The 57,671-nt window shown below is 44.8% G+C and carries 53 protein-coding genes, 1 other RNA gene and 2 pseudogenes (1 of these 56 running past the window's edge); 32 read left to right on the forward strand and 24 right to left on the reverse strand.

Going from position 1 to position 57,671, the window contains the following annotated elements:
• Together N0824_RS06690 and N0824_RS06695 are read left to right on the forward strand one after the other, a co-directional pair.
• Positions 1-216: transposase (locus N0824_RS06690; protein ID WP_199224889.1), on the forward strand; the 216-nt coding region annotated here is incomplete at its 5' end.
• 15 nt (positions 217-231) lie between these two features.
• Positions 232-1,944: pseudogene (locus tag N0824_RS06695) on the forward strand (Calx-beta domain-containing protein); the annotation flags it as partial.
• A 212-nt stretch (positions 1,945-2,156) separates the two neighbouring features.
• On the opposite strand, the gene N0824_RS06705 reads toward N0824_RS06695, so the two are convergent.
• From N0824_RS06705 to sat, 3 genes are all read right to left on the reverse strand, one after another.
• Positions 2,157-3,806: a hypothetical protein gene (locus N0824_RS06705; protein WP_108936191.1), complete on the reverse strand. Its 1,650-nt coding sequence runs from the start codon at positions 3,804-3,806 to the stop codon at positions 2,157-2,159.
• A 75-nt stretch (positions 3,807-3,881) separates the two neighbouring features.
• On the reverse strand, positions 3,882-5,954 hold the full coding sequence (locus tag N0824_RS06710) for a caspase family protein (protein WP_108936192.1): 2,073 nt from the start codon (positions 5,952-5,954) through the stop codon (positions 3,882-3,884).
• A 374-nt stretch (positions 5,955-6,328) separates the two neighbouring features.
• Positions 6,329-7,498, reverse strand: a complete 1,170-nt coding sequence (gene sat, locus N0824_RS06715; RefSeq protein ID WP_108936193.1) for a sulfate adenylyltransferase — start codon at positions 7,496-7,498, stop codon at positions 6,329-6,331.
• A 131-nt stretch (positions 7,499-7,629) separates the two neighbouring features.
• Here sat and N0824_RS06720 point away from each other — a divergent pair, with 131 nt between their 5' ends.
• Positions 7,630-8,334: an SDR family oxidoreductase gene (locus N0824_RS06720; protein ID WP_008206099.1), complete on the forward strand. Its 705-nt coding sequence runs from the start codon at positions 7,630-7,632 to the stop codon at positions 8,332-8,334.
• A gap of 174 nt (positions 8,335-8,508) precedes the next feature.
• Entirely contained in the window at positions 8,509-9,594 is a 1,086-nt protein-coding gene (gene hppD / locus N0824_RS06725; protein WP_108936194.1) for a 4-hydroxyphenylpyruvate dioxygenase, read from the forward strand.
• 34 nt (positions 9,595-9,628) lie between these two features.
• Here hppD and N0824_RS06730 read toward each other — a convergent pair whose 3' ends face one another.
• Positions 9,629-10,162, reverse strand: a complete 534-nt coding sequence (locus N0824_RS06730; RefSeq protein WP_108936195.1) for a TIGR02281 family clan AA aspartic protease — start codon at positions 10,160-10,162, stop codon at positions 9,629-9,631.
• A gap of 83 nt (positions 10,163-10,245) precedes the next feature.
• A complete protein-coding gene (locus N0824_RS06735; protein ID WP_108936196.1) occupies positions 10,246-10,587 on the reverse strand; it encodes a histidine triad nucleotide-binding protein in 342 nt (113 codons plus the stop codon).
• 231 nt (positions 10,588-10,818) lie between these two features.
• On the opposite strand from N0824_RS06735, the gene N0824_RS06740 reads away from it, so the two are divergent.
• Positions 10,819-12,294 carry a YifB family Mg chelatase-like AAA ATPase gene (locus N0824_RS06740; RefSeq protein WP_373456617.1) on the forward strand — a complete coding sequence of 492 codons (1,476 nt, stop codon included), beginning with the start codon at positions 10,819-10,821 and terminating at the stop codon, positions 12,292-12,294.
• A 230-nt stretch (positions 12,295-12,524) separates the two neighbouring features.
• Here the strand turns inward: N0824_RS06740 and N0824_RS06745 are convergent, their stop codons facing one another.
• Entirely contained in the window at positions 12,525-13,829 is a 1,305-nt protein-coding gene (locus N0824_RS06745; RefSeq protein WP_108936198.1) for a hypothetical protein, read from the reverse strand.
• A 198-nt stretch (positions 13,830-14,027) separates the two neighbouring features.
• Between N0824_RS06745 and N0824_RS06750 the strand changes: the two genes are divergently transcribed.
• Positions 14,028-14,456 (forward strand): hypothetical protein, encoded by a 429-nt coding sequence (locus N0824_RS06750; protein WP_108936199.1) that lies wholly within the window; start codon positions 14,028-14,030, stop codon positions 14,454-14,456.
• 21 nt (positions 14,457-14,477) lie between these two features.
• Here N0824_RS06750 and N0824_RS06755 read toward each other — a convergent pair whose 3' ends face one another.
• Together N0824_RS06755 and N0824_RS06760 are read right to left on the reverse strand one after the other, a co-directional pair.
• Positions 14,478-15,062 carry a pseudouridine synthase gene (locus N0824_RS06755; RefSeq protein WP_002793040.1) on the reverse strand — a complete coding sequence of 195 codons (585 nt, stop codon included), beginning with the start codon at positions 15,060-15,062 and terminating at the stop codon, positions 14,478-14,480.
• Between the two features lie 152 nt (positions 15,063-15,214).
• On the reverse strand, positions 15,215-16,003 hold the full coding sequence (locus N0824_RS06760; RefSeq protein WP_108936200.1) for an ABC transporter permease: 789 nt from the start codon (positions 16,001-16,003) through the stop codon (positions 15,215-15,217).
• 413 nt (positions 16,004-16,416) lie between these two features.
• On the opposite strand from N0824_RS06760, the gene N0824_RS06765 reads away from it, so the two are divergent.
• Positions 16,417-18,513: a serine/threonine-protein kinase gene (locus tag N0824_RS06765; protein WP_108936201.1), complete on the forward strand. Its 2,097-nt coding sequence runs from the start codon at positions 16,417-16,419 to the stop codon at positions 18,511-18,513.
• Positions 18,514-18,644: 131 nt separating this feature from the next.
• Here N0824_RS06765 and dxs read toward each other — a convergent pair whose 3' ends face one another.
• The 5 genes from dxs to N0824_RS06790 all read right to left on the reverse strand — a co-directional run bounded on the left by dxs (position 18,645) and on the right by N0824_RS06790 (position 25,903).
• Positions 18,645-20,555, reverse strand: a complete 1,911-nt coding sequence (dxs, locus tag N0824_RS06770; RefSeq protein ID WP_002803695.1) for a 1-deoxy-D-xylulose-5-phosphate synthase — start codon at positions 20,553-20,555, stop codon at positions 18,645-18,647.
• 73 nt (positions 20,556-20,628) lie between these two features.
• Positions 20,629-21,399 (reverse strand): nickel pincer cofactor biosynthesis protein LarB, encoded by a 771-nt coding sequence (larB, locus tag N0824_RS06775; protein ID WP_108936202.1) that lies wholly within the window; start codon positions 21,397-21,399, stop codon positions 20,629-20,631.
• Positions 21,400-21,619: 220 nt separating this feature from the next.
• The gene (locus tag N0824_RS06780; RefSeq protein ID WP_108936203.1) at positions 21,620-23,368 is read right to left on the reverse strand and encodes a ribonuclease J; all 1,749 of its coding nucleotides are present in this window, start codon (positions 23,366-23,368) and stop codon (positions 21,620-21,622) included.
• Positions 23,369-23,610: 242 nt separating this feature from the next.
• Positions 23,611-24,501, reverse strand: coding sequence for a 4-hydroxy-tetrahydrodipicolinate synthase (dapA, locus tag N0824_RS06785; RefSeq protein WP_108936204.1), 891 nt, complete (start codon positions 24,499-24,501; stop codon positions 23,611-23,613).
• 364 nt (positions 24,502-24,865) lie between these two features.
• A complete protein-coding gene (locus N0824_RS06790) occupies positions 24,866-25,903 on the reverse strand; it encodes an aspartate-semialdehyde dehydrogenase (protein ID WP_108936205.1) in 1,038 nt (345 codons plus the stop codon).
• Between the two features lie 324 nt (positions 25,904-26,227).
• Between N0824_RS06790 and tig the strand changes: the two genes are divergently transcribed.
• The 5 genes from tig to N0824_RS06815 all read left to right on the forward strand — a co-directional run bounded on the left by tig (position 26,228) and on the right by N0824_RS06815 (position 30,984).
• Complete coding sequence (tig, locus tag N0824_RS06795) at positions 26,228-27,619, forward strand: trigger factor (RefSeq protein WP_108936206.1); 1,392 nt, start codon at positions 26,228-26,230, stop codon at positions 27,617-27,619.
• Between the two features lie 252 nt (positions 27,620-27,871).
• A complete protein-coding gene (clpP, locus tag N0824_RS06800) occupies positions 27,872-28,573 on the forward strand; it encodes an ATP-dependent Clp endopeptidase proteolytic subunit ClpP (RefSeq protein ID WP_108936207.1) in 702 nt (233 codons plus the stop codon).
• 10 nt (positions 28,574-28,583) lie between these two features.
• Complete coding sequence (gene clpX / locus N0824_RS06805) at positions 28,584-29,918, forward strand: ATP-dependent protease ATP-binding subunit ClpX (RefSeq protein WP_046661801.1); 1,335 nt, start codon at positions 28,584-28,586, stop codon at positions 29,916-29,918.
• A gap of 21 nt (positions 29,919-29,939) precedes the next feature.
• Positions 29,940-30,149, forward strand: a complete 210-nt coding sequence (locus N0824_RS06810; protein WP_108936208.1) for a hypothetical protein — start codon at positions 29,940-29,942, stop codon at positions 30,147-30,149.
• On the forward strand, positions 30,127-30,984 hold the full coding sequence (locus N0824_RS06815) for an alpha/beta fold hydrolase (protein ID WP_108936209.1): 858 nt from the start codon (positions 30,127-30,129) through the stop codon (positions 30,982-30,984). Before N0824_RS06810 ends, N0824_RS06815 begins: the two co-directional genes overlap by 23 nt.
• Positions 30,985-30,996: 12 nt before the next feature.
• On the opposite strand, the gene N0824_RS06820 is transcribed toward N0824_RS06815, so the two are convergent.
• Positions 30,997-31,947, reverse strand: a complete 951-nt coding sequence (locus tag N0824_RS06820) for an undecaprenyl-diphosphate phosphatase (RefSeq protein WP_108936210.1) — start codon at positions 31,945-31,947, stop codon at positions 30,997-30,999.
• A gap of 367 nt (positions 31,948-32,314) precedes the next feature.
• Here N0824_RS06820 and N0824_RS06825 point away from each other — a divergent pair, with 367 nt between their 5' ends.
• The 5 genes from N0824_RS06825 (at position 32,315) to dps (ending at position 34,926) form a co-directional block, all read left to right on the forward strand.
• Positions 32,315-33,046: a glutathione peroxidase gene (locus tag N0824_RS06825; protein ID WP_108936331.1), complete on the forward strand. Its 732-nt coding sequence runs from the start codon at positions 32,315-32,317 to the stop codon at positions 33,044-33,046.
• Between the two features lie 208 nt (positions 33,047-33,254).
• Positions 33,255-33,605 carry an HNH endonuclease gene (locus tag N0824_RS06830; RefSeq protein WP_108936211.1) on the forward strand — a complete coding sequence of 117 codons (351 nt, stop codon included), beginning with the start codon at positions 33,255-33,257 and terminating at the stop codon, positions 33,603-33,605.
• Positions 33,606-33,698: 93 nt separating this feature from the next.
• On the forward strand, positions 33,699-33,905 hold the full coding sequence (locus N0824_RS06835) for a type II toxin-antitoxin system HicB family antitoxin (RefSeq protein WP_002739432.1): 207 nt from the start codon (positions 33,699-33,701) through the stop codon (positions 33,903-33,905).
• The gene (locus tag N0824_RS06840; protein ID WP_108936212.1) at positions 33,905-34,135 is read left to right on the forward strand and encodes a type II toxin-antitoxin system HicA family toxin; all 231 of its coding nucleotides are present in this window, start codon (positions 33,905-33,907) and stop codon (positions 34,133-34,135) included. The genes N0824_RS06835 and N0824_RS06840 overlap by 1 nt, the downstream gene beginning before the upstream one ends.
• 257 nt (positions 34,136-34,392) lie before the next feature.
• Complete coding sequence (gene dps / locus N0824_RS06845) at positions 34,393-34,926, forward strand: DNA starvation/stationary phase protection protein Dps (protein WP_108936213.1); 534 nt, start codon at positions 34,393-34,395, stop codon at positions 34,924-34,926.
• Between the two features lie 42 nt (positions 34,927-34,968).
• Here the strand turns inward: dps and N0824_RS06850 are convergent, their stop codons facing one another.
• Complete coding sequence (locus N0824_RS06850; RefSeq protein ID WP_233256374.1) at positions 34,969-36,267, reverse strand: serine/threonine protein kinase; 1,299 nt, start codon at positions 36,265-36,267, stop codon at positions 34,969-34,971.
• Positions 36,268-36,446: 179 nt separating this feature from the next.
• Here N0824_RS06850 and N0824_RS06855 point away from each other — a divergent pair.
• Positions 36,447-36,725: pseudogene (locus tag N0824_RS06855) on the forward strand (transposase); the annotation flags it as partial.
• Positions 36,726-36,869, forward strand: coding sequence for a hypothetical protein (locus tag N0824_RS20675; protein WP_158269541.1), 144 nt, complete (start codon positions 36,726-36,728; stop codon positions 36,867-36,869).
• Here the strand turns inward: N0824_RS20675 and N0824_RS06860 are convergent.
• Positions 36,866-37,051, reverse strand: a complete 186-nt coding sequence (locus N0824_RS06860; RefSeq protein ID WP_002731861.1) for a hypothetical protein — start codon at positions 37,049-37,051, stop codon at positions 36,866-36,868. The two genes, N0824_RS20675 and N0824_RS06860, sit on opposite strands and share 4 nt — an antisense overlap.
• Positions 37,052-37,490: 439 nt before the next feature.
• On the opposite strand from N0824_RS06860, the gene N0824_RS06865 reads away from it, so the two are divergent.
• From N0824_RS06865 to N0824_RS06885, 5 genes are read left to right on the forward strand one after another with little or no spacing between them, the layout of a single operon-like run.
• Positions 37,491-38,021 (forward strand): DUF4242 domain-containing protein, encoded by a 531-nt coding sequence (locus tag N0824_RS06865; protein ID WP_104395791.1) that lies wholly within the window; start codon positions 37,491-37,493, stop codon positions 38,019-38,021.
• A gap of 12 nt (positions 38,022-38,033) precedes the next feature.
• Entirely contained in the window at positions 38,034-39,149 is a 1,116-nt protein-coding gene (locus N0824_RS06870; RefSeq protein WP_108936215.1) for an acyl-CoA dehydrogenase family protein, read from the forward strand.
• Positions 39,146-39,928 (forward strand): ABC transporter ATP-binding protein, encoded by a 783-nt coding sequence (locus tag N0824_RS06875; RefSeq protein WP_108936216.1) that lies wholly within the window; start codon positions 39,146-39,148, stop codon positions 39,926-39,928. The genes N0824_RS06870 and N0824_RS06875 overlap by 4 nt, the downstream gene beginning before the upstream one ends.
• Positions 39,929-39,932: 4 nt before the next feature.
• Positions 39,933-41,141: an ABC transporter substrate-binding protein gene (locus N0824_RS06880; protein WP_108936217.1), complete on the forward strand. Its 1,209-nt coding sequence runs from the start codon at positions 39,933-39,935 to the stop codon at positions 41,139-41,141.
• Between the two features lie 12 nt (positions 41,142-41,153).
• Positions 41,154-41,924, forward strand: coding sequence for an ABC transporter permease (locus N0824_RS06885; RefSeq protein WP_002802509.1), 771 nt, complete (start codon positions 41,154-41,156; stop codon positions 41,922-41,924).
• A gap of 70 nt (positions 41,925-41,994) precedes the next feature.
• Here the strand turns inward: N0824_RS06885 and N0824_RS06890 are convergent, their stop codons facing one another.
• Positions 41,995-43,041, reverse strand: coding sequence for a glucokinase (locus N0824_RS06890; RefSeq protein ID WP_108936218.1), 1,047 nt, complete (start codon positions 43,039-43,041; stop codon positions 41,995-41,997).
• Between the two features lie 288 nt (positions 43,042-43,329).
• On the opposite strand from N0824_RS06890, the gene N0824_RS06895 reads away from it, so the two are divergent.
• Positions 43,330-43,971: a hypothetical protein gene (locus N0824_RS06895; RefSeq protein ID WP_002766539.1), complete on the forward strand. Its 642-nt coding sequence runs from the start codon at positions 43,330-43,332 to the stop codon at positions 43,969-43,971.
• Between the two features lie 355 nt (positions 43,972-44,326).
• Here the strand turns inward: N0824_RS06895 and N0824_RS06900 are convergent, their stop codons facing one another.
• The 3 genes from N0824_RS06900 to ssrS form a co-directional block, all read right to left on the reverse strand.
• On the reverse strand, positions 44,327-44,581 hold the full coding sequence (locus N0824_RS06900) for a hypothetical protein (RefSeq protein ID WP_108936219.1): 255 nt from the start codon (positions 44,579-44,581) through the stop codon (positions 44,327-44,329).
• A gap of 64 nt (positions 44,582-44,645) precedes the next feature.
• The gene (locus N0824_RS06905; RefSeq protein WP_108936220.1) at positions 44,646-46,013 is read right to left on the reverse strand and encodes an NAD(P)/FAD-dependent oxidoreductase; all 1,368 of its coding nucleotides are present in this window, start codon (positions 46,011-46,013) and stop codon (positions 44,646-44,648) included.
• Between the two features lie 199 nt (positions 46,014-46,212).
• A non-coding RNA gene (gene ssrS / locus N0824_RS06910) (6S RNA) lies at positions 46,213-46,400 on the reverse strand.
• Positions 46,401-46,921: 521 nt separating this feature from the next.
• Here ssrS and N0824_RS06920 point away from each other — a divergent pair.
• From N0824_RS06920 to N0824_RS06930, 3 genes are read left to right on the forward strand one after another with little or no spacing between them, the layout of a single operon-like run.
• Positions 46,922-48,211 (forward strand): pitrilysin family protein, encoded by a 1,290-nt coding sequence (locus tag N0824_RS06920; protein ID WP_108936222.1) that lies wholly within the window; start codon positions 46,922-46,924, stop codon positions 48,209-48,211.
• A gap of 14 nt (positions 48,212-48,225) precedes the next feature.
• Positions 48,226-49,086, forward strand: a complete 861-nt coding sequence (locus N0824_RS06925; RefSeq protein WP_108936223.1) for a fructosamine kinase family protein — start codon at positions 48,226-48,228, stop codon at positions 49,084-49,086.
• Between the two features lie 35 nt (positions 49,087-49,121).
• Entirely contained in the window at positions 49,122-49,712 is a 591-nt protein-coding gene (locus tag N0824_RS06930; protein WP_108936224.1) for a Uma2 family endonuclease, read from the forward strand.
• Here the strand turns inward: N0824_RS06930 and murG are convergent.
• Positions 49,694-50,767, reverse strand: coding sequence for an undecaprenyldiphospho-muramoylpentapeptide beta-N-acetylglucosaminyltransferase (gene murG, locus N0824_RS06935; RefSeq protein ID WP_108936225.1), 1,074 nt, complete (start codon positions 50,765-50,767; stop codon positions 49,694-49,696). The two genes, N0824_RS06930 and murG, sit on opposite strands and share 19 nt — an antisense overlap.
• 81 nt (positions 50,768-50,848) lie before the next feature.
• Between murG and N0824_RS06940 the strand changes: the two genes are divergently transcribed.
• The gene (locus N0824_RS06940; protein WP_108936226.1) at positions 50,849-51,655 is read left to right on the forward strand and encodes a hypothetical protein; all 807 of its coding nucleotides are present in this window, start codon (positions 50,849-50,851) and stop codon (positions 51,653-51,655) included.
• Positions 51,656-51,830: 175 nt separating this feature from the next.
• On the opposite strand, the gene N0824_RS06945 is transcribed toward N0824_RS06940, so the two are convergent.
• The 3 genes from N0824_RS06945 to psb32 form a co-directional block, all read right to left on the reverse strand.
• Positions 51,831-52,643: a transglutaminase family protein gene (locus N0824_RS06945; RefSeq protein WP_108936227.1), complete on the reverse strand. Its 813-nt coding sequence runs from the start codon at positions 52,641-52,643 to the stop codon at positions 51,831-51,833.
• A gap of 223 nt (positions 52,644-52,866) precedes the next feature.
• A complete protein-coding gene (locus tag N0824_RS06950) occupies positions 52,867-53,466 on the reverse strand; it encodes a hypothetical protein (protein WP_108936228.1) in 600 nt (199 codons plus the stop codon).
• 232 nt (positions 53,467-53,698) lie between these two features.
• A complete protein-coding gene (gene psb32, locus N0824_RS06955; RefSeq protein ID WP_108936229.1) occupies positions 53,699-54,382 on the reverse strand; it encodes a photosystem II repair protein Psb32 in 684 nt (227 codons plus the stop codon).
• 183 nt (positions 54,383-54,565) lie between these two features.
• Here psb32 and N0824_RS06960 point away from each other — a divergent pair, with 183 nt between their 5' ends.
• The 3 genes from N0824_RS06960 to N0824_RS06970 all read left to right on the forward strand — a co-directional run.
• The gene (locus N0824_RS06960; RefSeq protein WP_108936230.1) at positions 54,566-56,575 is read left to right on the forward strand and encodes a GAF domain-containing hybrid sensor histidine kinase/response regulator; all 2,010 of its coding nucleotides are present in this window, start codon (positions 54,566-54,568) and stop codon (positions 56,573-56,575) included.
• Between the two features lie 454 nt (positions 56,576-57,029).
• Positions 57,030-57,464: a hypothetical protein gene (locus N0824_RS06965; RefSeq protein ID WP_108936231.1), complete on the forward strand. Its 435-nt coding sequence runs from the start codon at positions 57,030-57,032 to the stop codon at positions 57,462-57,464.
• Positions 57,461-57,671 carry the start of a hypothetical protein gene (locus N0824_RS06970; RefSeq protein WP_108936232.1) on the forward strand. The gene runs 431 nt beyond the window's last position, so 211 of the gene's 642 nt are visible here — the first part of the coding sequence; the start codon lies at positions 57,461-57,463; its stop codon lies beyond the right edge, outside the window. Before N0824_RS06965 ends, N0824_RS06970 begins: the two co-directional genes overlap by 4 nt.

Below are 57,671 nucleotides of genomic sequence, written 5' to 3' on the forward strand. Positions count from 1 at the left end.
ATTGAACAAGAAAAAGCTAGACTCATCTATTTACCTCCTTATTCTCCCGAATTCTCTCCTATTGAAAACTTTTGGTCAAAAGTCAAAGCGATATTAAGAAAACTGAAGGCGAGAACTTACAAAGACTTAATAGAAGGGATTGAATTAGCTATGTTAGAAGTTACTCAAAAAGATATTCGCAATTGGTTTACTCACTGTTGCTACTGTACCTCATGAGTCAGAGAATTGCTATATATTAATATTGATGTTAATCCTGCTGATTATCGTTTTGGTTTGTTGCAAGGACTTTTAGGTAATGGCGACGGTATTACTAGCAATGACTTTGCCTTGCGTGATGGTACTAACTTACAATTGAATCCTGGACAGTGGGAAAATAACCCTATCGTCCATACTACATTTGCTGATAGTTGGCGTGTTAGTCAAACAGAATCTCTCTTTCCTGCAACAACAAAACAAACTGCTGCTGCTTCTAGTTTTGCTTCAGACATTATTCCTCCCAACCCTATTTTTGATCCCGAAGCCTTAGCTGCTGCTTTTGATTTGGTTAATGATGCAGGAGTTGCGGCAGGACAATTTCAAGTTGGTGCAGTAATAGATTATCTTCGTACTGGAGATACAAGCTTTATCAAGTCGGCTAAACAGTTTGGTGACTTCGTACTTCAAGATGACAAGGGAGTAATCCAACTTGGAAGCATCCAAGGCAGTAAATGGAACGATGCTAATGCTAATGGTATCTGGGACGGAGGCGAACAAGCCCTAGCAGGTTGGACAATTTACATTGATAGCTTCACCAATGGACAATTAGATCCTTGGGAAATTTCCACAGTCACTAACGCTGATGGTAAATATACCTTCAGCAACTTAGGACCAGGAGAATATGCCATTCTGGAAGTGAATCAAACAGGCTGGATACAAACCTTCCCCACCACTCCCTATGCTCTAAACTTGAAAGTAGGGGAAAAATTGACTGATGTTAATTTTGGCAACTATCAATTACCCAAGATTAATCTTAGTCCCAGCAATCAGACTGTTGTTGAAGGTTTAACCACTCCTCAAAACGCCTCCTACACCGTCACTCTTTCCCAAGCAAGCAACCAAACCGTCAGCGTTAACTATGCTACTGCTAACGGTACAGCAACCGCGGGATCGGATTACACCGCCACCATTGGAACTCTAACCTTTGCCCCTGGTGTTACTACTCAAGTCCTCAACATTCCCATTCTCAATGATTCCCTTAATGAGGCGAATGAAATCTTTACTTTAGCTTTGTCTTCTCCTACTAATGCTGCTCTTGGTACGCAGACGGCAGCTACCACGACGATAACCGATACTCTCACGGCCGCTGTCACCACGACTTTAGCGGCAAATGTGGAAAACCTGACACTGACGGGAGCAGCCGCCATTAACGGTACTGGTAACGCAGGTAATAACGTGATCACGGGCAACACGGCCAATAACCTTCTCAACGGTTCTGGGGGCAATGATACCCTTAATGGTGGTGCTGGACTCGATACCTTGACGGGGGGAGCAGGAAACGATGTCTTCCTCTTCCAATTTTCCCAATCTACTGTCGCTAACCCTGACCGGATCACTGATTTTGCGATCAACTCCGACAAAATTGATTTGCTCAGTGCCGCAGGAGGTGTGCTGCCTGCCCCCGCTGCCTTTAGTCGTGCTGCCAATTCTGCGGCTACCACTTTAACCAATGTCGTGAATGCTGTTTTTACCGATGCCAATGGTGCCTTAGCTGGAAACCAAGCACTTGGTATTAATGGCGCAGCCCTGGTCCAAGTAACCACTGCTGGGATAGCCGGAAACTATATTATTGTCAATGATAATGTTGCTGGTTTCCAAAGTGCCAATGACTTACTGGTTAACGTTACAGGCATTACCGGCACATTACCCGCTCTCGGTAATATCCCTGTTTCCAACTTCTTTGTTTAGTGGATTCCTGATGGGGTGACAAGAATATTCTCAAGCCGGCGTGTTAGGGATCGGGAATGGAGTCGCCTCCATCCCCGACCCTTCAGAACCGTGCATGAGACTTTCACCTCACACGGCTCCTAGTTTGATTGTCCCATTCTTAGGGATACAACTTCTCTTAGGCGCTTGGGTAATGCCCGAAGCCTGCCCTCTGCCCCCTGCCTTCGTTAAAATTAACCAAAGTGAGGCATAAGAGTCAAAACTCCCAAGTCTAAATCTTTACTATCGATCGATTTTGCCTCATAGAGGGCTAACATATCGTTTAATTGGGGATTACCGCAGGAGGAACCAGTTACCCCCATGGCAACAATCAAACCACAATAACCCTCGGTATTTTTGATGCGTTTTTGCCAATTGCGGCGAGCATTACGGTGGTCGGGATCATCTTGCTCGAATTCCCCAAACAGATAGAGATCACCATTAGCCATTTTCAGAATCCCCAGATCATAACGGGTATCTTCGAGGGGATCTTCGCCGGGGTTAAAACCAATAGCCTCCAAACCGCCAGCCTGTTCGATTTTTTCGATAAGTTCCTTGGCTTTCGGTCGGGAGGTCTGGATCATGACCACGGGGAAACCCTCTCCTTTTGTCGGTACGGATTGGGGTTGATAATGGATTTTCGGACGACTGCGAATTTTATCTAATAATTGCCAGGGAACCATTCCCAGACTGAGGTGAGCATTATCAGGGACGAGATTCTCCTTGAGTACGGATTCTTCCTCATCATCATCCTCATCATCCTCATCATCCTCATCATCCTCTAAGAGTTGCATAAATTCCGCACATAGGTCGGGCATCGTGGCTACCGTCACCGCCACGGTTTCCCCTTTTGCTTGTTCGGGATCGAGGGGAATGCGAAAACGACGCTGTAATTCTCCGATTGGTTCTTCGGATAAAGCGGATTGATTGCCTTTCAAAAAGCGCAACAGAGCCATTAAAGCTAAATATACCGTGATTGCTTCTTCTTCATCTAAATAGGGGCGAATACCTTCGTAGGGATGCACGCTGCCAAAAACCGGATGAATCTGGGAGGGGGCAGCCGAGGCCAGATCGTAGTCATCCTCATCATCTTCCTCGTCATCATCGGCCAATTCGTAGCTTAAAAACCAGCAATCTTGGGAAAGAAAGGCTTTTTCTAATCTTTCCATCGATTTTTCTTCTAAAGCGGCCTGCCGGAATTGTTTGAGGGATGCTAGGGAACGATAGAGAATGACTCCGTATTCCCGACCGAGCATTCCCATGACACAGGCGTAAAGATGCGGGAAATCGGGGCGATCAATCTTAATTTCCAAAATATCGTAGTCAGCTAAACAGGACCAGGGTTCAGCTTTCCAAATTTCGTGAGCGGTTTTCACTAAAGCGGACTGCCAAGCGGGGGGAATTGCCGGGGGACGATTATTTTGGAATTCGTCGAACCCGCGAAAGAGATCATCGATCAGGGGCAAATTGGGGGCATAATCGATGGTGATCTCGAGATCTTGCAGTACCCCGCGCAGAAAAAACTGTGTTTCTCGATCGCGGACGATAATTTTTTTCGGTCTGGCTGGCCGGGCGGGATTTTGGGGTGTTTCGATGGCGCGGATTAAGGTTCTCACCATGGCCTCGGGCCCGGTTTCGGGGGAAACTACTTCCATAGCGCGTACACAGCCCTCGCTGCCATCCACCCAGATCACGCACTCGCCGCCGCTTTCTTGATTTGGTTCTAGGGTGGCCCGGGGCATTCTCTCGGATAAGGATAAAGCACGACGATCTCCTTCCCAAACGCTGGGAATTTGTGGGATTTTTTTGAGGCGGCTTTGGGTCGTCCGGGGCAGAAGATTCATCGGGAAATTTAGGGGTAGCTGTGTTAGGATTTTAACCTTTTCTTTTTAAGGATTCCATAGAATTATTCTATCGATTTAGTTCATAACTTGATAAATAAACCGGAAACCTGACCAAGTTCCCAGATCAAAGGCGTATTCATCAATTACACTGCCAGAACTATCCATTTTTAAGCCTAAATCTAATTTTAGATCGCTCCAGAAAGCTCTGGCTATTTCTAGGGGGTTAGTCAGGGTGAGCAGTGGGGTGGCTTCTCCCTTGAGGCTTTGAGTGGCATTGAGAAGGGTTAAGGTGTTGGGGAAAGGATGGCGACTGAGGATCAGGAGATGTTCTCTGATGCCCTTGGCTTGACTAATTTTCCAATGCCCTTGGCGGTCATTGGGGATGGTGGCCTTGGTTTTGGCCGCCACGACAAAAGGGGCTAATGGGCTGGAATTGCTGAAATTATCGGGGTTTTCTGAACGGGAACAGTATAAAAGCGGTTGGCGATCGCTGTCGAGGACAAGGATCAGTGCGTAGAGGGGTTGTTCTTCTTGATTCTCGATTTGATAGCGAATTTCCGTACCGACGGGCAGAATTAAGTCATTTTTAGCGGTATTAGTCCCCCTGCTACCCGCAATTTTTTGGGTTGGCACTGTGGAGATATAGGTTTGATCGAGGCTTTCCAGGGTGACAATAACGGCTAAACCGGAGGATTCTTGATTGATCAACAAGTGCCACAATTTGCAGGCCAGCAGGGTTTCTAGTTGGGATTGCAGTCGTTTGATTCCCGATTTAATTGCTTCGTTGGCCGCCCCTAAACTACCGATAATTAGGGAGCCATTGGGAGATAATAACTGATAATTGCCAGTTTCTTCGCCACCAACTCGACTTAAGAGACAATCTACCGTTTGTTCGCCAATGTTAACCACGGCGGCCACATCGGGCAAACTGGCAAAGGTACTGGTGGCATCTACCCGTTCAATCCGGGTTAAGTTACTATCCAAACCGACGATTAAGCCGATTTGACTGGGAAAAACCCGCAATTTTTCCTCTAGAATCTGTCCTATTTCTAGGGAGGCGGTTGCTGATAATAACTGGGCTTTGGCTTTTAAACCCTGACGGGAGAGAATTTTTAGGCTGATTTCCTGCCCAGTCGCCTCAATAAAGCTCAAACAGGAGTTAATCCCGTAATTTTCTAGGATTTCTAAGGGCAGGCCGACCAGATTGACTTCTAGGGTGCGTTCATCAATAAGATTTGTAACAATTGCCGCTCCACCCCTTGACTTTTCTGGCTGTATATGATATGGCGGCGCAGAATTATTTTGATTACCGGTCAGGATTGCCGGTTGCTGTTGTTGACTGCTGTGACTAGCGACGAGATGACGGAGGCGGGGAAAAGCGATCGCAATTGTCGGACTGGGGCAAGCTTGCCAGAGATACTGGGTGAGATCATAGGTGAATAAGCCAGCATTAGGGCTATTACCGCTCAATTCCAGGGCGATTTGCTCTGGTTTAGCGGCAGCGAGCATAACGCCGTTACTAGGCTTATTTTTGAGGTTAAAACGGGTTTTAATATCGGTAGCGAAAGTTAATTCGGCGGGGTTAAGATCAGTAAGGGTTTCGGGATAGGAACGAACGCGGAGATTACCGAGATAGGGCTGAGGTTGGGGGAGATGACTACTATCAAAAACCAAGCTAAACTTATCCGTAGCTAGACAGCGAGCCATCAGCAGGATATTTTCCTTGATTAAAGCATTTTCTGCCCCATCAGCAGCAATAAAAACCTCTTTTCCGGCCCCAAGACTGCCATAACCGCTAAAGTGAAAAATGACCACATCCCCCGCCCTGGCTTGGGCGATCAGGTGTTCTAAAAAAGCCGCTTTGATCGCTTCTCCACTGGCTTTTTGTCCCGTTAAAGTTACTATATCAGCATCCTGAAAGCCAAAACGATAACGGAGAAGGTCTTTTTGTAACTCCACATCGGTAAGACAGCCGGGCAGCGGCGGAATATTCGCCCCATACTGGTCAATACCGACTAAAAGAGCCAATTTTCGGGGATTAGGGGCGGCGAGAGCGGCCAAATGACGGTTAAGGGTCCCTTGACTAATCGCCAAAGTCAGCAGCCCCCAACCTGTCTGCTGGATCAATTCTCGCCTAGTTATGTTCATCGAAAATTTTGGGTGGGAAACCCCGCCGTAGAACGGCGGCTTTACGTTAGAATTAAAAAGACCGTCTCGAAAACCAAGTGGGCGGACAGCACCGTTCGGCTGAGCTCACGGCCGAAGCCTTGAAAACTCGGCTTAGGGAGTTCCGTTCAGAAAAGCTTGTCCGGGTAAAAAGTCGCGCGCAACAAGTACAAGAAGCGTTTAGTCAGAACCGTACCGTGGGACACACGGAATCGGGCTTCTGAAATGGAGCGAAAGTCTGTGGACTCTGTGTAAGACAGTACATGGTTTTTTAACTGTGGTATGCGACGGTGGTGGAAGCAGAAACTTAAATCGTGAGGTTTAGGAATCGCCGCACTTTTAGGGCGGCGAGGATGTCAAGATCCTTGCATGGCGCGGATTAATTCGGCAGCCACTTCTGGACGGGAAAATTCTGGAGGTGGTAATTCTCCTTTACGCAGCAGTTCCCGGACTTTCGTTCCCGAAAGGTGGATTCTTTCTTCCGGTAAACTGGGGCTAGTTTTGGTGGTTGCCATTCCCGAAGTGCGGGTACAGTAGAAAGCGTGTTCAAACTTCATTGGCACGATTCCCAATTCCCCCGGCTCGAACTCATCAAAGATATACTGAGCATCGTAGGTTCCGTAGTAGTCGCCGACTCCGGCATGGTCACGACCGACGATAAAATGGGTACAACCGTAGTTTTTACGGATAATAGCGTGAAAAATTGCTTCCCGGGGGCCAGCATAACGCATAGCTGAGGGGTTGATAGCTAGAATAACGCGATCTTGGGGAAAGTATTTATCCATCATGATCTCATAGCAACGCATCCGCACATCGGCCGGCACATCATCGCTTTTGGTAGCGCCGACAAGGGGATGCAAGAATAAACCATCTACCACTTCTAGGGCGCATTTTTGAATGTATTCGTGGGCCCGGTGGATGGGATTACGGGTTTGGAAACCGACAATCGTTTTCCAAGCTTTTTCGTGGAACATTTGGCGCGATTGTAGAGGATCGATCTGATATTTGGGAAACTGAGGATGAGGATCGCGCTGAAGTAACCAAATTGGACCTGCGAGGTTAATTTCTCCCTGTTCGTAGAGGACTTTTACCCCGGGGTGTTTATGATCGTCGGTACGATAGACGTTAACTGCTTCGTGGGCTTTATTATAACGGTATTTTTGGGTTAGTTCTAGGACTCCGACAAAGTTGCCTTCGCTGTCATCTAAACGAATCCAGTTGCCTTCTTTGAGGGGATCCGCCACTTCTTCCCTAACGGAAAGAGTCACGGGAATTGCCCAGGGTAAACCATTGATTAAACGCATATCATCGACGACTTTTTCGTAGTCGTCCTGTTCCATAAAGCCTTTCAGGGGACTGAAACCACCAATAGCAATCATAACTAAATCCGAGAGCGCCCGTTCATCTAAGGAAACTCGCGGTAGTTTTTCAGCTAGGGCCAGAAATTCTGCTTTTTCGGCAGCGGTAGCAATACGATTAATTAATTGCCCACCGTGGGGCGCGATTCCTTCGGTCAGTACAGTCATAAAAATTTCTTTACATTGTCACGGTTTATCCTATCAGAAGTTGGTTAACCCTTAATCAAGGGGTTGGGACTAGCGATGATTTTCCAGTCGGAACAGTTTACAATAAGATTTGTAAAGAATTATCAATAATTATGAGCGAAAAAGTTGTCCTGATTGTCGGTGCTACGGGGGGTATCGGTGCCACTTTAGCCCGTAAACTAGCTGTTAATGGTCATAAACTCGTATTAGTGGCCAGAAATGCCGATAATTTATCTAATTTAGCTGGTGAGTTGTCTTGTCCCTCGTTAATTGTGCCGACGGATATCACCAATCCCACTCAGGTGGAAACTTTGATGGCAAAAATTGTCTCCCATTACGGCCGGTTGGATGTGTTGGTTAATGCGGCCGGAGCCGGTGTGATGAAACAATATAATAAAATCACGCCGGAAGATTTAGATAAAATGCTCGACCTCAATCTGAAGGGGAGTTTTTATACCTGTCAGGCTGCGGCTAATGTGATGAAGGAAAATAAGGCCGGTCATATCTGTAATGTGGTGGGAATTTTGGGTAAGCATTCTATGGCTATGGCTGCCGCTTATTGTGCTTCTAAATACGGGGTGGTCGGTTTTAGTAAATGTTTGGCCGATGAGTTAAAACGCTATGGTATTAAAATGACTTTATTCTATTTTGGTGGTGTCGATACTCCTTTTTGGGATCAGGTGAGCTTAAAAGTTGATCGCACTAAAATGTTAACCGCTCAAACCGCGGCCGATGCTATCTATTTTGCCATGAATGCTGAACCCCAAGCCGTCCCCATGGAAATTAATATTCAACCCGATAGTCATCTCTTTTTTTAATCCTCAGGAGTCAGGAGTCAGGAGTCAGGAGTCAGGAGTTGGGGTTTTAGGGTTTTAGGGTGTTGGGTTATTAGTTGAAATTCCCCTATCTCCCCACTTCTTCATTCCCCACTTCATAATTCATAATTCATAATTCATAATTCCTAACACTCAACCACTTTTTTGACTTTATCTATGTTTATTGATCATATTCATTTTTATGTAGAATCGGCCAAAAAATGGCGAGATTGGTTTGTGCGGGTGATGGATTTTCATGCGATCGCAAGTTTAGTTAATCTCCACACGCACACGGAAATAGTCGGCAATGGCATCCAAAAAGATAAAACTAAACAGATTATTTTTATCTTATCTTCTCCCTTAAATTCCCTTAGTCCCGTGGCGGAATTTTTAAGTAAATATCCTGAAGGGGTGGCGGATGTAGCTTTTCAAGTGGAGGATTTAGACAGTTTAGCTAGGAGAATTAAACAGGACATTTTTATTCAGGAAACTGTTTTGGCTAGGGGTAGGATAAAAAGCTGTCAAATCTCTAGCATTGCTAATCTCAAACATACATTAATTGAAAGGCAAGGAATCACGCCAATTTTAGCCGATCCTAATCTGATTGAGTATGATAGTAGGGAACAAGATAATCAGGATATTCTGGCAATTGATCATTTAGTTTTAAATGTTTTTCAGGGGAATTTAGAGTTAACAGCCAATTGGTATGAGGAAAATCTAGGCTTTAAAAAAAGGCAAACTTTTACTATTAAAACGGAGCGTTCTGGTCTTTATTCCCAGGTACTTGTTCACCCCGAAACCGAATTAAAATTACCAATTAATGAACCAGATAGTAACAGTTCTCAAATTCAAGAATTTTTAGATATTAATCAAAAATCTGGCATTCAACACATTGCTTTAAAAACAGAAAATATTTTAAGATTAACTCAAAAATTAAAAGAAAGGAAAGTAGAATTTCTATCAGTTCCCAACAGTTATTATCAGCAAATTAGCTATCAAAAAAAAGATTTTAATATTGCTGATTGGGAATGGTTAGAAATAAAAAAACAGGAAATTCTCATCGATTTTGAACAAAATAGTCATTCCCTCCCAGAAAAGCCGACTTTACTGCAAATTTTCACTAAACCAATTTTTTCCCAGCCGACTTTCTTTTTTGAATTAATCGAGCGACGTCATGCCGCTAGAGGTTTTGGAGAAGGCAACTTCCGGGCCTTATTTGAAGCGATCGAACGGGAACAAATACAGCGAGGAACTTTGGATTAGAGTCAGAAAAGCGATAATTTTTCCCATGAGACTATCAACGATAACGTAATTCGATCACATCTTTTTTGATCGTGACATCATAGGAACCAAAAAAGGTTTGTCCCAAGAGTCCTAACCCTTCCATTTGGGGAGAAATACCCACAATTTGATTAGATAAAACCACCTCGCCAACTTTAACAGAATTAATGCGACCAAGATACACAGTAACGACACCGCCGGCGGTATGAGCGAGTACTTCCTTTTCCCGTTTGACTTTCATCGCTTTTGCCATGGCATCGGTGAGGACGATCGAACTAGCTCCCGTATCAAAAAGCATTTCATAATAGTGACGGTTATTAAAAACTACCATCACCGTGGGAATGCCGTTAACCCGGCGTTGAATCGGTAGCTGATAAACTTGCGGGGAATTTTTCCTATTTCTGGATGAACCGCCACAGAGACGGCTAAGATCTATGTGTTGTCCATCTGCTCTTTGGAGAAAGCATTCCGATTGAGCGAGAGTCGCAGCGGTGAAGGGAAATAACAGCAGGGTGCTGGACAAGGCGATCACAGAAATAGACCTATTCATGGGTTTAACATCGAGAAGACCGACTCGGAAAAGAACGCTTCTAGCTCTAAAATTCCCCAAAAATGCGGGAAAATAAGGGGTGTTTAACCGGGGGGCCAGGCCATTGGGCGATCGCCTAAGAGATGGACATGAAGATGATCCACGGTTTGACCCCCCTGTTCCCCATTATTGATCACCACTCGATAACCTTGACTTAATTTAGCTTCGGCGGCCACTTTTTTAACAGTTAGTAACAAATGTCCCAATAAATCTCGATCGCTGTCGCTGGCTTCCTCTAGTTTCGGAATCGGTTTTTTAGGGATAATGAGGATATGGGTGGGTGCTTGGGGATTAACATCTCGAAAAGCGAGAACCAGATCATCTTCATAGACGATCGAGGCAGGAATTTCTTTACGGATAATTTTGCTAAAAATAGTCTCGCTCATAGACAAATTGCTTTTTTTTTAACTATACCATTAAGCTCTCAGCTTTTCTGGCTAGTTTATACCGAGAAATAGGCTGATTTTCAGGGTAAATTCCCAGATAAAATCATTTTTATGCGGAAAACTAGCCTAACATCCTGTTTCATTTTCCTAAGAACTCACTTTATTTTTACTTGAGCCAAAATGTTAGCAAGGGTTTGGAGTGCGGCAATTATCGGCATCGATGCCATTAAAATCGGGGTAGAGGTGGATGTATCGGGGGGATTACCCGGAATTGCCGTGGTGGGTTTACCCGATACCGCTGTGCAGGAGTCGAAAGAAAGGGTAAAAGCTTCCCTAAAAAATGCCGGATTTGCCTTTCCCATCCGCAAAATTGTCATCAATTTAAGTCCCGCCGATATCCGCAAAGAGGGGCCGATTTATGATTTACCGATTAGTATCGGCATTTTAGGAGCCTCCGAACAGGTAGAAGCCGATTTACTGGGGGATTTTCTCTTTTTAGGTGAATTATCCCTCGATGGTAGTTTGCGTCCCGTGGCGGGGGTTTTACCCATTGCTGCCGCCGCCGAAAAAATGGGGATCAAGGGTTTAGTGGTTCCCGCCGATAATGCCAAAGAAGCGGCCGTGGTCAAAGGCGTACAAGTGTATGGGTTTCGTCATCTATCGGAAGTGGTAAATTTCTTAAATGAACCCGATCGCTATTCACCGATGACTTTTAACGCTGCCGAGGAATTTGGGCGATCGCAGGTAAATCTCCCCGATCTCAAGGATGTCAAAGGTCAAGCAATTGGCCGGCGGGCCCTGGAAATTGCCGCAGCTGGAGGTCATAACCTAATTTTTGTCGGGCCCCCTGGCAGCGGTAAAACCATGTTAGCGCGACGTTTACCCGGTATTCTGCCCCAGCTGACCTTTGCTGAATCCCTAGAAGTCTCCCAGATTCATTCCGTCGCCGGATTACTGAAGGATCGAGGTTCCCTGGTGCGCGAGCGTCCTTTTCGCAGTCCCCATCACTCCGCTTCCGGGGCAGCGCTGGTGGGAGGTGGCACCTATCCCCGACCGGGAGAAATCTCCCTTTCCCACCGTGGTATTTTATTTTTGGACGAATTAACGGAATTTAAGCGCAGTGTCTTGGAATATCTCCGACAACCCCTAGAGGATGGTTATGTGAGCATTTCTCGCACTCGTCTTTCCGTCGCTTTTCCGGCCCGTTTTACCCTAGTGGCGAGTACCAATCCCTGTCCCTGTGGTTATTACGGCGATTCAGTGCAACCCTGCAGCTGTTCACCGCGACAACGGGAACAATATTGGGCGAAATTATCGGGTCCGCTTTTAGACCGTATTGACCTACAAGTGACGGTAAATCGCCTGAAACCGGAAGAAATGACCCAAGAGAGTCGGGGAGAAGCTTCTGAGCAGGTGCGGCAACGGGTAGAAGGGGCCAGGCAAAAGGCCAGCGATCGCTTTCAAAATACCGAGATTTGCTCTAATGCAGAGATGAATTCCGAGCATTTGCGGCGTTTTTGCGCTCTTGATCATAGCAGTCGCCATATTTTAGAAGGGGCAATCCGAAAATTGGGTTTATCGGCCCGAGCAATGGATCGCATTCTCAAAGTTGCCCGCACCATTGCCGATTTAGGAGATAGTGAAATGCTGAAAAGTTCCCACGTTGCCGAAGCAATTCAGTATCGCACTCTCGATCGTTTAAGTTAGGGTTTGCGGCAAAAAGTTTGTTGCTGGGGTTAGGAGTCGGTCGTCGGTCGTCGGTCGTCGGTCGTCTGGAGATAGGGTTTTAGGGTTTTAGGGTTTTAGGGTGTTGGGGTTTTAGTTGAAATTCCCCCAATACCCCACTACTCCACTTCCCCATTCCCCACTTCATAATTCATAATTCATAATTCATAATTCCCACACCCCACACCCTACACCCTCTTTCAAGTCAGGAGTCAGGAATCGGGGGATTCTAAGCGTTTTTGCCATTCTCGATCGATTTTATCGGAGCGCTCGATCTCTTGTTCGAGATAGTCTTGATCGGTAGAATAACTAATATCAGCATCCCTAATCACTTTTTGGTCAGCGAATTGACGAGAGTAGGCCAGTTTTTGCTCTAATTCAGGATTATTTTGGGCTAATAAATCTGCTCTTTTTTCTCGCTGTTGATTGCGTTGATTAACCCGCTTATTTCTCCACTGTAAAAAGAAATAACGACCGAGGGGAATCCCCAAAAAAGCAGCGGCATAACTGAGGAGAAAACCGTAGATCCCTGTGACTATCGACCCCAGAGAACCGCTCAAATCGACACTATCACTGTTGAGCAAATATCCTAAAACTAAAGCGAGGATAAAGTTAACCGCCCCTAAACCTAAAGCTAAGATAATTTGACCGCTATCTGCTTCGCTAAACTTCCAGGGTTTTTCCCTTAGATAGGGCGAAACTGTTTGTAATTTTCTCTCTTTGGTCGTCACCTGTAGATCGGGAAAATAATAGATAATATCGCCTCGATCGGACACTTGCGGCAACCCATTAAAACGAGTTAAAACTGGGAGTATATAATCTTCTGTCTCCTCCTGACTGGGGTTAATACTATCGAGATAGGGGGCAATTTGTGGAGCGATAATCGAGCCACGATTATTTTGAATTACTTTACCGATAGTTTGCCAGCGTCTCTCCTCTAAATTAAAATTAGGATCGCCATCGCCAAAAAGAAAAGAAAAAACTGCCTCGAGAAAATTCATCTTACTAGAGGGTTTTTCTGCCTTAACTTCCCTATCTCTTTTTTCGTAGTAGTTATTACCAAAGTCGGGATAAAAAATCCAGAAAAAGTCCGTGGGAAAGAAGTTAATATTAATGTTGTTATTTCCCGAATTGTTATCCGAGTCACTATCTTTAAACATTAAGCCGATCAGGATTGCCAGAATAGCCAGCAAGAGGATTAAAATCGAAATAATTAAAACAATGCCGAAGGAAATGCGAATAACATAAAAAACTACTTTCCAGATTTTACTGGCGAAAGCTTTTAACGGCAATTGCCAATATTTATTCAGAAGAATCGAGCGAAAATTTTCGGGGAAAAGATAGATAATTTCCCCCGTATCTGCTACCTGTAAATGTCCCCCCGCTTCCGCCGCTAAAGCTAATAATCCCTGTTGTGCAGCGTTAATCTCTAAACCCGATTTTGCCGCCACATCACCCACCGTAACCCGATAGCCTAATTTTTCGATCGATTGTAATAGAGACTCTTGGGGATTCATAGAAAATACTGTTCCTCTCGATTATCCTATTTTCTAGTTTAGTTTTGATTTTGTCTTTTTGGCAGCGGCTATCTTGATTGACAGGTGCGGCATTTTGGACTCGATCGAGAAAATATCGTTATAATTGTTCCAATAGTCGCAAAAAGCAGGGCTAAACTGTATAAATAGTTACTTTATAAGCAATTATCAGAGGTGAGCATGAATGCGTCGGAACAGGCAAAAGGATTAGAATTAACGGCAAAGATCGCCACACTCGTCAACCTGTTTAAACAACAATTCCCCGATGCAAAGGCAGATCTGAAACCTTGGCGCAACGATCCCCACACAAGGGAGTTAACGGATCCCGACTCGATCGATATCGCTTTCCATTTTCCCGGTTGGAGTCCCAGAATTCAAGGGCGCAGTATTCTGGTACAAATTCGTTTTCATCTCGATAGCGAGGATCAGCATCAGCGTTTGATTGGCTTAGAAATGCAGGCTTTTAACCATCAAGGAACCGCTTGGCGACTATCTACGGTGGAAAATTGGCAATTAGTCGGCAATTATCAACCTTCTGCTAAGGTGGCTGATAAGTTAAAATATTTCAGCCGGCAGGTGTTTGAAGTTTTTAAAAATGAGAATCTATAGCTGATTTATCAATAATTTGAGCTACAATTTTTCTAAGGCTTTTCTCTCTTTTTCAGTCACTTCTCGCCATTGACCGGGTTGTAATCCTGTTAAGCATAATTTATTGTTTTTGTCAATAGTAATGGCTGTTCTAATTAATCTTAAAGTGGGATAACCAACGGCAGCCGTCATCCGTCTTACCTGACGATTTCTTCCCTCAGTTAAGGTAATTTCTAACCAAGCGGTGGGAACAGATTTTCGATAACGAATCGGTGGCTCTCTGGGGGGTAAATCCGGTTCAAAATCTAGTAAATTAACTATTGCTGGTCGAGTGCGATAATCCTGAATAGGAAGACCTTGACGCAATTTTTCTAAAGCGTTTAGGTCTGGAATTCTTTCGACTTGTACCCAATAGGTGCGCGGATGAGCAAATTGACGATGACCTAAACGATGCTGTAATTGACCGTTATCTGTGAGTAATAATAATCCCTCGCTGTCCCTATCTAAACGACCGACAGAATAGATATTTGGGATGGGAATATAATCTTTTAAAGTCGAGCGACCATTTTCATCAGTAAACTGACATAATACATCGTAGGGTTTATAAAAAAGGATATATTTATTCAAGGGAAAAAGGAGTCAGGAGATAAGTATTTATGCAAAATTAATTTCTTGGTTAGAATAGGCAAAAGGCAATAGGCAATAGGCAAGAGGTAGTTAGATATGTTTAATTAACTTTGCTTAGGTACTTAACTGATAACTGATCACTGATAACTGATTCAATCCCGTTGATGGGAGAATTGATAAGCGCCGACGATTGAGAGAAGAATAGCGACGATTAATAAAATGGGGATAGCGAACCAAGGAAATTGATTTATATCGTAGGCTGCGGCTCTTAATCCTAGACTAGCATAGGTGAGGGGCAAGGCATAAACAATAATTTTTAATGCCCAGGGCAAGGTTTGGGGATCGAAAAAAGTTGCTCCTAAAAAAGACATCGGCACGATTAAAAAGTTATTATACAGACCGACACTTTCGATGGATGTAACTCGCAATCCGACAATTGCCCCTAAACCGGCAAAGACGGCACAATTTAAGATTAAAACTAATAAAAAGAGGGGATTGAGAAAACTGACAAATTTTCCTGTAAATAAGATAGCAACGAGAATCACTGATGCAGAAGTCATTACACCGCGCAAAATCCCCGCGAAAACTTTGCCTAAAAATAATGAGAGGGGATGGACGGGAAGCAATAATAATTCCTCGAAGGTTTTACTAAATAAGCGATCGCCACATATCGAAAAGGTGGTTCCCCCGAAACTGATCGCCATTGAGGACAGGGCCACCATTCCGGGTAAAATAAATTCTAGATAGGAATCGCCGAGTGAGGGTTTCATCGAGCGATCGAGGGCGCTTCCCAACCCCAACCCGAAACCGATAATATAGATTAGGGGAGAAACTAAACCTGTGGCGGCGATCTGAAGGACTCTCGCGCGTAAATCTAGCCATTCTCCCCAAAATACGGTTAAAGTGTCTGTTAATATCGTCTGAGCTTGAGCTAGTTTCACTGGTATTTTGGTTAATTAGTAAATATACTTTTAATAATAATTAATAATTGTCCCCTTTTTCAAGAGTGAGCTTTTCGCACCAGAAAAATAATCATCGTCTAAGGATAGGCAAGAGGCAACAGTAAAGGGATTGGGGGAGATTCAGCTAATTTAAGGATAGGCGGTTAAAATCCGTTTTAGCTTACTTAAGTAGGTAGGCGTTAAAAATTATCAGATGCCCCCCTTATTAAGGGGGGATTAAGGGGGGATCCCCCCGCCTATCGGCACCCCCCTTATCAAGGGGGGCAGGGGGGGATTAAAGGCAAAATCCATTTTTAATTTAATTATAACCAGCTTACTTATGATAAAATGCTGTCAAGGTCAGGGAGGGAAAACTTGCAATTATTAACCCAATAAAATAACTGATAGCCGAGATGAAACCCTGTTACTGTATTAATCCCAATTGTTTTCAACCAGACCATCCGAGTAATAATAACTCGAATACTCTTTACTGTCAAAGTTGTCGCTCTGAGTTGTTGTTAAATGGTCAATATAGGGTAAGTCGGTTATTGAGTGATACGACCGGTTTTGGGGTTGTTTATGAGGCTTTTGAGGGTTTTACAGCCAAAATCCTCAAGGTCTTACAAGAAAGATGGAATAATGAACCGAAAGCAGTTGAATTATTTAAACGGGAATATGACGTTTTATTAGAGTTGAGTCGTCAAAATGTCACCGGTGTTCCTCGAGCAGATACCTATTTTCAATATTCCACGAGGGAAGGGAAAATATTACACTGTTTAGTTATGGAAAAAGTGGAGGGGATTAATTTAGACCAGTGGCTAAAGCAGTATGATAAGTTAAGTCAAAAACGAGCCTTAAAATGGCTGAGAGAAATTACTTTAATTCTCGATAAAATTCATCAACAGAATTGGCTGCATCGAGATATTAAGCCTCCTAATATTATGCTGCGTAATAGTGGCGAGTTGGTGTTAATTGATTTTGGGACAGCAAGGGAAGAAACCCAAACCTATCATCAAAAGGTAAAAGGTCAACAGGTAACAGGTATTACCTCAGCCGGATATACCCCCAATGAACAACAACATGGTCAAGCAGTGATTCAATCAGATTTTCATGCTTTAGGACGAACTTTTGTGCATTTATTAACCGGAAAACATCCTTTAGAAATTTATGATCCGATTAATGATGTTTTACCTTGGCGAGAAGAAACGGAAAATATTCACCCGTTATTGTTGGATTTTATTGACGAGTTGATGGGAAGATTGCCAAAGAATAGACCGGCTAATACTAGGGTTATTTTACAACGTTTAGATCAGATTGAACGGCAATTAAAGTTACCTCCTATAACTCCTAATAGACCATCTCCACCACCACCAAATCCGCAGCCTGTTGTAAATCAAAAACAACCACAGGTTATTCCTAAGATTAATCCTTCTCCGCCAGTTTCACCTGTAGCTGTACCCAAAAAAACACCAGCACAACCGGTTAAAAATAATAATCTGAGAAATGGATTAATAGCACTCAGTGGCGTTTTGTTATTAGGAATAGGAATAACGCAAGTTTATGGTTATTTTAAATATAAAAATTTTCCTGCTAGTCCTCAATTATTAATATCTGATTTATCTATTCTTCGCTTCTTAGATAAAACCCTAACTGGTCATTCTGACATGGTTAGGTCAGTGGTATATAGTCCCGATGGTCGCTATTTAGCTAGTGGGAGTTGGGACAAAACTATCAAAATTTGGGAGGTGGCAACCGGAAAAGAATTGCGTACCCTTACTGGTCATTCTGGTAGTGTTTGGTCAGTAGTATATAGTCCCGATGGCCGCTATTTAGCTAGTGGGAGTTCCAATACTATCAAAATTTGGGAGGTAGCAACGGGAAACGAATTGCGTACCCTTACTGGTCATTCTCTCTTGGTTTTGTCAGTAGTATATAGTCCCGATGGCCGCTATTTAGCTAGTGGTAGTATTGACAATACTATCAAAATTTGGGAGGTGGCAACGGGAAAACAATTGCGTACTCTTACTGGTCATTCTGGTAGTGTTTGGTCAGTAGTATATAGTCCCGATGGCCGCTATTTAGCTAGTGGGAGTGGTGACAAAACTATCAAAATTTTGGAGGTAGCAACGGGAAAACAATTGCGTACTCTTACCGGTCATTCTGGTAGTGTTTGGTCAGTAGTATATAGTCCCGATGGCCGCTATTTAGCTAGTGGGAATGGTGACAAAACTACCAAAATTTGGGAGGTAGCAACGGGAAAACAATTGCGTACCCTTACTGGTCATTCTAAGGTGGTTTGGTCAGTAGTATATAGTCCCGATGGCCGCTATTTAGCCAGTGGGAGTTGGGACAAAACTATCAAAATTTGGGAGGTGGCAACGGGAAAAGAATTGCGTACCCTTACTGGTCATTCTAGTCCGGTTTACTCAGTGGTATATAGTCCCGATGGCCGCTATTTAGCTAGTGGGAGTGGTGACAAAACTATCAAAATTTGGCGAGTGAGACAGTAAACTTGTGTTTGGGGTGACAGCAATAACTTTTGTCTATCAAAAATGAGCGCTGAAGATGATATTATCTAGACCAAAAAAAAACCAGTCTTCCCTAATTTTTCGGGAAAACTGGCCAAGCTAATCTTGAGATTTTAACCAACGTTAGCGGTTTGTTTTTGGCTAAAAAATGCCGCTAAAACCTGTTGGGCAATCTGGGGACTGGTTAAACCCAAATCAGCGAAGGATTCCTCTGGTGTTGCGTGGTCCACTAATTTATCGGGAACCCCGAAACGCTTGACCGGAACTAGAATATTAGCATCCTGTAAAGCTTCCAAAACCGCAGAACCAAAACCACCCATCAAACAACCTTCTTCCAAAGTCACCACCTTACCAAGACGTTGAGCAAGGGGAAAGATAAGTTCTGTATCAAGGGGCTTGACAAAACGAGCATTAACCACTGTGGCTTCGATGCCGTGTTCGCTGAGGATTTCGGCCACCTGTAGGGAAGTGTTGACCATAGTGCCGTATCCTAACAGGAGAATATCATCGCCACTGCGGAGAATTTCGCCCTTACCGATGGGTAAAGCTTCCCAACCCTCTTCCATCAGGGGAACCCCTAAACCGTTGCCCCGGGGGTAACGCATGGCAATGGGGCCGCTGGTATGATTAATCCCCGTCACGACCATTCTTTGCAGTTCCGCCTCATCTTTCGGGGCCATAATGGTCATATTGGGGATACAACGCAGGTAGGCGATATCGTACATCCCCTGGTGGGTCGGTCCATCGGCCCCGACAATACCGGCCCGGTCCATGCAGAAGAAAACTGGTAGATTTTGAATACAGATATCATGAATAATCTGATCAAAAGCCCGCTGCAGGAAAGTAGAGTAAATGGTGACAACCGGGCGCATTCCTTCGCAAGCAAGACCACCGGCGAGAGTAACAGCGTGTTGTTCAGCAATTCCCACATCGATGTACTGTTTCGGTAGTTTTGCCTGAAATTTATCTAATCCCGTACCGGTGGCCATGGCGGCGGTGATACCGATAATGCGCGGGTCATTTTCCGCTAATTTAGTGAGAGTATGCCCGAAAACTTTAGAATAAGCGGGAGGTTTCGGTTTACTGGAGGGAATCGGTTTCCCCGTGGCTAAATTAAAGGGATTTTGGGCATGATAACCCACTTGATCTTTTTCGGCCCATTCGTAGCCTTTGCCTTTCACGGTGGCAACGTGGACGAAAACCGGTCCGTGGACCTTATGGGCCTGTTTAAAAGTGGCGATTAATTCGGGAATATTATGACCATCAATCGGGCCAAAATATTTAAAGCCCAATTCCTCAATCACTGCGCCAACCTTAGGAACTGCTAACCGTTTCATTCCTTCTTTGACTCGTTCCATTTCGGGAGTCAGGGAGTCACCGAAGAAGGGTAGATTTTTAAATTGTTCTTCGAGATTATCGGCGATAAACTGGACGGGTTCGCTCAAACGAACTTTATTGAGATAGCGGGAAATTGCCCCGACGTTGGGGGAAATGGACATCTCGTTATCGTTGAGGATAACCATGATGTTGGTGTTCGGTAAATGTCCAGCATGGTTAATCGCTTCTAGGGCCATACCCCCGGTTAAAGCGCCGTCCCCGATGATCGATACTACCTTGAAATCTTCCCCCTTGGCATCCCGGGCTAAAGCCATTCCTAACCCCGCAGAAATGCTCGTAGAGGCGTGTCCAGCCCCAAAATGGTCAAATTTGCTCTCGCAACGTTTTAGATAGCCCGCAACGCCGTTTTTTTGGCGCAGGGTGTGAAAATCGTTATAGCGACCGGTGAGGAGTTTGTGCGGATAAGCTTGGTGTCCCACGTCCCAAAGGACTTTATCTCGATCGAGATCGAGGGTTTGGTAAAGGGCGATCGTTAGTTCTACGACTCCTAACCCCGGTCCTAAATGTCCACCAGTAGCGGCGATCGTCTGGAGGTGTTTTTCGCGAATCTGACGGGCAATATCTTCTAATTGACGGAGTGATAAACCATGTAACTGGTTGGGATGAGTAATTTCACTTAGGTGCATATCGGCTTCTTTTTCAAAGTAGTTTATCCCTATACCAACTGTATAGGATCTTCAGCCTGAGATGAGGGAAAATCTAGGCTAATCTGGCCGCCGTGCGTAAAATTTGGCCGGCTAACATGGCAGCCCCAAAACCATTATCTATATTAACCACACCCACACCGACCGCGCAGGAATTGAGCATAGTTAACAAAGGAGCAATACCGCCGAAACTGGTTCCGTAACCGATACTGGTGGGAACGGCGATCACCGGGCGATCAACTAATCCCGCTACCACACTTGGTAAGGCTCCTTCCATTCCCGCAACAACAATTAACACATCGGCGGCATCCAGTAGATGGCGATGATTCAAGAGGCGATGAATTCCCGCTACCCCCACATCCCAGAGACGCTGCACGGAAAAACCGCATAATTGAGCAGTAACCGCCGCCTCCTCCGCTACGGGAATATCGGCAGTTCCCGCCGTTAGGATGGAAATTATCCCTTTTGGGGGATTTTCTGGGGCAGCTGCGGCAATGGCACAGATGCGGGCTAAGGGATAATAAACTAAGTCCGTTACCTGTTCCTGTAGCTGCGCTGCTATCTCTGCTTCAATGCGGGTGGCCATAACCACGGGACTATTTTGACGCAAAACATTGATAATTTGGGCAATTTGAGCGGTGGTTTTACCCGGCCCCCAGATAACCTCCGGAAATCCCGTTCTTAGTTGACGATGATGGTCAATTTTAGCGAAGTCTTCCACCGGTTCAAAGGCCAGATGTTTAAGTTTATCTAAGGCTGTCTCCGGGTTAATTTCTCCCCTGGCAACGGCGGTCAGCAGCGATCGCAAATCGGCAGCATGGAACATGGTCAGTTATCAATGGGAAGTGGGGTGCGGGAATTATGAATTATGAATTATGAATTATGAAGTAGGGAGGTGGGGGAGTGGGAATTATGAATTATGAATTATGAATTATGAAGTGGGGAGGTGGGGAGAATAAATAGAAATAATCTCCTGTCTCCTGTCTCCTGTCTCCTGTCTCCTGTCTCCTGTCTCCCGTCTCCTGTCTCCTGACGACTGACTGATTTTAGGAGGCCATGGTGGCTGCCGGACGACGGCGGCGATAAGTACGATTGTTCGCTGGTTCCGTTGCCGCCGCTTGTAGGAGGAAAATCACTAGAGGTTGACTCTGTAACTCCCGTTTGATTAAACGTTGCAAAGTCGTCTCGATTTCGGCCCGCAAACCGGCCCAATCCGGGGATCCCGCGGCGGTTTTAAATTCACCACTGCGATCGCTTAAACAGCGTTCGATCGCCCGAATAATTAACTGATTCAGCAGCGAGATTTCCACTTTTGTCACCACACCGCGCAAATTAATCTCTGGAGGTGCGCTTAATTGTCCCTCTCCGTTAAGGAAGGCCGCGATCGTAATCACACCATCTTCGGCTAATTGTTGTCTTTCCTGCATAATGTGTTCGTGGACCACACCCGCTTGATCCACTAACTCGATTCCCGAAGGCACTGGTGCGCCGAGGCTAATGCGATCGCCAGTTAACTCGATCGTGTCACCATTTTTGACGATTACCATATTTTCGGCGGGAATACCCATACTTTGGGCCATCTGAGCGTGTTTGACCAGCATTCGGTGTTCTCCATGCACTGGCACAAAAAACTTCGGCCGGGTCAAAGATAGCATCAATTTATGGTCTTCTTGGGAACCATGGCCGGAAACGTGAATTCCCTTATCGCGTCCGTAAACTACGTTAGCACCCTGCATCATCAGGCGATCAATCGTATTGACCACAGCGATGGTATTACCCGGAATCGGATTAGCGGAAAAGACAATCGTATCTCCCTCACGCACGCGAATATGAGGATGTTCACCCTTAGAAATCCGCGTCATGGCCGCTAAAGTTTCTCCCTGGGATCCTGTGGTTAAAATGACGATTTTTTCATCGGCTAAATTGCGGGTCGCTTTCAAGGGTTCAAATAGATCATCGGGACATTTTATATACCCCAAATTACGCGCATGAGCGATGACATTTAACATCGATCGACCCACTACCACCACTTTCCGGTTAAATTTCTGGGCCAATTTCAACACCAGATTAATCCGATGCACCGAGGAGGCAAAGGTAGTGATCATAATCCTTCCCGTTGCTTGGTTAAAAACCCGCTCTAAACCGGGATAAACGGAAGCTTCCGAGGGAGTATAACCGGGTACTTCTGCGTTAGTGGAATCACTCAATAAACATAGCACCCCTTTCTCGCCATGTTCGGCAATTTTTTGCAGATCAAAAAATTCGCCATCCACGGGAGTATGGTCAATTTTAAAATCTCCTGTGTGAATAATTATCCCTAAAGGAGTGTGAATTGCTACACAAAAACTGTCGGCGATCGAGTGGGTATTGCGGATATATTCCACCATGAAAGATTTACCTAAACGCACCATTTGCCGAGGAACTACGGTTTCTAATTTGGTACGATTTGCTAATCCTGCTTCTTCCAATTTATCCCGCAATAAAGCCATCGCTAGACGCGGACCGTAGATAATTGGTACATCAAATTGTTTGAGATGGTAGGGAATGCCACCGATATGATCTTCGTGACCGTGGGTGACGATCATACCCTTAATTTTATGGCGATTTTCTCTTAGATAAGTCATATCGGGAAGCACTACATTAACCCCGTGCATATCGTCGGAGGGAAAAGCTAAACCAGCATCGAGGAGAATAATCTCATCATCGTATTCAAAAACACAGGTGTTTTTGCCGATTTCGTGTAATCCTCCTAGGGGAATGATCTTTAGTTTTGCTTGGGTTTTATCTTGACTCATTAGGTATCCTTTGATGGTAAGTTATGGTGATTTTTCAGGTGGGTTTTCTAGACAGGAAATTTCAAAAAATGAATAGTTAGAATAAGTCTAACTAGGGAAAAAACACCTAGTTAAATTCACTTAGTATCAATACTTTCTAGCAGTTCTAAACTATATTTCTTTTCTTCTAGTGAAGCTATTAACATTATAACCTATTTCTCGAAAAAATCCTAGTTTAGTTAGCCAAATTTTCTAGTATTTTTCTAGATTAAAGCCAATTCTTGCATAATTTTTGCTAATCCTTCTTCTAACTCTGGACTTAAGGGACATAAAGGAAGTCTTAGACCCCCCACTTCCCAACCGACTAGATTTAAGGCCGCTTTAATTGGAATTGGATTAGTGGCACAGAATAAACCTTTAAACAGAGGAAATAATTTCAAATTAATCTCGGTTGCTTTGGCCGCATCTCCAGTTAAGAAAGCTTGAATCATCCCTTGGATTTCTTCTCCCACTAGATGACTGGCAACACTGACCACTCCCACCGCACCACAGGTCATCAGGGGTAAGGTGAGAAAATCATCGCCGGAATAAATAGCGAAATTTCCAGGAGTATGACAGTAAATCTTGCAGGTTTGTTCTAAATTACCACTAGCTTCTTTTACCGCCACAATATTATCAACTGCTGCCAGTTTAATAATCGTTTCTGGGGTCATATTTTGACCAGTACGACCAGGTATATTATAAAGCATTACTGGCAGATCGGGACAAGCTTTGGCAATGGTGCGAAAATGCTCATATAAACCCTCTTGAGGAGGTTTATTGTAGTAGGGAACCACTTGTAAAGAACCATCTAAACCCAGTTTAGCAGCCTGTTGGGTCGCTTCGATCGCTTCGGAAGTGGAATTAGAACCCGTCCCCGCAATCACTTTTCCCCGACCATTAACCGCTTTTTTGACAATACTAAATAGTTCGTATTCTTCCTGCCAACTTAGGGTGGGTGATTCTCCCGTCGTCCCACAGACCACTATACCATCGCTACCGTGAGTAACTAGATGATCGGCCAATTTTTCCACCATGGCATAATTAACTTGACCCTCGACGGTGAAGGGAGTCACCATCGCCGTGATTACTCGTCCAAAATATGTTTCACTCATTGATCAGTTATCAGTTATCAGTTATCAGTTAAGTAATAGGACAAAATTAACTTCTTGTTTAGGATAGGCACTCAGGTAAGAGGTGGTTAGATACGTGTAATTAATTTTGTCTAGCTACTTATCAGCTTCTGAAGGCAAGAGGCAACAGGCAACAGACAAAAGAAAGAATCTGGCAATTCTCCTACCCAAAAAGAAGGTTAGAAACTAAGTACATTGAAGCTTTTAGCTTAACAAATTAGGTTTTAGATTCGGTTCTTGTTATCAGTTTTCGAGCAATCAACAACCAGACTTGATTTATCCGATTAATTAGCTATTTTTCTAGTTATTATCGCCTTGATCTAGCTGATGCCTGATAGCTTAGTTATCAAACTGTTGCTAATCTTGAACCGACGAGATTTTTCTTAACTAAAAGTTCGGCAATTTGTACGGCATTTAAAGCCGCACCCTTGCGAATTTGATCGCCGCATAGCCACAATTCTAGACCATTAGGATGGGAGATATCTTGACGAATGCGTCCCACTAATACTTCATCGCGACCGGTAGCATCAATTGGCATGGGAAAATAATTAGCGTCCCAATCTTCCACTAATTTTACCCCCGGAGCAGACTCAAGAATTTCTCTGGCCTTCAGCACAGAAAAAGGCCGACTAAATTCTAGGTTAACCGATTCCGAATGGGCCCGCAGGACCGGAACCCTCACACAGGTGGCGCTAACCCGCAGCTCTGGACAAGCAAAAATCTTGCGGGTTTCGTTGACCATTTTCATTTCTTCCTCGCAGTACCCTTGACCATTAATCGGGGTATTGTGGGGAAAAAGATTAAAAGCGAGGGGATAGGGGAAGGAATTAGTGGGAGGTTGCCGATGCTCAAGAATTGCTTGTGCTTGCTGTTTTACCTCCTCCATGGCCCGCGCTCCAGCACCACTAGCGGACTGATAAGTAGAAACTACTACTCGCTCGATCGCCTGTACTTGGTGGAGAGGCCAGATCGCCACTCCTAAAAGAATTGTCGTACAGTTGGGATTAGCGATAATGCCCCGGTGATTGTCCACACTGTCGGGATTGATTTCTGGGACAACCAGAGGCACTTCGGGATTCATGCGAAAAGCGCTGGAGTTATCGATAATCGTCGCACCCGACTCGACAATAGTTTTCGCCCAAGCTTTCGAGGTGGACCCCCCCGCAGAAGCAAGAACGATATCCACGTCCTGAAAAGAGCGCTCGTTTACCGCTTCGATTAGGAGACTTTCGCCCTGAAAATCGAGGGTTTTTCCAGCAGAACGCTCGGAAGCGAGTAATTTTAGACTAGCGAGAGGAAATTGACGACTAGCTAATAACTCTAGTAATTCCGTTCCCACGGCCCCGGTGGCCCCTAAAATAGCGACCCGTACTTTTTGACTCAAATTGTGTGACCTCCTGACGAGTTGGGTGATGATAATGATCCGAAGAAATCGTTAAAGTAAAAAATCTTTTTTGTCCACCGAGTTATTCTAAAACTTGGCTTGATCGGCTTTTGATCAGCAAAATTTTCTGATTGGGCTTAACTGCCCCAAGGACGGAATAAATTAAATATACCCCATTGACCGCTAAAATAAAAAGATTGTGACAGCTTGGGGAACAACTGCAGCTATTCCCCTAGAATATCATGAGCGGGACGGATCCACCGCAGGCGTAAACACCGCTCACCCTATTATAAACGTTCCTTGTCGTAAGAGCTAGAAAAATCAATGAAAGTTATTCAGGAAAAGCTTCCTGCCAGTCAGATAGGTTTAGAAATTGAAATTCCCGCCGAAACCACGAAAAACACCCACGAGAAAGTGGTAAATAATTTGGCGAAATCGGCCAATATACCCGGTTTTCGCCCCGGTAAGGTTCCCCGTCAGATTCTTCTGCAAAGATTGGGAACTAAAGCGGTAAAAGCGGCAGTAATTGAGGAATTAATCGAAAATTGCCTCGAATCTGCCCTAAAACAGGAGGGGATCGAGTCCCTGGGTAATCCCCAGCTATTGTCTCAGTTTGAGGATTTGATCGCTGCCTATGAACCAGGTAAAGCTTTGACTTTTTCAGTTTCCGTGGATGTGGCCCCGACAATTATTCTCGGAGATTACGAAAATCTGAGCGTTACTGCCGAAGAAACCGTTTATGATCCCGAATCCGTGGAAAATTGGTTTAAAGAGCGTCAAGAACAGTTAGCGACATTGGTTCCTGTGGAAGATCGCGGGGCGCAGCTAGGAGATGTGGCGATCGTTGATTATCGGGGAAAATCCGCCGAAACTGGCGAGGATATCCCGGATATTGACGGCGAAGATCTGCGGGTGGATATGGAAGCAGGACGCTTTATCGAGGGGATGGTGGAAGGAATTGTCGGCATGAAACCGGAAGAAGTCAAAGAGATGACTTTAACTTTCCCGGAAGATTATCCCAAAGAAGATGTGGCAGCAAAAGCGGTAATCTTTACCATTACGATGAAAGAGTTAAAAGCCAAGGAATTACCCGAGCTTGACGACGATTTTGCCCAAGAAGTCAGCGATCAGGAGACAATCGCCGAATTAAGAGCAAGTTTAGAGAAACGCTTCCAAGAACAAGCGGAGAAGGAAACCAAAGAAAGCATTTATGACGCTTTAACCAAGGAATTAGTTAAGGGTGCCACTTTAGATTTACCGGAGACGCTGATCGAAAAGGAAGTGACGCATATTTTGACCCAAAGCTTCATGGAATTTCAACAAATGGGGCTAGATGTCAACCAGTTGTTTACAAAAGATAATATTCCCAAAATGCGGGAAAGCACCCGTCCCGATGCGATCGAAAGTCTGAAACAGACTCTGGTGGTGCAGGAATTGGCTAAAGTCGCCGGCATTGAAGTCAGTGCCGAAGCGGTAACGGAAAAAATCGCTAAAATCATGGCCCAATTGTCCGATCGCGACATAGACAGGCAGCGTCTGGAACAGGTGATCACCGAAGAAATCCTGGCGGAAAACACCCTGGAATGGCTGAAAGAAAAAGCTACTATCACCCTCGTCCCCAAAGGTTCCCTAGAGGAAGAAACAAGCGAGGAGGAGGAAACAGAAGAAACCTTCGCATTCACCGAAGTGGAAGTGTTGGCAGCCGAGGAAGAATAACCACAAGGAGTTAGCAGTCGTGTTGGGGTGTTGGGGTTTTAGGGTATTGCTTGAATTCCCCCATTCCCCCATTCCCCCATTCCCTGATAGCTGATAACTGATAACTGATAACTGATAACTGATTGCTGCCAACCGGGGGAAACTTAGGGCATAATAGATGGACAGAAGTGCTAAAGATGCTTAACATTTGCCAGTAAAAGCTCCACAGCCAAGCAAAACCCCTAAGATTGTGATAGCGGAACCGAAAAAATTATGCTCGAATCGAGATCACCTGACTACCCAATTACCAGTAATTGTCGCCCTGCTATCTACGCCAACACGGGGAGAAACTCCCTAGCTAACGTTTTACCCGTGGTAATCGAACAGTCTGGCATGGGTGAACGGGCTTTTGATATCTATTCTCGACTCCTGCGCGAGAGAATTGTCTTTCTGGGAACTCCCGTCGATGATCAGGTCGCTGATTCGATCGTCGCCCAACTCCTCTACTTGGAGGCAGAAGATCCCGAAAAGGATATCCAACTTTATATCAACTCCCCCGGTGGTTCCGTTTATGCCGGACTAGCTATCTACGACACCATGCAACAAATTCGCCCCGACGTGGCGACAATTTGTTTCGGTTTAGCCGCTAGTATGGGAGCATTCCTGCTTTGTGGTGGCGCGGCAGGTAAACGGATGTCCCTACCCAGTAGCCGGATCATGATTCACCAACCCCTCGGCGGCGCCCAAGGTCAGGCCAGTGATATCGCCATCCAAGCCAAAGAGATACTCTATATTAAACAGAGACTCAATACCATGCTGGCTCATCACACCGGTCAACCCTATGATCGCATCGCCAACGACACCGAACGGGACTTTTTCATGTCGGCCGTCGAAGCCAAAGAATATGGGTTAATCGATCGAGTGATTTCCCGTCCCGAACTTCCCGATCCCACCGTTCCCGTTACTTCCCTGTAAATAATAAACTATGTCTAAATACGACTCCCACCTCAAGTGTTCATTTTGCGGCAAATCCCAGGAACAAGTGCGAAAATTAATCGCCGGGCCGGGGGTCTATATTTGTGACGAGTGTGTGGAACTGTGTAACGAAATTCTCGATGAGGAATTGATGGAACCGCCCAGTCCGGTCGCCCCAGTGGAGGAACGCCCCAACAAACGGCGATCGGGCCAAAACAAAACCACTTGGGAACAAATTCCCAAACCAAGAGAGATTAAAAAATATCTCGATGACTACGTTATCGGTCAAAATGAAGCGAAAAAAGTGCTTTCTGTGGCCGTTTATAACCATTACAAACGCCTCAAAGATATCCAAACCCAAAAAGCCGGTGGCGGTAGTCCAGAAGATAGCATCGAACTGCAAAAATCTAATATTCTGTTAATCGGGCCGACGGGATCGGGAAAAACCCTTCTAGCTCAAACTCTTGCTAAAATCCTCGATGTACCTTTTGCCGTCGCCGATGCCACCACTTTAACCGAGGCCGGTTATGTGGGGGAAGATGTGGAAAATATTCTCCTGCGTCTCTTACAAGTGGCAGATTTAGACGTGGAAGAGGCGCAGCGGGGCATTATCTACATCGATGAAATCGATAAAATTGCCCGTAAGAGCGAAAATACCTCGATTACCCGGGATGTGTCCGGAGAAGGGGTACAGCAAGCTTTACTGAAAATGTTAGAGGGAACGATCGCCAATGTTCCCCCCCAAGGCGGCCGCAAACACCCCTATCAGGATTGTATTCAGATTGACACCAGCAATATCCTGTTTATCTGCGGTGGGGCGTTTGTCGGTTTAGATAAGGTGATCGATCAGCGTCTCGGTAAAAAATCCATGGGCTTTATTCAACCGGGAGATGGCCAAGCTAGTAAGGATAAGGTAGCGGCAGGGTTATTAAAACAAATGACTCCCGATGATTTAGTCAAATTTGGCATGATTCCAGAGTTTGTCGGTCGGATTCCCGTCCTAGCGGCGCTTTCACCCCTGGATGAGGAAGCTTTAATCGCTATCCTGACGCAACCCCGCAACGCTTTGGTGAAACAGTATCAAAAACTGTTGAAGATGGACAATGTACAGTTAGAGTTTAAATCTGATGCCGTCCTAGCGATCGCCCAAGAGGCCTATCGTCGCAAAACTGGGGCCCGGGCCCTACGGGGTATTGTCGAGGAATTAATGCTCGATGTCATGTACGAATTGCCCTCGCGCAAAGACGTGAAACGCTGTTTAATCACCCGCGAAATGGTGGAAAAACGTTCCACGGCAGAGCTATTGGTTCATCCTTCCTCTCTACCTAGTCAAGAATCCGCTTAAGGGGAAAAATCGAGGATAACCATGCTGAACACCGTTCCCGCGATCGTCAAAGAAGGCCGGATCGAACTCCTCGAATCCTTGCCGATTCCAGAGGGTACTAGAGTTTTAGTCACCCTCATCCCGGAGGAGACAAACTCGGATTTCTGGCAAAAAGTCAGCGAAACTGCACTGGCTAAGATTTGGGATAATCTGGAAGACGACATCTATCATGAAAACTCAAATAATCGATAAAACAGTCACTGTCCGCGGTGTTCCCCACTATTACGAGTGGATTCGGGAGTCGGAATCTCCCCAGAAAAAGCCGGTGATGGTGTTTATTCATGGTTGGGGAGGATCGGGACGCTATTGGCGATCAACGGCTGCGGCAATTTGCGATCGCTTTGATTGTTTATTGTACGATATGCGCGGTTTTGGTCGGTCTAAATTGCCGGAAAAATCCCCCGATCTTTCCTACGATTTAGAAGAATATGCCCTTGATTTAGCCCTGTTTTTAGATAGTTTGGAAATTGAAAAAGTCTATCTCAATAGTCACTCTATGGGGGCATCGGTGGCGACTTTTTTTATTACTATGTACCCCGAAAGAGTGGTCAAAGCAGTTTTAACCTGTAATGGCATTTTTGAGTATAATAAAGCGGCTTTTGCTGCCTTTCATAAATTCGGTAAGTATGTGGTACAGTTTCGTTATGATTGGTTTTTAAAAGTACCTTTTGCCGATCGATTATTTATGGCGAGATTTTTGCATCGATCGATCCCAAAATCAGAAAGAATTGCTTTTTTAGAAGATTTTTTAGCGGCAGATTACGAGGCCGCCCTAGGCACAATTTATACATCTGTGAGTAAAAAGGCAGTGGAAATTATGCCGGGTAAATTTGCAGAGATTAAGATACCAACTCTTTTAGTATCAGGGGAAAAAGACATTATTATCCCCGCCAAAATGGGCAAAATGGCGGCGGATTTGAATAATAATATCCAGTATGTGGAGATGCCTAATACTGCTCACTTTCCCATGTTAGAAGATGCCCCTACTTATCTACAAAAATTACGAGGTTTTTTAGAAATTAATTAGAATGCCAAAAGGTCAGGAAAAACGCCCCCAGGCCACACCAATCAGGATAGTAACCCCGAAAAAGAGACGATACCAGACAAAAACCCAGGTACTCTGTTTTTTGAGATAATCTAATAACCAAGCGATCGAAAGATAGGAAAATAGCGCCGAGGAAATTACCCCAATAGCGAGGGGAATTAATTCACTGGTGTTAATCTGGTCGAGAACGCCTTTAAATTCCACTAAACCGGCTAAAGTTATCGCCGGAATGCCTAACAGAAAGGAAAATCGCGCCGCTACGGCCCTTTCTAAACCCATGAATAACCCGGCAGTTAAGGTGGACCCAGAACGAGATACCCCCGGTATTAGGGCTAAAGCTTGGGCTAATCCCATTAAAACCCCGTCTTTTTGTCGCAAAGTCTCGAAACTGCGTTTATGTTTCCCGATTTTTTCGGCCGTACCTAAGAGTAAAGACATGACTATAGAGGCACAGGCGATCGCTGTCATGCTTCTCAGGGGGGAGTTATCTAAATCGGGAATAAAAAGTTTCATTAACAAACCGAAGAAAACGATCGGAATTGTGCCTAGGATAATCCCCACGGCTAAACGAAAATCCTGGGAACGATAATCGGAACTAGCCACCGCTTTCACCATTCCCGTGGATATTTGCCTTAAATCCTGCCAAAAATAGGATAATACCGCCGCAATACTGCCCAATTGAATCACTGCTGTATAGGTGACACCGGGATCTCCCCAACCCAAAAAGACGGGAATCGCTTTTAGATGAGCGGTACTGCTAATCGGCAAAAATTCCGTCACTCCCTGCACGAATCCCAAAAAAATCGCCTGTAACCAGTTAATTTTTGCCAGAGGTATGGCGCTAGGGGTTGATTGGGCAATGGCGGCGGGTGTAATCGCCAAAATCACCGTTATTATCGCTAGTCCTAGCCATTTATAGCTTTTTTTCAGGAAGGGAAACATCATTTTTCAGTAAAAAAAGGGGTGGGGTGTGGGGAGAAGCGGGAATTATGAATTATGAATTATGAATTATGAATTGGGAGGTGGGGAAGTGGGGAGAAGGGAGACAGGAGACAGTATACAGGAGACAGAAGTAACTGATAACAACGGACGAATCTAAAACCTTATTTGTTCAGCTAAAAGCTTTGATGTACTTAGTTTCTAATCTTCTTTTTAGGTGGGAGAATTGCCAGATTCTTTCTTGGAGGCCCTTGCCTCTTGCCTTCAGTAACTAATTTAAGCATAAATACTTGTTGACAACTCATAGTCGTTATGATTACACTTATAGACAAACTCGAAATGAGTACGACTTAGCGATTAGGAGTTGATGATTATGCTACCAAACCGAGAAGGACACAGAGTTCCCGATGTCACCTTTCCCGTGCGTCAAAATAATCAATGGGTGAACATCACCAGCGAGGAATTATTCAAAGGAAAAACCGTTGTTCTTTTTGCCTTACCCGGGGCATTCACTCCCACCTGTTCCACCTCCCATTTACCCGGATATAACGAATTAGCCCCAGTTTTTCGAGAAAATGGCGTAGATACTATTGTTTGCTTGTCGGTGAATGATACCTTTGTCATGAACGAGTGGGCAAAGGACCAAGAATGTGATAATGTCGTCTTGATTCCCGACGGTAACGGCGAATTTAGCGCAGGAATGGGGATGTTAGTCGATAAAGCTGACTTAGGTTTCGGTAAACGTTCTTGGCGCTATTCGATGCTAGTCAAAGATGGTGTTATCGAGAAAATGTTCATCGAACCGGAAGAACCGGGAGATCCTTTCAAAGTCTCCGATGCGGAAACGATGTTACACTATATCAACCCAGAAGCCAAAAAACCGCCTTTAGTCTCTCTTTTCTCGAAAGTAGGCTGTCCCTACTGCCTCCGGGCTAAGAAAATGTTAGAAGAAAAAGGGCTACAATACGAAGAAATTATCCTCGGACGCGATGCCACCAGTCGTTCTCTGCGGGCCATGAGTGGCAATACCACCACCCCGCAAGTCTTCATTAACGGGCAATTAATTGGCGGTTCGGAAGAATTAGCAGCTTATTTAGGAGCATAATCAATCAGTTAGACCTCAAGTTATCTTTCCATTGCAACTGGAGAGATATCTGTGAGAGGTTTTGCCCGGGCAAGTTAGAGCTTTTTTGTTGGGTGTGATTGTAGTCTGATGTATTTCGTTAATCATTTATAGCGTTTCTCAGTCTTATAAAGTACACTATCTGTTGGCTGTTCCCTAACTAAAACCAGAAACTTTGTGCCTCACAAGTATGAGAATTGCTGATTTTGTGAAAGCCCGTGACTTCATAAAGCCAAATGAAAAGGTAGTCGTTATCTTTACAGAGGGAAAACACTTTGTTCTCCACGATGACAACACTGGTTCAACGGGTCAGTGGAAGATCGATCCCAATCGTGAAGTTGACCGTATTATTCTTTATCATCGTGATGATGAGAATAATGCGAATAATTTGTACATAGCGAACCATGCTGGTGCAGAGCCAGCAGACAGGGAAGGTCGATACGACATTCGATTAACTCATGTTCAGTACATAGGGGCAACATCCGTAAATTGGGTTGAGTTTGCTGAAGGTGGGCAAAACCCAAGTCGGTATCTTCCTTGATGTAGCTTTGATTACTGAAGGTTCTTGTCATCCACTAATAGGTAGGTGAGAACACGAGGTAAACTATAAGCGGGGAGATTGTGGTGAAAACTTATGAAGTTGACTGTAACACTTGACCGTGACGAAGATGGAGTTTGGGTTGTAGAATGCCCCAGCATTCCGGGTTGTGTCAGCCAAGGTAAAACAAGAGCAGAAGCTCTTGAAAATATCAGAGATGCAATTATCGCCTGCCTTCAAGTTCGTGCAGAACGTGGGCTACCCCTAACGATTGAAACTCACCAAGTAGAGGTAATGGCATAATCAGGCCCTCTGCTCTTCCTGTTCTCAGCGGACGTGAGGTAGTCCGAGTATTTGAAACCTTCGGCTGGCAAGTTGCGCGTCAAAGTGCAAGCCATATTATCATGGTTAAGGAGGGCGAACAGGTAACACTCTCTGTTCCTGATCATCGTGAAGTGGCAAAGGGTACGCTTCGTCGTCTTATTCGTACTGCTGGAATTACGGTACAAGAATTTGTTTCTGGCATGAGATGAGCGATAAGAGAAGTCTAACAATTCGAGTGCAGCGGACGGACGAAGGCTGCTGATGCTCAGTTCAAGGTTGTCTGATGCCGCTGATTCGAGCCGTTACTTGTACTGAGCGCATTGGAAGTATCAGTTATCAGCTACTTGTTTTCCGAATTAATTGGCCGTTTTTCAGTTTATTATCAACGTCCAATAGGATCAAAATCAGTCCCTTATGCACCCACAAAAATTATCGAGTATTTGTTAACTGATCAAGGAGAAAGATTATGGTAGCCACTTCAGTCAAAACCAAAACCACGGGACAATACTACGCCACTCGTATCGATTTAGCATTAGATATCCGCAAAGCTGTGGTTGAAATCTTAAGCCAAACCCTTGCCGCTAGTTTAGACCTAAAAACTCAGGTTAAACAGGCCCACTGGAATGTAAAAGGTTTAAATTTCTACCAATTGCACAGCCTATTCGACGAAATGGCCACGGAATTAGAAGGCTATGGGGACATGGTAGCAGAACGGATTACCGCTTTAGGTGGAACCGCTTTGGGAACAGCACGCATCGCCGCCGCTAACTCGATTCTGCCGGAATATCCGGCTGATATCGTCGATGGTAGTGAACATATCGTTGCTTTAGCCGAACGTTATGCATTATACGCCGCCCATCTTCGTTCTGCTATTGATAGCACTGGCAATCAAGGGGATGCAGACACAGCAGATCTCTATACAGAAATCTCCCGGGACATCGATAAACGTCTCTGGTTCCTAGAAGCGCATCTGATTAAATCGGAAGATGTTATCGGTTAATTATAGATAAATTTGGGGTGTGTTAACGTAGCTTAATACACCTTAAATTCTCGTAATCGGTAAACGTAGCCAATCACTTAACTGCTGTGCCAACCAATCTAATTCGGCTTCGCTAACATCTTCACTGGCAGTGATAATATATTCTCGATGGTTGGCAACGAGAACCAGAGAAGGAGGAATAATATTAACATTTTCTCCCTGCATAGTGACGGTGACATTGCGACGAATGAGACTATAAATTTCCCAATTAGCGGCATCGGCAGTTGGTTTAAATTTCAGCCCCCAGAGTTTTTGGTAAAGAGAAACTTTTTTGGGGGTAATTTTTAACTCTAGTTCCCCCTGCCAAAAAGATTTCCATAACTGCCAAGATAAACTAGAGGAGATTAAATTGAGCAGAAAAATTAGGATAATCGGGATTAAAAAAGCGACCAGTTTTAGATCGTAAATAGCGACTATAGTTAAGAGAATGATCGTAAAGAATAGGGATGGTAAAAACTGTCTTAACTGGGTTTTGAGATTGTTGAAAAACTTTTGTTTGGTTTTACTAGCTATTTTTATTTCTAGGAGATTATCTGTTTTATAAACAGTAACTTCGCTGCCGTAGGGTTTGGTCAGATTACCAATCGATACTAAGATCAATTGACAACTATATAAGCTGGCTAAAGCTTCTGTAACCGAACGAAAATGAGAGTCGGGGTGGGAGTTTGATAATCTTTTTAACCAATAGATGAAAAAAGCACTTAGATTAGTTTTTTGCTCAAAGTTTTCGGGTATGTAACGATGCTTAATCCCGGTGGCTAAACTGATCAAAGTTTTGCCTAGATCCTGTAAGTCCGTGGTGGGAGAATCGGAATCAAAGCCAAAATCAACTAGATAAAAACGATGAGACCGGGTATCCAAGAGGATATTACTAAGTTTAATATTGCCGTGGTTAATGGGGAAATCCTGCTGATGGAGATAGGAGAGAATCTCCAAAAGATATTTGGCAATTTGTTTGAGATCTTGTTCTGCTAATAAATAACTGGAGTTAAGATAGTTTTCTAAAGGCTGCGCCGATAAATAAGGTCGGACAATAGCGATGATTTGTTCCTGGGATGAATCTATCTCAAAGCTATCGAGGTATTTGGGGAGAGATGGGTGAGAGAGTTGTCGCAACAGGGCAATTTTACTGGTTATTTCTCCGATAAACTGATTTCCTTGCCCCCTAGGAACAGAAATAAGTTTAATGATAACTAAATGGGTGGTGTGTCTGTCCCTCGCTAAGATAGTTTTTTTTCCCAGTAACTGTTGGACTTGATAACGACTATGGAGAACTTGATCGAGCATGGGCGAGGATAGCATAAGTAGTACCTCTAGGATAGCTCACTCTGGAAACTCTAGCCGCCATCTTTAGCATCCTTTTAATATTTTAACAATTGATTAAAAATTCCCGTCTTGCCTAGAAAGAATTGCTATAGTAGTCCTATTTAAGTTATACTTCGCACGTTCACAACTTAAACTTTTCCTTGTTAACATAGTTTCTCTATTTCCCGCCTTATTCGCCTAATCTTAATTTAATTGAAAGGCTGTGTAAATTCGTTAAACATAAATGCTTATATGCCAAATATTATGAAAACTTTTCCGAGTTTTTTTCTGCTATTTATGGATGTCTGAATGATGCCTATTTGAAACATAAAAATGAACTGGATTCCTTGCTCACTCTAGGATTTCAGAAGTTTAATAAATCTCAGATTATGACCATCCAAAGCATAGACAACCAAAAAACTGGTGGTCTTATCTTTGCTGTCACGACAAGGTAAATGCCTACTGATGGACAGGAGACAATTCTTGCCCTTGCAGAAGCGGAGTTCATCGAGATTAGCGACAGCCGCCGCAGTGACAATTCTGGCACCTGTATTGCCTGTCCTGTGGCTCAAGTGACTATGCTAAAATCCGTCAACTAGAAATGACGAGAAACGATTTTTTCAATAGTCGCTTGGGTATCCTGCAGCAGTTTCTCGCGACTATCTCTAGTATTAGTCAGACTAGGCACGAGATTACGAGCTTGTAAAGCCATGTGAAGTTGTAGTTGAGCCACATACTCGCGGATATCTTCGCGGGTTTCCGATTGGTTAGGATGAAACATAGAGAAACTGGAAGGGTATGTCTAGCTGATGGGGGTCTTGTCGATAACTCCTATACAAGTTATCACGACAGCTTAGGTTCCAGTCAAGGGTCGGCTCCAACTCTACACATTTCTCAACACAACTTATACTAAATTCGGTTATTAAAAACTGATTATTTATTCCCCCTTTTGCCCCTTGCCTTCTGCCTCTTGCCTCTCCTCATAAGTAGCCTATGCTCAACGGATTTAGTATCAGTGGCACTTTACACAGACTGTGAGTCTCAGCCACCTGAGAAGAGCACGCATATCAGCCAAGGCAAGGGTTATAGCCGCAACTTGAGCGAAACGGTCTTGAACCATCCACTCCCGCGTCACCTCGTTTTCAGTCCCTTGAAAATATTGCTTTTTTTTCCCAAAAACAGTAAACTCAAATGTATCGTAAATGTATTTCAGATGAATTATGACTCTATATCTAGTAGAGGATGATCGACAAGAAAGGACAAAAGAAGAGGTGAGCGAGATATTGGAGCGCATTGCCACACTGGCATCAAAATCCCAGGGAGAGTTAATCGAAGCCCTAATTGGCGGAACAGAGGGGCGGTTATTCCTGATTATCAAAGCGATCGATCGCGCCTCCCTCGAACAAGTACTAGAAAACGCTGGGCTAGGTTGGCAACTAATCAAGGAAATGCGCTTGATTGGGCAGGACTTAGCCACTGTGCGAGAGCGCAAAGACAAAGCCAACTATCTAGTACAGTGGAATTTACCCCCGGGGCTAACGATGGAAACTTACCTGCAACGAAAAGCGGAGAAAACCCCCCTTTATGCTCAAGTACCCGAAGTCAGTTTCGAGCGTACCTATGTTTGCGAAGACTTGAGTAAATGTCTCTGTTTCTACGATAGTCCCGATGAAGCGGCGGTAAAAAGAGCCAGAGAAGTGGTCGGCGCACCTATAGATAGTTTGACCTCGATTGAAAATATTCACCCCTAGGAGAGAACAATTATGCTCGATCGAGGCTCCGAAATTCTTTCTTTTCTGGAAGAAAGAGCCACTGACCTCAACAACGGTACAGCTAATCTCAACGTCGGTTCGGCCCTAACCAAGCTAGGAGAATCGGGCTGGTTCGGCTATGCTATACCTGAAAGCTTAGGAGGCCAGGGTGGCTCCTTACTACAGGCAGTAGAGGCGATCTCCGCTGTGTCCCAATGCTGCCTGACCACCGGTTTTGTTTTCTGGTGTCAGCGCGTCTTCATTCAATATCTGGCCGCCAGTAATAACACTTACCTACAAAACAAAATTCTACCGGCTGTTCTCAAGGGAGAGATAGCCGGAGCCACAGGACTCTCTAACGCGATGAAGTACCTCGGCGGGATCGAGGAGCTGCGTTTACAGGCAAAGATCGAGGGAGAAAACGTCACTGTTAATGGCTTCCTGCCCTGGGCCTCTAACCTCGACTCTAAGGGAGAATTTATAGTAGCCGTTGCCGCTCAAACTACATCGGGAGAAACTCTTATCCTCGCCCTTCCCTCCTTCGCAGAGGGGTTAAAACGGGGTGAAGACCTACAATTATTGGGTTTACAAGCTTCCCGCACCAGTACCCTTGAATTCGATCGAGTTCAGTTATCTCACGACTGGATTATCAGCTTGGAAGCAGCAAAATTTTTACCCTCAGTCCGCCCCTGTTTCTTGCTGTTACAATGCGGACTGGCCCTTGGCATTACGCGTAAATCCCTTGGGGAGACAGAGAAAAGTTTAGGGGGAAAGGCAGCGGTAGCCAGCGATCGTTATTTCTTCGCCCGGGAGCGTCTGACTCGTCTAGAAAAGACAATCGAGCAATTCAGCACCCTAGAAAGCTTCGATCTCGGACGAACACGCCAACTATTCACCCTCAGAGTGGACATTACCCGGTTAGCGGTGGAATCCGTAGGGTTAGAAGCGGAAATTAAGGGAGGAAAAGGCTATTTCCGTAATAGCGACACGGCCCGACGGCTGCGCGAGGTCGCCTTTTTACCAGTGTTAACTCCGAGCCTGATTCAACTGGAAAGAGAGTTACAACGTCAGTCCTCTAGCGATAAAATTCTCACGGGCGAACTCGATCGAGCGGGGGTGAGGGAATGAGCGTCGCCACGGATTACCCCGTCCTCAGCCTAAAAAATCTCCACAAACGCTATAAAACCCGCCATGGCTACCGTACCGTTTTTGAGGATATTAACCTACAGGTGCGCTCCGGTGAGGTAGTTTGTTTGCTCGGAGCCAGTGGTTGCGGTAAATCTACCCTCCTTGCTACCGCCGCTGGTTTGCAAAGTGCCGATGGCGGAGAAATACAATTGCACTCACGACCCCTACAAGCACCAGACATCCGCAGCTCGATCGTCTTTCAATCCCCCGCCCTTTTACCTTGGTTAACCGTTTGGCAAAACGTGGCTTTTGGTTTGAAATTAAAGCGGATGCCCCGCCTCGATCATCAGCAATTGCGCGAAAGGGTTCACACCGCCGTTAAAAGCGTCAAACTAGAGGGCTTCGAGCGTGCCTATCCTCATCAACTATCGGGCGGTATGGCTCAGAGAGTTTCTCTAGCCCGCGTCCTTGCCCGCCGCCCCTCTCTCCTGCTCCTGGATGAGCCGTTTAGCGCCCTCGACGCGATCACCCGTTTCGAGATGCAAAAACTCCTCCTAGAAGTCATAGCTCTCTATAACAGCACGGTTCTCCTCGTTACCCACGACATCGACGAGGCCCTATTAGTGGCCGATCGAGTTCTTCTCATGGGCCGTCATCCGGTGGGCATCCGCCGAGAATGGACCATCTCGATGCCGAAACCCCGTTTCGAGTCAGCCAAGCTTTTGAGTGATCTACGCCTGTCAATTTTTCAAGAATTAGCCCTTGTGATGACACTGTAAATCTATGAACATACACGATAATTGTGCTTGTTGCGGCATGAGCCGTCGAGATTTCCTGAAACTTTCGGCACTGTTTACCAGTTCCTTCGGAGCAGCGATCGCCGCCGATAATTGGAATCTCCCTGTTCACGCCAATGCCAAAGATCAGCCTGTGAAAATCGGTTATCTACCGATTACGGATGCCGCCCCCCTATTGGTGGCCCACTCCCGAAAACTTTATCAAGCGGAAGGTTTAACTGCCGAACAACCGCGCCTATTCCGTTCTTGGGCGCAGATTGTTGAGGCCTTTCTCGCTCGGCAGGTGAACGTTATTCACGTTCTTTTTCCCACCTCGATCTGGATTCGTTACGGGCGCAATTTCCCCGCTAAAATCGTCGCTTGGAACCATACCAACGGTTCAGCCCTCACCGTCCTTCCCGATATTGAAAATCCCAGGGAATTGGGAGGCAAAACGATCGCGGTTCCTTTCTGGTATTCGATTCATAATTTGGTCTTGCAACAACTCTTACAACGTAACGGGCTGAAAATAGTTCGCAAACCCAAAGACGCGCCGATCGCTTCTAACGAGGTTAATCTAGTGGTTCTCCCGCCCCCGGATATGGTATCAGCCCTCGCCAATAAGAGCATCGGTGGTTATATCGTTGCTGAACCTTTCAACGCAGCGGCGGAAAATCTAAAAACCGGTAGGGTGCTCCGTTTCACCGGCGATGTCTGGAAGAATCACGCCTGTTGCGTTGTCTTTGTTCACGAGGAGGATATTAGACAACGGAAACAATGGACTCAGAGGGTGGTAAACGCCCTCGTTAAAGCCCAACTCTGGTCCCGGAGCAATCGCTCGGAAGTGGCCCGGATTCTCTCTAAAGATGGGGGAAAATATACCCCTCACCCGCTGCCAGTATTGCAACGGGCGCTTACTTACTATGATCGCAATTTCTATAAGAAAGACGGGGCGATCGAGAATCCAGACTGGCAAGTCAACCGGATCGATTTCCAGCCCTATCCTTTCCCTTCCTATACCGAGGAACTGGTACGCTTACTAAAAATCACTCAGGTAGAAGGAAATACGGATTTTCTCCAAAAACTGCAACCCCGACAGGTGGCCCGGGATCTCGTGGATGACTCTTTTGTCCGTAATGCCTTGCAACAGGTGGGCGGACCGAAAGCTTTCGGCTTACCGAATAATCTCTCCCGCATCGAGACGATCAAATTTTAAAGGTCTGAACCCATGAAGTCACAATCTTTGACCTCCCCGCCAAGAGCTTTACTACCCTTATGGGGTATCGGTTTTGGATTATTGCTCTGGTGGCTATTTACCAGTCCTCTATGGCACTCAAACCCGATTTTAAATGATTTTTCCCCTGAGCGATCTTTTGTCGCTTTATTACGTCTTTTTGTTGGGGGGGAGATTATGCCCCATATCCTCACCAGTTGCCGCCGGGTTATTGTGGGCTTGGTTCTCGCTAGTGCCATCGGTGTGCCGTTGGGGGTATTAATCGGGTTGTATCGCTCCCTTGAATCGGCTTTGTCGGCCCTATTTCAATTTCTACGCATGATCTCGCCCCTTTCTTGGATGCCTTTAGCGGTGATGGTTTTGGGAATTGGTGATCTACCCGTGTATTTTTTGCTGACGGTGGCGGCTATCTGGCCGATCCTTCTCAATACGGCTGCTGGGGTTAATGCGGTTGATCGCTCTTGGTTGACTTTAGCCCGCAGTCTCTGTGCTACCCGAGGGGAAACGGTTTTCCAGATTATTCTGCCTGCGATCCTCTCCCATCTCCTAACTGGTTTCCGTTTGGCTATAGGTATTATCTGGATCGTTCTTGTCCCGGCGGAAATGCTGGGGGTTAGTGCGGGTTTGGGTTATTATATTCTCGATACACGCGATCGACTCGCTTATTCAGAGTTGATGGCAGTGATTCTCGTTATTGGCGCAATTGGTTATCTGCTCGATTGGGGTTTGCGTCTGGCCCATCGCTCTTGGACGCATCAAGATTAGCCTATCTGAACCGCTTACGGGGAGATCATATTCTGAAAATAATCCCTAGCCATTTCCAGTAAACCCTCCCTCATAGCTGACTAGCACAGTAAACCGCCCCCATCAGTCCCACTTGAGCATTAAGGACGATATGGACAGGAATATTGCTTAATAGCTCTGCCATCCGACCTTTGGCCCGAAAAGCCTTCATAAAGCTACCCTCGGTCATTAGGGGAAGATTTTTGGCCGCAATCCCCCCCGCTATGTATAATCCTCCGTAGGGAAGCAACTTCAGGGCTAAATTGCCCGCTTCCGCACCGTAGGCCTCGACAAAGATTTTCATGGTTTGATAACAGAGATCATCCGAGTTATCTTGGGCAAAACTGGCGATTTTAGCCGCTAAATCGACGTTTTTTTGCGGTTTACCCATTTCTGCTAACCAAGTGCGGTAAATTTCCGCCATGGCCGGTGATGACTGACTATAGTTACTATCGTGGAGAAATCGATAGATAGAAGTGATTCCAGGGCCAGAAACCACTCGCTCCACCGAAATGCGCTCGATATTATAGATATCCAAGAGATAATTTAATAGTTGATATTCTAAACTCGATCGAGGGGCAAAATCGGCATGGGAACCCTCACTAGCAAACACCCGGTATTTACCCTTCGACACAGGGATCAAAAAACCCTCTCCTAACCCAGTTCCCGCACCAATAACCGCAATCGGAGCCTCTGGTACTGCTGGAGCCGACTGTAGATTGTGCAGCTCCTCTGGGGCTAATCCTAACACCCCATAACCGATCGCCGCAAAATCATTAATTAATTTTACTCGCTCAATCTGCAGCTCCCGGCTTAGGCGATCGCCAGTTAGGGACCAACTTAAATTAGTCAATTCGGAACTATTGTTAACCACAGGACCGGCAATACCGAAACAAGCTTTTTCCACCGAGGGAATAGTGGTTTGCTGGGCCAAAAACTGCTGGACGATCGGGACCAGATCGGGGTATTGTTCACTAGGATAAATTTCTTGATCGAGAGTAGTTAGCAGGGGTTGGGGACTATCCGGTGAGTTTTGGCAATCCACTAAACGCAGGATTGTTTTAGTTCCCCCGATATCTCCCCCTAAAAGAATCGTCATGTTGGTTGTCCCTCAGTTTGTCCCCATAATTATAGTTTTTTTACCGCTTCTCCCCAGCAAATTTAAAGGCCGTCAATTCTATACTATAGTGAAAGATGGTAATGCCTAAGCCCTAATTAAGGATTGATTAATCGTCGCTCCGGGGTTGGAATGGGGATTTGCTAGAGGACAGAAAGGGGACTGAAAGACATTTTAGATCTAACTGTAGCCTCAAGGCGATCGATAGGGTGGCAGAACCTATCACTGTCCCCATAACTTTTAAGATAGACCAGAGAGGGAGAAATTAGCTTGGGTGTAGAACTTCGCAGTTACGTTTATCTTGACAATTTACAGCTTCAACACGCCGCTTACATCGGTACAGTCGCCCAAGGATTTTTACCCTTACCCGGGGATGCTTCCCTCTGGATTGAAATTTCCCCCGGCATCGAGATTAATCGCATCACCGATATTGCCCTCAAATCCGCCGTGGTTCGTCCGGGGGTTCTATTCGTAGAACGACTCTATGGACTCTTAGAACTCCATTCTAGCAGTCAGGGAGAGGTAAGGGCGGCCGGTCAGGCAATTTTGCAGTATTTAGGCGTTAGTCAGCGCGATTGTCTGAAACCGCAAATTGTCTCTAGCCAAATTATTCGCAACATTGACGCTTACCAAGCCCAATTAATTAACCGTAGTTCTCGGGGTATGATGTTAATGGCAGGACAGACTTTATACGTTTTAGAAGTGCAACCGGCCGCCTACGCTTCCCTCGCTGCTAATCAGGCCGAAAAAGCTGCTTTAATTAATATCCTACACGTTACTTCCGTGGGCAGTTTTGGCCGCTTATATTTAGGGGGAGAAGAACGAGATATTATCGCCGGTTCCAGGGCGGCAGTTTCAGCTTTAGAAAATATTCAAGGTCGAGCTTTTCCAGGTAGCGACAAAAAAGAATAGGCTAACAAAGGCAAAAGGCAGGAGGTAAGGGTGCATCTCATTTTTGTCAATCTACCAATTGGGATTTTTACTTGGAAACTCTCGGCTAAAATTGGGCATTACTTCCGATTTTATTACTCAATCCAAGCTTTTGGGGGGTTCTACCCCCCAAACCCCCCGTTGGGGGCGTGGCGCCGCCCCCAAACCCCCCGCGCATTAGCTTTTCGGTGGGATGCTTACACGCAGCTGCTGATACATTTGTCATCATCTAAGAGTCACTGACAATTGCTGATTGTCGGTATTCCTGCAAATGTGAGATGCACCCTATCTCAACAAGCAATTTAAATGCGCGGGCAGCTTACAACAGCATTTCACCCTATTGAGGAGATTCAAAAATTAGTTCGCTATTATTCAGTTTTTCAACGACTAAATGGCGATAGAGTGTCACTTGCCGAAGGATTTGGTCGGGATTGTTTTTCTTGTTAGAAAACATGATCGTTTTAATCGATTCAAATTCTATTCTTGTGATCACACCATCTTTGATCGCTCGTTCAATTGTAACTCGTAAATATTCTAATTCTTGGCTTTCCTCTGGGGTAATTTCTATACTGTTAGGACGTTCTATTTTCATTATCGATCGATTGTTCTTACCTGCTAACTGATAACTGGATAATCACGGCTATTTTTTCACACTTTTATGATCGCGCAGAGAGAGTTTCCGTCTGGTTAGAAACGGCCAGATTATTATTTTGGCCGTTATTTTGCGGCAATTGTCCAGAGGCTAAATTCTGCCCCTCTCCCGTAATCAAACGAGCGCCACGACCGCGGGTAAAATAATTCCAACCCCATTGCACCATCACCACTAATTTATTATCAAATTCGATCAGATAGTAAATATGAGCCCAAACCCAGACTAACCAAGCGATGAACCCGGAAAACTTAACAAATCCCAAATCAACCACGGCCGCATTTTGGCCGATCACTGCCAGACTACCTCGATCGATATAATGAAAAGGTTGAATAGTTTGCCCTTTTAGGCGAGAAATTAATAAATTGGCCAGATATTCCCCCTCCTGCATGGCCACGGGGGCAACTCCGGGTAAGGGTTTATCTCCCTGATGGGCAAAATTGGCCAGATCCCCGACCACAAAAATATTGGCATAACCGGCGATACTTAAATCGGGTTCGACGATTACCCGGCCGACGCGATCGAGATTTACCCCGGTTCTTTCGGCCAAAATTCGCCCCATTCTCGATGCTTTTACCCCTGCTGCCCATAAAATTGTTTCGGCAGCGATTTCTGTGCTTTTTTCTCCCTGACGGACCGTGACACAACCTTCAACAATATTGGTAACGATGCTGTTAGTTTGCACTGTCACCCCTAATTTTATGAGAGAAGCGGCAGCTTTAGCGGATAAATCGGGTGCATAGGGAGGTAATACCCGATCCATCCCTTCTAAGAGCAAAATTTTCGCTTCTGTGGGGTTAATCTGGTGGAAATCAGACCTAAGCGCACCGTGGGCAATTTCAGCGATCGCTCCTGCTAATTCTACCCCCGTCGGTCCGCCACCGACAATAACAAAAGTTAATAAAGCTTGCCGCTTTTCGGCATCGATTTCTTTCTCGGCCTTCTCGAAAGCGAGATAGATGCGACGACGCATTTCTACTGCGTCTTCAATGGTTTTTAACCCTGGAGCGTAGGGCTGCCATTGATCATTGCCAAAATAGTGATGACTGACTCCCGTGGCAATAACTAATTGATCGTAGGCGATCGGCGGGTGATCTTTCAAGATCACTTCTCCCTTAACTGCATCTATATCTATGGCATGATCGAGGAGAATATCTGTATTCTCATGACCCCGTAGGATTAAGCGCAAAGGTGAGGAGATATCGGCCGGAGACAGCGCCCCAGTAGCGACTTGATAGAGGAGGGGCTGAAAAAGATGGAAATTTCGCTTATCGATGAGGGTAACATGAACGGGGGCGTTTTTTAGGGCTTTGGCCGTGTATAAACCCGCAAATCCGCCGCCTATGATAACAACTCTTGGCTGTTTTTCAGTCATTGCTTAACAATAATTCATAAATTTTCCCCTAGTGTAGTCCGGATTGTCACAATTTAGCGGTGACAAGCGTTACCGAAAACAGTAGTCTTTAACCTAGAAAAAAATATAGATACTGGCTTTTTTGACCAACCAAGAGGGCAAAACTAAGGAAGTACAGGTAATCTCCCCAGAATTTGGCCTATATATGCTCGAAAAACTTGAAAAGACCGCTACGCCGTTTTACCTAAGTTTATGACCTGGGTTAACCAGGTGGGAACTTATATTCCGCGTTTCTGTTTCCGAGTACAAGCTCGGTTTACTACCACACGGATTGGTTACTTGCTCCCTTATCACAATCAAGCATAGATCAAAAAACTTGAAAGGCAGTCACCAACGTAGAAGCCCGATTTAGTCCGATCATAGCATTTTTTTTTCTCAGAGGCAAGAGGAGAATTATGAATTATGAATTATGAATTATGAAGTGGGGTGTGGGGTGTGGGGTGTGGGGTGTGGGGTGTGGGGTGTGGGGAATTATGAATTATGAATTATGAATTATGAATTATGGTTCTTCGTTACTTTGTATGGTTCGATCAGGGGGCAGAAATCGGCTAAATCCTTATCTGGCAAGAGATTTAATTGATTAGTTCGCTCCAGATCGCAAACAATTGACAAAAATTGCGGTAATGTCTGTTTCTATAAGGGTTTCACCCCTTATAACTCCCGTCCATTGCATAACACAAACCGAAGAACCTGAATTATGAATTGGGGAAGTGAGGAGATGGGAGAATAAAGCTGCCCATTGCCCATTGCCTCCTGAATACTGACTTCTAACACCCAACACCTGATCTTGTTGGCTCTGTGAAAGTCTGGGACTACAATAGAGAAAAGTGACAATTTTTGCCAGAGTGATTACCGAGGACTAATAAAGAATGACGGCTATCCTAGGGAACCCTGCCACACTGAACACTCCGATTCTGCACCGTCTTGCCAATGGTTTAACGATTATTGCCGAAAGTCAACCGGTAGAAGCGGTTAATCTCAATGTTTGGCTGCAGGTCGGCTCGGCCTTAGAATCGGATCAGATCAATGGCATGGCTCATTTTCTCGAACACATGGTTTTTAAGGGAACCCCTAACTTAGACAGTGGCGAATTTGAACGGGCGATCGAATCGAGGGGAGCGGTGACTAATGCCGCTACTAGCCAAGAATACACCCATTATTACATTACCACTGCCCCGCAGGACTTCGCCCATCTAGCCCCGCTGCAGCTAGAAGTGGTTTTAGAAGCTTTAATTCCCGATGAAGCTTTTGAACGGGAAAGACAGGTTATTTTAGAAGAAATTCGTCGTTCTCAGGATAATCCCCGTCGTCGCACTTTTTATCGCACCATGGAGACTTGTTTTCAAGTTTTACCCTATCGTCGTCCGGTGTTGGGTCCGATGGCAGTGATTGAAAATCTCACTGCTCAACAAATGCGCGATTTTCATCGGAGTTGGTATCGTCCCGAATGGATGACGGTGGCGGTGGTGGGTAATTTGCCTGTAGATGATTTAATGGCTATTGTGAGCGATTCTCTAGATAATTTAGGCAGTAAGGGCAATTCTGATCCTATTTACCATCCTATCGCCAATCTACAGCCTGAAGCTCCTTTTAACGAGATTATCCGCCAAGAATACGAGGATGAAAATTTGCAGCAGGCCCGCTTAATCCTATTTTGGAAAGTGCCGGGGTTAAGAGACTTAGAAAAAACCTATCCTCTCGATGTTTTAGCGGCTATTCTGGGTCAGGGCAAGGTATCGCGATTATTTCAATCTCTGCGTCAAGAAAAGGCCTTAGTTTCCCAAATAACTGCCAGTAATATGTCCCAAGCAGTGCAAGGAGTGTTTTCCATTTCGGCCCAATTAGCCTCGGAAAATATCGAGCAGGTGGAGAGGGAAGTAATAGCACAGATTAGACAAATTCAACAGGAAGCTGTGACAGTTTCTGAACTGGAACGAGTTAAAACCCAAGTGGCCAATCGGTTTATTTTTAGCAATGAAAGACCGAGCGATCGAGCTAACCTTTACGGTTATTATCATACTCAGATCGGTGATTTACAACCGGCTTTTTGTTATCCCCAACACATTGAAGCCCTCACTTTAGAGGATATTCAAAATGCCTGTCAAGAGTATTTAAATCCCAACGCTTACGGTGTGGTGGTGGTGAGACCAATTCAGTAATCAGTAAACAACCTATGTGGACTCAAATTGCTCGACATATTGCCCAAACCACGGAAAAACCCTTTGAAATCGAGAAAAGTCATCCCGTTAGCGGTGGCTGCATCAATCAGGGTTATGCCGTTAGTGGCAATGGTTTAATTTATTTTGTTAAGATTAACCAAGCGAACCAAGAAGCCATGTTTGCGGCCGAAGCTTTAGGATTAAAGCAAATTCACGCCACCAAAACTATCAGGGTTCCAGAGCCAATTTGTTGGGGAATTGCCGATAAATCGAGTTATTTAGTGCTAGAGTGGCTAGAATTCGGCGGTGGCAATAGTCAAAGCTGGGAAAAAATGGGGCAAAATTTAGCCAGTTTACATCAAGTTTCCCTGTCCGATCGCTTTGGTTGGCAGTGTAATAATACCATTGGTTCTACTCCCCAGATTAATACCATTAGTAACAATTGGGCGGATTTTTTCGCTCATCAGCGTATTGGCTATCAATTAAGACTTGCGAAGGAGCGCGGCGGCAATTTTCCCGACGAGGATCAAGTTATTCCCGCTATTAGCGAGATTTTGAGTCAGCATCAACCCCATCCCTCCCTCGTCCACGGTGATTTGTGGTCGGGAAATGCGGCAATTACCGTCGATGGGGAACCAGTAATTTTAGACCCTGCCACCTATTGGGGAGACCGGGAGGTAGATTTAGCCATGACGGAACTTTTTGGCGGTTTTCCGGCGGCTTTTTATCGGGGTTATAACTATGTTTTCCCCCTGGATGCTGGTTATCAAAAGCGCAAAACTCTTTACAATCTCTACCACATTCTCAATCACTTTAATTTATTTGGTGGTGGTTACGCTTCCCAGGCCAATCGGATGTTACAGGAAATTCTTTAAGGGTTTTACTTGTGAATATTTACCGAGGATAAATTATGTCTATTCGAGAAACTACTGTGATTAAAAATCCAGAGACAAAAGTATGGACTGATATAGAGTTTATGGCGTTACCTGACGATGGTAATCGTTACGAATTGGTCAAGGGAGAGTTAATTAATCTGGGTAATTCTGGGGCTTTCCACGGTTATATTGCCATTATTTTAAGTGCTGCTTTATTCGCTTTAGTAACATCTCGAAAACTAGGTGTATTATTGGACTCCAGCACTGCTTTTACCATGAAAAATGGCAATAAACGTTCTCCCGATATAGCTTTTTTTGCCAAGGAACGTCTGCAAGGATTGGAAGAATTGCCGACGGGTTTTTTAGAAGGTGGTCCCGATTTAGTGGTAGAAATTCTCTCTCCTGGCAATACAGTGGCAGCAATCGAGGACAAAATTGCCGAGTATTTTGCCAATGGTACTCGTTGGCTCTGGGTTATCAGTCCAGGTCAACACTATGTCTTAGTTTATCGTTCCGGGTACGAACCGCAGCGATTATTGACATCAGCAGATTTTTTGGAGGGGGAAGATGTGGTTCCGGGGTTCACTTTTCCCGTGGCCGATTTGTTTCAAAAACTATCTTTTTGACTCTTTCTTCTCAACAAATCGGCTAATAAATCGGCACTATCACTAATAGCTAGATGAGAAGCTTGTTGAGCCATGGCGGCCAATTTTTCGGGACTAGACCATAAATCGAGGACTAATTCGCTTAAAAACTGAGCAGTTAACTCATTTTGACGATAAAGATAAGCGGCTTGAGCTTCAGCGAAAACTTTGGCATTATAGAACTGATGGTCTTCGGCTGCAAAAGGATAGGGAATTAAAATCGAAGGCGTACAAGTGATCGCTAATTCTGTTAAAGTGCCGGCACCGGAGCGACTGATAGCCAGATTAGCTCTTTGCCATAATCCCGCCATATTGTCGTAAAAAGGCCGGGAAAAATAGTTAGAATGGCGCAGACTATCCGCTTCGGGGTCGTTTTCTCCCGTGAGATGCACGATATAAATGCCTTTTTCTAACCATTGGGGAGCGCTTTGTCGGACAAGTTGATTAAGAGCCACGGCCCCTTGAGAACCACCGGCAACGACAATTAAAAAAGCAGTCTCTGGAATCGGTAAATCTAGGGACTGGGGAATGAGAAACTGCTCGCGTACTGGCGTACTAACCCAAGTGCTGCGAGTGCCGGGTAAATAGCTGGCGGTTCCCTGAAAACCGAGGGCAACCGTATCACACCAGCGACCGAGAACTTTAGTGACTTTGCCCGGTATGTAGTTAGATTCGTGTAGGATGACGGGAATATTGGCTAAACGAGCCGCTAAAATGGTCGGACCTGCGATATAACCCCCGGTGGTAAAAACTGCCGTTATCTGACGTTTTTTGATTAAACTACGCACTTGCCAAATGGCCCGCAGTTGACCGAACAGAATCTTGAGAGTTTTTAACCCCAAACGGGTTTGAAATCCCTCAATGGGGATGCTGTGCAGGGGATAGGTTTTTGGAACTAAGGACTGTTCCAGACGGTCTGGAACTCCTAACCATTCAATCTCGTAATCCGGCAAGCGCTCGGCCACGGCCAAGGCGGGAAATAAATGACCACCAGTACCACTAGCGGCAATCAAGAGACGGGTTGGAGTGCGTGCCATAATTCGAGAGAGGGTAAATTCAGTCCTAGAATGAAATAATCTACCATAGTTATTGATCGATCCTTACACAAACTATCACTAATGCGTAACTTGAACACGATTCCCAATAAATTTTTTCGTCAATCTCTCAAATTTTCCCTATCGTTGCTGTTAGGTTTGGGGTTAACTTTCACCCTTGCCACCGGTATGCGGGCCGAAAAGCCAGAAACTGCTCCAGCTAATTTAAAAACCCTTATCTCCAAAATTGAAACGGCGGCTAATGAGAGGGATATCAAGCAATTAATGGAGTTTTATAGTCCGAAATTTACTAATTCCGATGGCTTGACCTACGAAAAAACTAAAAAGGCTTTAACTCATTTTTGGGAACGTTATAACAATCTAGAATACACCACAACTCTCGAATCTTGGAGTCGTTCTGGGGACAAGTTAACGGCCAATACAATTACTAAAATTACTGGGACAGGAAAGGTACAGGGAAGAGTAGTGGGAATGAATGCCACGATTCGTTCTCGTCAACAATTTCAAGGGAATAAACTGGTTTATCAGGAGATTTTAAGCGAAAGAGTTGAGTTAAGCACTGGCAAAAATCCCCCCAGTATTCAAGTGAGAATTCCCGAAAGGGTGAAAGTCGGTCAAGAATTTGATTTTGATGTGATTGTTCGCGAACCTTTAGGGGATGATTTATTGGCCGGAGCGGCGATTGATGAGAAAGTAGATATTGAGCGCTATATTAATACAAAGCCTCTAGAATTGGAATTATTACAGTCCGGCGGTTTATTTAAGCGGGTAAAAGCCCCGGCAACACCAGAAAATCGTTGGTTATCGGCAATTTTAATTCAAGGAGATGGGATTGTTGTCGTTAGTCAACGGGTTAAGGTAGAAAAATAAATTTTATCTGGGGTTTGCGGCAAAAAGCTTGTTGGTGGGGTGTGGGGTGTGGGGTTTTATTCCCCCCGTTCACTCCAATGGCTGGCACTTTCATGCAATTTAATCCTTATTTTTGCCGTTTTTGAACCCTCAAAAATTAATTATGCAAGAGGTTCACTAAATACTCTGATTAAGCCTAGAGGTGAGAAACATCGCTCGTCCATACTTTAAATTTTGTTAAATTTACTTGACCAAAAGAAGTTGTTAGGGCAGCATCGACGGCATCTAAGCCGCGAGTCATTAAAATCCGCCCGATTCTGGGGGTGTTATGACGAGCATCGAAAGTGTACCATTGATGGTCCAAATAGACTTCAAACCAAGCACTAAAATCCATCGGTAGAGGTTGGGGAGAAATACCGATATCTCCGAGATAGCCGGAGGCATAACGGGCGGGAATATTTAGGCAACGGCAAAAAGTCAAAGCTAGATGGTTAAAATCGCGACAAACCCCCGTTCTTTCCCGATAGACATCATAGGCGGTTTTCGTCACCCGTGCGTATTCATAACCAAAACGAATGTGACTATGAACCCAATCACAAACCGCTTGTACTCTTGCCCAACCGGGGGGAGTTTGTCCGAAAAGTTCCCAGGCAATTTCCGAAAGTAAATCTACTTCACAATAACGGCTACTCATTAAGTAGGGAAAAACTTGGGTTGGTAACTCTGTTAAGGGAATTTCTTGGGCATTCCAATTAACGATGTCGGGTTTCCATTCATTCTCGATAACTGCTTCATTGTGAATGCGGATCTGTCCAGCGGGTAAAATTAGACGACTGGTTCGATTGCCTAAACTATCTAAAAATTCTTCTATTTTTGTTGCTGGTTGCACCTGCAAGTTTTCCGATTGTCTAACTTGATCTAAAATTGAGGGGTGTAGATAAAGTTTTAACAACATAACCACGGGTAAAGGGGCATCAAAGCCAAATTCATAACCAACACGGATTAACATTAGGACTCCTATCTAGATAGCAATTTTGTCGGGATTTGTCGGGATGAAACGCCAATAATCGCCAGACTGAAAAAAGTTAGGCCCGACTACTTAGTTAAAAGTTTGAGGATAAAGTAATAGCCAAGCTGAAAATCGATAAGCTTGATACAGAGTTACTCTCATTGTAAACTGCTTCAAATAAAAGCTTTGTAACTTTGAACACAAGCCATCGGCAGGATTAGCTCTATCGAAAAGAGTCTGGGGTGGATGGTTCCTCTAATGGACGGATTTCAATGGGGATGTAGGCCAGTTTAGCAAAAATCTTTTGTTGATAACTGACGGGCCACCATTCGTAAAGAAAGATTTCTAAAGGTCGCCAGAGGGCCACCCAACCACTAATTAATAATCCTTCTTCTAAGAAGTGAATAAATGTATCACTGCCAAAACGACTAATTAATTCGCTGAGACTCAAACAAACAAAAAGAAAGGAGAGACCAATTATTAAAGATATGCGTCCCTGTCGCCAAATTGTGCGTAATTTTCTTTGTTCTCCCTGTTGGCGATAGTCAAAATAGTTATGTAAGGCTGAGGGTAACAGATGTCGGGCGGTATTCTGTTCGTTACTGGGAAGATAAAAGACTAATTTAAGGGGGGTATTTAGGGGGAATTCATCCACAGAGTTAATAATATAATTTTCGGCGTTATCGTCTAAATCTCTATCTAAAAATGGCGAAGGATCGAGAGAATTAAAGACTTGCTGTAACTGATTAAGTTTAATTTCAATTAAGTAAGTTCCTTCCTCCTCTCGATAATAGGATTGTAATTTATTTACCAGTCTAGACATTAGTTATTAAGGTTAAGTAAATGGGGTGAACTGACACAACTAAAATCTACTAAGTAGGTAGGCACAATTATTTGTAGGGGGTTGGGTTTCATGCTTCAACCCAACCTACGTTCATCTTATATTTAATTCCACCCACCCACTTAGAAGTTACTTTATCTTGCTCATACAGGCTGAGAATTGAGCTATCTCTGAGAATATTTTAGCTGTATCAGTCCCAGATAATTAATTTAATTTATCGACCAAAACCAGCGTACCAAAAATAGGTAACCATGGGGATTACTGTGGCTAAAACCAGTAAAACTATCACCCAAATCGTGGCGTTTTTATCGTCAGTTTCTTCTGCGGTAGTAAAAGTACTTTCGATATTAATTGTCGCTACTTCCGGCGGTCCGGGATCCGCTTCTCCAGAAAGTACCGCCGTTAGGCGACGACTAGCATCGAGTAAAGCTTGATTATATTTTCCCCCATCTTTGAGGGGAACCGCCATAGTTTCCGAGAGGATACTATCGGCAATAGCTTCGGTTAATAGGGGTTTTGCTTCCTCGCCAACCCGAATAGCAGTTTTATTGGTTAAAGTATCAAGGACGATGATAGTTTGATTAGTCCGATCTTCAGGATTAGGATACCATTCTCTCAGGATATCATCGGCTAAATTGTCAATTTTTTGACCGTAATCCAAGCGCCGGACCACCACCATTCTCACTTCTTGACCGGTTTTTTCGGCGAGGTTTTTCAGATCTTTATTTAATTTTCCTTCGTTAGCGGCACTAATGGCCGAAACGGGATCGACCACATAAGTGGGCGCTCCGGGGCTTAAAATGGGGAGGTCATAGACTCCCATAGCAGCAGCCGGTGACAGGGAAACAGCCAAGGCTATACAGCAGGAGAGAAGGAGAGAAGCTAATAATTTGAGCATATTGATTCGGTAAAATTCCTATAGAACATAATAGGGGAAAAGTTTCCTGTTTTTTGATTAGGGAGACGGGGAGATGGGGAAGTAGGGAAATGGGGTGATGGGGAAATTCAACTAAAACCCTCAAACCCGACAACCCCAACACCCAAACCCTTTTAACTGATAACTGATAACTGATAACTGATTATGAGTGATTTTGAGGAACTAGAGTCTAAAAAACGGGAAAAAGCCCTAGAAATGCAGGCCTATCGCGATAACTTGCTCTCACGGGTGACAAGATTACTAATTTCTCAAGATATCCACTTGGCGATCGATCATACCCTGGAACTGCTCTGTCAATTTACCCAGAGTGCGCGCTGTTACATTATTCAATATTCCACCTGTCGTCAGCAGTGGAGTATGGTTTATGAATACTGTCACCCCGACTATCCGCAGGTTATCCCGATTCGGGAACAATCACAAAATCTCTCGACGGAAACCTTTCCTTGGTTTTCTGAACAATTATTAAACGGTATTCCAGTTAAACTGAACTCTTTAGACGATTTACCCGCTACTGCTATCCCTGAAAGAACTATTCTCGCTCATAGTCCTACTCCCTGTCTCTTAATCGTTCCCATGTGGGATAGTTATGGGGTAACGGTGGGTTATCTGGGATTGGATGCAAGTGCAGAAAAGCAATGGACAGGGGAAGATGTCACCTTTGTCCGGTTGGTGGGAGAATTAATTGCGATCGCACAAAGTAGATATGAAGCGGAAAAAGGATTAAAAGAGGCTAAAGAAGCGGCAGTTAAGGCAAATAAAGCTAAAAGTGAGTTTTTAGCTAATATGAGCCACGAATTACGCACTCCTCTTAATGCTATCTTGGGTTTTACTCGCTTAATATCCCGGGATAGCAGCCTCAGCAGTGAATATCGGCAATATTTGGAAATTGTCAATCGTAGCGGAGAACATTTATTAGAGTTAATCAACGATATTCTAGAAATGTCGAAGATAGAAGCGGGAAGAACGGTTTTTAATCCCAGTAATTTCGATTTATACGCTCTTTTAGATAATATTGCCGAAATGCTACGTCCACAAGCGCAGGCAAAAGCTTTGAGCTTAATTTTTGAGCGCAGCTCCGCTCTTCCTCAATATATTTGTACTGATGAAAGCAAATTGCGACAGGTGTTAATCAATCTCTTGGGTAACGGATTGAAGTTTACCGAGTCGGGAGGGGTGACTCTCCGGGGAAAAGTAGGAGAGAAAAGAGGAGATTATCAGCGATTGCTCTGGGAAATTGAAGATACAGGCGCAGGAATCGCCCCAGAGGAGATTTATAAGCTATTTCAACCCTTTAACCAAACGGAAACGGGACGAAAATCCCAACAGGGGACGGGATTGGGTTTACCTATCAGTAAAAAATTTGTTGAGTTGATGGGAGGTGCGATCGGAGTTAGTAGTATTCTGGGTCAAGGAAGTGTTTTTAGTTTTGATATTCAGGTAGGTTTAGTGGGGGAAAATGAGATTAAAACCGAAACCCATAGGGCAAAAGTGATCGCTTTAGCCGAAAATCAGCCTAAATATCGCATATTAGTCGTCGATGATCGACCAGAAAGCCGTTTACTGTTGCTGAAACTCCTGACTAGCCTAGGATTATCCGTGCAAGAGGCTGCTAATGGTCAAGAAGCGATCGCAATTTGGCAAGCATGGCAACCTCATCTTATCTGGATGGACATGAGAATGCCAGTTAAAGACGGTTACGAAGCAACTAGGGAAATTCGGCGGTTAGAGGCTGATAATCGCGGAAAAACGGTGATAATTGCCCTAACTGCCAGTGCTTTTGAAGAGGATCGCGCTCTGGTTATTGCCGCCGGTTGTGATGATTTCGTGCGTAAACCTTTCCGAGAGGAAGTTATCTGGCAAAAAATGAGCGAATATCTAGGATTAAAATATATTTATGCCGATAGTGAGCCAAATCAGCCCAATTATTCGCCAGTTTTCCTCGATTCCCTGCAATCCCTATTAAAATTAATCAGTCCCGCTTGGATTGGACAATTGCAACAAGCGGCGCGAGAATGTGATGATGAAAAAATTATCGCCCTAACCGCAGAAATTCCCCCCGATTATGCTACCCTTGCCCAAGGTTTACAACAGTTAGCCAGAGAATTTTCCTTTGATGCGATCGAAACCATAATTAAAGATTTAAACATATCTTAAGAGAGTATTTTATCTAGATCTCAAAAACGTGATATTCTAAAGGCATAAATCCCTAAATATGACAATTTTAAAGGATGAAACTGTTAAAAATGCTCATCGGTACTTGGTTAATACTACCGATTTTTTCCGTTCATCGGAAATTTTGGGTCTGAAACCCCGCCGTTCTAGGTTGGCTTTACGTTAGAATTAAAAGGCCAGTCTCGAAAACCAAGTGGACGGCGCAGCACCTTGAAAACTCGGCTTAGGGGGTTCCGACCAGAAAAGCTTGGCCGGGTAAAAAGTCGCGCGCAACAAGTACAAGAAGCTATAGGCGGTCAACGTACCGTGGGACACACGGAATCGGGCTTCTGAAATGGGGCGAAAGTCTGTGGACTCTGTGTAAGACAGTACATGGTTTTTTAACTGTGGTATGCGACGGTGGTGGAAGCAGAAACTTAAATCGTGAGGTTTAGGAATCGCCGCACTTTTAGGGCGGCGAGGATGTCAAGCTCAAGTCCCCTCGCTGCCCCCAATTAAGCAAAATTCCCCCAATCTTGGTGATCTCCTCAATGATCCCACCCAGCAGAAAAATTGGCTTTGTACCCAAGGAGATCAACGCATTGCCGTGGCTGCTAAAGAAGAGAAAGGTTGGAAAGAATTAATTGAAAAACAAGGTTGGCAATGTCGTGAGGGAAATACCGACATACCCGATAAAACTCTCGGCTTTTCCTGCGAACCAGAACAAACCCTCGGCATCTTGACAGTTTACTGGTTAAATGGTAGTAATGGTCAACAACAATTAAGCCAATGGCGAGATAAATTAGCAGCACAACAGGGGATGGTTTGTACCATCAATAACGTGCAGTTATTCGATACTCAAGAAAATATGCCCAACCCATTACAACCATGATTAAATTAGCAATTTTGCCTCAATCTATTCTCCTGGGTATCAGTTTACTATTAAATAATTCTCTGCCCTTACTTGCCCAATCTACACCCCTGAGCGTGGATAATTTAAGAAACACCGTCTATAACATTCCCAATCGAGGTTCCGTAATTGTCAGTGATGGTATTTTTCAATCCAATGAGGGACCGATTTTAGGAGTGCAAGTCAGTC

It is taken from the genome of Microcystis sp. 0824, from assembly GCF_003112475.1.
GTDB classification, from domain to species: Bacteria; Cyanobacteriota; Cyanobacteriia; order Cyanobacteriales; family Microcystaceae; genus Microcystis; species Microcystis aeruginosa_C.

What these genes read in the sequence shown, in the direction of transcription:
- N0824_RS06705 (WP_108936191.1), bottom strand. Translation starts at nt 3,806, where the DNA reads ATGAATCTTCTGCCCCGGACGACCCAAAGCCGCCTCAAAAAAATCCCA.
- N0824_RS06710 (WP_108936192.1), bottom strand. Translation starts at nt 5,954, where the DNA reads ATGAACATAACTAGGCGAGAATTGATCCAGCAGACAGGTTGGGGGCTG.
- sat (WP_108936193.1), bottom strand. Translation starts at nt 7,498, where the DNA reads ATGACTGTACTGACCGAAGGAATCGCGCCCCACGGTGGGCAATTAATT.
- N0824_RS06720 (WP_008206099.1), top strand. Translation starts at nt 7,630, where the DNA reads ATGAGCGAAAAAGTTGTCCTGATTGTCGGTGCTACGGGGGGTATCGGT.
- hppD (WP_108936194.1), top strand. Translation starts at nt 8,509, where the DNA reads ATGTTTATTGATCATATTCATTTTTATGTAGAATCGGCCAAAAAATGG.
- N0824_RS06730 (WP_108936195.1), bottom strand. Translation starts at nt 10,162, where the DNA reads ATGAATAGGTCTATTTCTGTGATCGCCTTGTCCAGCACCCTGCTGTTA.
- N0824_RS06735 (WP_108936196.1), bottom strand. Translation starts at nt 10,587, where the DNA reads ATGAGCGAGACTATTTTTAGCAAAATTATCCGTAAAGAAATTCCTGCC.
- N0824_RS06745 (WP_108936198.1), bottom strand. Translation starts at nt 13,829, where the DNA reads ATGAATCCCCAAGAGTCTCTATTACAATCGATCGAAAAATTAGGCTAT.
- N0824_RS06750 (WP_108936199.1), top strand. Translation starts at nt 14,028, where the DNA reads ATGAATGCGTCGGAACAGGCAAAAGGATTAGAATTAACGGCAAAGATC.
- N0824_RS06765 (WP_108936201.1), top strand. Translation starts at nt 16,417, where the DNA reads ATGAAACCCTGTTACTGTATTAATCCCAATTGTTTTCAACCAGACCAT.
- dxs (WP_002803695.1), bottom strand. Translation starts at nt 20,555, where the DNA reads ATGCACCTAAGTGAAATTACTCATCCCAACCAGTTACATGGTTTATCA.
- larB (WP_108936202.1), bottom strand. Translation starts at nt 21,399, where the DNA reads ATGTTCCATGCTGCCGATTTGCGATCGCTGCTGACCGCCGTTGCCAGG.
- N0824_RS06780 (WP_108936203.1), bottom strand. Translation starts at nt 23,368, where the DNA reads ATGAGTCAAGATAAAACCCAAGCAAAACTAAAGATCATTCCCCTAGGA.
- dapA (WP_108936204.1), bottom strand. Translation starts at nt 24,501, where the DNA reads ATGAGTGAAACATATTTTGGACGAGTAATCACGGCGATGGTGACTCCC.
- tig (WP_108936206.1), top strand. Translation starts at nt 26,228, where the DNA reads ATGAAAGTTATTCAGGAAAAGCTTCCTGCCAGTCAGATAGGTTTAGAA.
- clpP (WP_108936207.1), top strand. Translation starts at nt 27,872, where the DNA reads ATGCTCGAATCGAGATCACCTGACTACCCAATTACCAGTAATTGTCGC.
- clpX (WP_046661801.1), top strand. Translation starts at nt 28,584, where the DNA reads ATGTCTAAATACGACTCCCACCTCAAGTGTTCATTTTGCGGCAAATCC.
- N0824_RS06810 (WP_108936208.1), top strand. Translation starts at nt 29,940, where the DNA reads ATGCTGAACACCGTTCCCGCGATCGTCAAAGAAGGCCGGATCGAACTC.
- N0824_RS06815 (WP_108936209.1), top strand. Translation starts at nt 30,127, where the DNA reads ATGAAAACTCAAATAATCGATAAAACAGTCACTGTCCGCGGTGTTCCC.
- N0824_RS06820 (WP_108936210.1), bottom strand. Translation starts at nt 31,947, where the DNA reads ATGATGTTTCCCTTCCTGAAAAAAAGCTATAAATGGCTAGGACTAGCG.
- N0824_RS06825 (WP_108936331.1), top strand. Translation starts at nt 32,315, where the DNA reads ATGCTACCAAACCGAGAAGGACACAGAGTTCCCGATGTCACCTTTCCC.
- N0824_RS06830 (WP_108936211.1), top strand. Translation starts at nt 33,255, where the DNA reads ATGAGAATTGCTGATTTTGTGAAAGCCCGTGACTTCATAAAGCCAAAT.
- N0824_RS06835 (WP_002739432.1), top strand. Translation starts at nt 33,699, where the DNA reads ATGAAGTTGACTGTAACACTTGACCGTGACGAAGATGGAGTTTGGGTT.
- dps (WP_108936213.1), top strand. Translation starts at nt 34,393, where the DNA reads ATGGTAGCCACTTCAGTCAAAACCAAAACCACGGGACAATACTACGCC.
- N0824_RS06850 (WP_233256374.1), bottom strand. Translation starts at nt 36,267, where the DNA reads ATGCTATCCTCGCCCATGCTCGATCAAGTTCTCCATAGTCGTTATCAA.
- N0824_RS20675 (WP_158269541.1), top strand. Translation starts at nt 36,726, where the DNA reads ATGCCTACTGATGGACAGGAGACAATTCTTGCCCTTGCAGAAGCGGAG.
- N0824_RS06860 (WP_002731861.1), bottom strand. Translation starts at nt 37,051, where the DNA reads ATGTTTCATCCTAACCAATCGGAAACCCGCGAAGATATCCGCGAGTAT.
- N0824_RS06865 (WP_104395791.1), top strand. Translation starts at nt 37,491, where the DNA reads ATGACTCTATATCTAGTAGAGGATGATCGACAAGAAAGGACAAAAGAA.
- N0824_RS06870 (WP_108936215.1), top strand. Translation starts at nt 38,034, where the DNA reads ATGCTCGATCGAGGCTCCGAAATTCTTTCTTTTCTGGAAGAAAGAGCC.
- N0824_RS06875 (WP_108936216.1), top strand. Translation starts at nt 39,146, where the DNA reads ATGAGCGTCGCCACGGATTACCCCGTCCTCAGCCTAAAAAATCTCCAC.
- N0824_RS06880 (WP_108936217.1), top strand. Translation starts at nt 39,933, where the DNA reads ATGAACATACACGATAATTGTGCTTGTTGCGGCATGAGCCGTCGAGAT.
- N0824_RS06885 (WP_002802509.1), top strand. Translation starts at nt 41,154, where the DNA reads ATGAAGTCACAATCTTTGACCTCCCCGCCAAGAGCTTTACTACCCTTA.
- N0824_RS06890 (WP_108936218.1), bottom strand. Translation starts at nt 43,041, where the DNA reads ATGACGATTCTTTTAGGGGGAGATATCGGGGGAACTAAAACAATCCTG.
- N0824_RS06900 (WP_108936219.1), bottom strand. Translation starts at nt 44,581, where the DNA reads ATGAAAATAGAACGTCCTAACAGTATAGAAATTACCCCAGAGGAAAGC.
- N0824_RS06905 (WP_108936220.1), bottom strand. Translation starts at nt 46,013, where the DNA reads ATGACTGAAAAACAGCCAAGAGTTGTTATCATAGGCGGCGGATTTGCG.
- N0824_RS06920 (WP_108936222.1), top strand. Translation starts at nt 46,922, where the DNA reads ATGACGGCTATCCTAGGGAACCCTGCCACACTGAACACTCCGATTCTG.
- N0824_RS06925 (WP_108936223.1), top strand. Translation starts at nt 48,226, where the DNA reads ATGTGGACTCAAATTGCTCGACATATTGCCCAAACCACGGAAAAACCC.
- N0824_RS06930 (WP_108936224.1), top strand. Translation starts at nt 49,122, where the DNA reads ATGTCTATTCGAGAAACTACTGTGATTAAAAATCCAGAGACAAAAGTA.
- murG (WP_108936225.1), bottom strand. Translation starts at nt 50,767, where the DNA reads ATGGCACGCACTCCAACCCGTCTCTTGATTGCCGCTAGTGGTACTGGT.
- N0824_RS06940 (WP_108936226.1), top strand. Translation starts at nt 50,849, where the DNA reads ATGCGTAACTTGAACACGATTCCCAATAAATTTTTTCGTCAATCTCTC.
- N0824_RS06945 (WP_108936227.1), bottom strand. Translation starts at nt 52,643, where the DNA reads ATGTTAATCCGTGTTGGTTATGAATTTGGCTTTGATGCCCCTTTACCC.
- N0824_RS06950 (WP_108936228.1), bottom strand. Translation starts at nt 53,466, where the DNA reads ATGTCTAGACTGGTAAATAAATTACAATCCTATTATCGAGAGGAGGAA.
- psb32 (WP_108936229.1), bottom strand. Translation starts at nt 54,382, where the DNA reads ATGCTCAAATTATTAGCTTCTCTCCTTCTCTCCTGCTGTATAGCCTTG.
- N0824_RS06960 (WP_108936230.1), top strand. Translation starts at nt 54,566, where the DNA reads ATGAGTGATTTTGAGGAACTAGAGTCTAAAAAACGGGAAAAAGCCCTA.